Below are 57,671 nucleotides of genomic sequence, written 5' to 3' on the forward strand. Positions count from 1 at the left end.
CGCATAGATGATGTCGGATAGCCCGAAAGGGCTAATGGCGCAGATCTAAGGCGCTGATAATAAGCCACTTAGATAGGTGGGTGGCACCTATCTAGAAGCTCCTCTACCGGCTGGGGTTGGCCTCGGCGTCGCCCTCCGGCCGCAGATCTCGGGGCGCCTCTTCGACGAGGCAATAGAGAGCGTCTTCCGACCGCAGGTAGATCTCGCCATCGGCGAGCGCGGCCGAGGCGCTGAAGGTCCCATCGAGCTCGTTGATCGCCAAGACTCGTGGCTTTTCGTCGTCGCTGAGCACCACGGTCGTGCCGCTGCGGTCGGTGATGTAGACCCGGCCGGAGGCCGAGACCGGCGAGGCGTAAACGTTGCCGATCGAGGGCAGGCGGAAGGTGCCGGGCTGGTCTGCGCCGGTGCGGGCGTCGAGCCGCGACAGAATCCCCTGGTAGTGGCCCAGGTAGTAGAGGGCTCCTCTCGACAGCAGAAGCGACGGCACGTAGGGGGTGCTCCGGGAGCGTCTCCAGGCGACGTTCTCAGTGTTCGTGATGTCGCCTTTGGCTCCCGCCAGGCGGATCGCGAGCAGCGCGCGGGTGTCATAGCTGCTGGCGGCGTAGACCATGCCCTGGTCGGCCACCGGCGAGGCCACGATGTTGGCGGACAGACCGGCGCACTCCCAAATCACCTTGCCGGTCGCCAGATCGTAGGCGCGCAAGCGCTTGGTACCGGGAACGATCACCTGCTTCGTTCCCTCGTGCTCGACGACGATCGGCGTGGCCCACGAGGTGACCTCGTCGCGCTCGACTCGCCACCGGATCTTGCCGGTTTTCTTGTCGAGCGCCGCCACGAAGGAACCCTCTTCGTGGTCCCAGTTGACGATCAACGAATCCCCGTGGAGGGCTGGCGAGCTGCCCTCGCCGTGACCGTGCTTGGTGTGCATGGGACCGAAATCGGCCTTCCACTCCAGCTCGCCATCGACCGACAGGGCATAGAGGCCGTAGGAACCGAAGAACGCGAAAACGCGCTGACCGTCGGTCGAAGGAGAGGCCGACGCCAGACTCGCCGTGACGTGGCCCATCTCGTGCGGCAGCGCCCGCTTCACGGTGCGCCGCCAGAGAACCCGTCCATCATCCCGAGCGATCGCCATCACCACGAACTCGAAGCGCCGAGTGACCTCGAGGTTGTCGTGCGCGCCTGGCCGGTGCGCCGCCACCGGCTCGACCGGCTCGCCGTAGGGGACGGCGGCGGTCACGAACAGCCGATCACCCCAGATCACCGGGGTCGAATGCCCCTTGCCCGGCAACGCGACCTTCCAGCGCAAGTTCTTTTCCTCACTCCACTCCAGGGGCGGGTTGGCATGCGGCGCTACGCCGGTCGCCAGAGGGCCGCGCCACTGCGGCCATCCGGTCTCAGCCTTCGTTGGATCCGCTGAAAGGTCGAATGCCGTCGAAGAAAGGCAGCAAGCGATGACGAGTAGAGCAGTGAGTCTTACCAAGAGTGGCCTCCGAAGTCGCCGACCTTCTCGAAGAAGCGTCGTGCCAGTCCACGGCGGCGTCGGGCGGCGATTGGGGAGGCCTTGGCCGTCTTGGCCGTAGACCCCGCGCGTTATCGCTCCCCGAGCCAAGGCTCGAGAGAGACGCGGCCGCTTGCAGATACCGCCATCGTAATGGTAGCTCGCCCCGCTTTCAGCTTTGCAAAGCGCCCGCCCGCGCTCCCCTACTCCGGCGCCACGCTCTCCTCGGAGAGATCCCGCAGCGCCACCGCCACGAACAGCGCCATACCCAAGCTGATCGCGGCGCAGATCCCGAAATGCGGCCCGTAGCCGAGGGCCTGGGCCACGAGGCCGCTCACGCTCGCACCCACCAGCGGCCCCACCACCGCGAGAGACTGCTGGAGGGTGAAGTCCGTGCCTCCGAAGCGGGTCGAGGCGCGATCCATCATCTGGGTATAGAGCGCCGCCGTCGCCATGCCGCCGGCGAAAGCGGCGGTCGCCGAGATCGCCCAGATCAAGGGCAAACTCGAGTAGCCAACGGCCGGCAAGGCGAAAGCGAGAACGGCCAGGCCCTGGAACGCTGAGAACAGAACCAGCGAGCGCTTGCGGCCGACGCGCTCGATGGCGGCCCCGCCGGCCAGGGCCCCAAGAACCGCCGCGGTCGAGTTCCCGACACCGACGATCAGGCCGATCTGGCCCAGGCTCAGGCCCAGATCGACGAGCATAGGCTTGGCCATGGTCAGAGCCATGGCATCGCCACTGCGAAAGAAGAGGAGCACGATCACCCAGGGAAGAATCCCCGGCCGCTTGAAAAAACGGCCCAGCGATCGGAAGTCGACGCCGGGCGCCTTGTCCTGGGCCTCCGGCTCGCGAAACGTCGCCACATTGAAGAGCGGAACGGCGAGCATTCCGGCCATGGCCAGGAGAGCCGCCCGCCAGCCGAACTGGGAGTAAACGAGCAGGATCATGCCCCCACCGATCACTTGGCCGAGGTAGAAGCCGCTGACCTGAACGCCGTTGCCCAGACCCCGTTCCGAGCGACCGAGAATCCGGACGGCGAGGCCGTCCGAGGCAATGTCCTGGGTCGCTGCGAGCAGCATGAACAGGCCGGCGAGGGTGAGCAGCAGGCCGAGCTGACGGCTCGGGTCGAGCCAGGCGATGGCGGTGATCGCCAACACCGCCAGAGTCTGCAGCGGCAGAATCCAGCTTCGATAGTGACCCCAGCGCTTCGCCCCCCAGCCATCGACCACCGGCGCCCAGAGGAACTTGAACATGAACGGCGCGGCGAGCGCTTGGATCAGGCCGATATCGCGCAGCGACAAACCGAGATCTCGACCGATCGCGGGAACGCCCTCGATGAAGAACCCCAGTGGAATCGCCTGCGAAACGTAGAGAGCCGCCAGCAGCGACAGCCGGCGAGATCGGCTCGAGCCGAAGGCGGTGCGGGCCGTCCCCGCAGTCCGGACGCTTGTCATTGCGACCGAACCTATCGCGGTTTGGGGCCAAGCGTGGAGGTAGCGCCGGAGGTTGAGGTTCTCGGATCTGAGTTCCTTGGCGACGTGGGATTTTCCCCTCCCGACTCTCCACTATGGATGGACGGACGGAATCGATATGGGCTTGCCCAGCCCTAGAGCAAATGATAAATTTTTCGAATATTCATTGTTTCGACAAAATTTCAAGCTGGTCCTTCGAGGAGGGTTTCGGAGGGCCGCAAAGGAGGCACCTACCGATGACTTCTCGCACTCTCAAGATCGGCTTACTCGTTCTCGCGATCACCCTCTGCACTGCCGTAGCTGCTGGTGCTGCCAGCGTAGTCGGGTTTGCACACAACTCGGATACCGGATGGACGAGGATCGCTTGCTCCGACGGCAGGACAGGAGTGGGCTACTTTGCTGGAGCGTCCCAAAGCTGGCTTAGGCAGGAAGCGGCAAATTTCTGCCGTCCTGGCGAGATCGGAAATCCCATGCACAGCGAGTAGACCCTGATCCCTCGAATGTCGCTGGGCTACCCAGCTAGGTGCATGAGTGCCACCGGGAGGTCTGCGGCAGGTTCTAGAATGTCCAGACAGGACTACAGGACTGACTTGAACCGAAGATGGTGGTGACCGTTTTCCAGTGCCCACTTGCCTAAGGTGCCACCCTCTTACCTAAGTGGGGAGAGGTGTCGGCGGGAGAGGTGCCACCCTCTTACCTAAGTGCAATGGGTTCAACGCCTTGAGGTCTGAAGGCCCGGGGCTTTACGGGTCCCGGCTTTCCCGATAGGAGTCGTTTCACGACTCGTTCGGCACCGGTCACAAAACAAAAACCTGTGAGAAGTGGAAGCAATGAGGATGCAGTGGAGCCACTGAGCGGATTTGAACCGCTGACCTGCTGATTACGAATCAGCTGCTCTACCCCTGAGCTACAGTGGCCCTGAGTGGGAGCGCGCGGCGAGCCCGGAGGCCGGCCGCGGCTCGGGGATTTTAGGCGATGTGTGCCTCTGGGCGCAATCCGAGGGCTGGACTCGCTGGCGGGAGACCGGTGGTTCGCGGAAACCGGCGAATGCCCCCTCATCCCAAACTCGCCGGCTAGCGGGTCGTTCGATGGCCGGGCGAGGGCCTGGTGGAGTTTGACTGGCCTGCGGAGGCCGCTTCTGGTCTGCCCTGTTCCACCCCCCGAGCGCACCACGATGAGAGAATGCCTGCCGAACGCTTTCGCTGTCGGGTCCGGGTCGCTTGCGGTGGCCGGTGGGCCCGTTCGAGTTTCTTTGGACTTGGCCGTTTTCTCGACCCTTGGAGGAGTCCCTGATGACCCGCAGCTCCCTTCGCTGGACCGCTTTCGCCGTTGCTCTGGCCGTCGCTCTGCTGGCGGCGCCGAGCGTGCTCGCCCATTGCCAGGTGCCCTGTGGCATCTACGGCGACGAGACCCGCTTCGTGATCATGGAGGAGGATGTCACCACCATCGAGAAGTCGATGAAGGAGATCATCCGCCTTTCGGCCGAGGAGACGCCGAACTGGAATCAGCTGGTGCGTTGGGTGGAGAACAAGGAGGACCACGCCGACAAGCTCACGGAGGTGGTGACCTACTACTTCATGGCCCAGCGCATCAAGCCGCCGGCGACTTCGGTGGGTGACGAGTACAAGAAGTACGTCCACGAGCTCAGCATTCTGCACCGCATGATGGTGCACGCCATGAAGGCGAAGCAGACCACCGACCTGGCCGAAGTCGCGAAGCTGCGCGAGCTGATTGCCGCACTCAAGACTTCGTACCTCGGCGAGCAAGGCCACTCGCACTAGGGAGGCCTTTGGTGAGGCCCGGGCCGGCTCCCTTCCGGCTCGGGCAGGGCTCCCAGCGTCGCGGCTCTCCAACCTCGAAGAGCAGCACGCCATCATCCCGGTCGCCGGAAGCAGTTTCTCTGCAGATTCCGGTCTGCACATCACACACCCTTCCGCCCGGTGCCTTGCGCCCCGCACTTCAGCCCTACCCGCCCCGCCCCTGCCCTCAGGGCTCGGCGACGTGCTGGCTGCTGGCGCCGGCACCGTGGGGGGCCCGGAAGTCGGCGCAGTCGTAGAAGTCCCGGCTGCCCTGGAGCTTGATGTCGAGGCAGCAGGTGTGGGTGGTCTTGCCTTCCCAGGTCAGCCAGTCGACGCAGACGGAGTTGGTGCCGCAACCGGGGTGACCGAGGAAAATCCACTGGCCGGCTTCGGGACCACCGGGGCCGAGTCCAACGCCACCGGTGCGCGGGGCGACGGCGATCAGGGCGGTCACGGCGAGACCGAGGATGAACACTTCGGGCAGCAGCTTGCGGTTCATTCTTGAGCTCCTCTCCTGTGAGCTAAGCGAGGGGTCGACTGCGGCGCGGTCGTCGACCAGGCAATTCTCCACCACACGCACTCACCACCCCGAGGAGCCGAAGCCCCCGAGGGTGGTGAGCCCGCGGGTGTCGCGTCCCTAGACGTCCAGACAGTCGCGGTAACAGAACGAAGTAAATCCGGAGGGGCTGGTGTACTTGTAGCGGGCGCAAATCTCCAGAGTGCTGAGGGCCGGGTTGTAGATCGTGCAGCAGCCATCGAAGGTCCAGCCGTTGAGGTTTGGGCAGTAGCCGAGCGGGCAAGTCGAATGGAAGCGCGCTTCGGCTGGCTCCGAAAGCAGAGTCATGGCGCCGAGAGCCACCACGGCGACCAGCGCGAGGGGAAAGATCGACTTGACGAGTTTCTTCATGGCATCACTCCTTGGTTGGGTGGAAGAGGCACCGGCTCAGGCGCCGATGGCGGAAAGGGAGCTGCGGATCTCGTCGAGATCCTGCTCCGAAAGAGTGCCGAGCCAGGAGTCCCGAACCCGGCCGTCGGCGGATAGAAGCACCGTGAAGGGGACCGCCGAAAGCTGGTTGTCCGCCGCGAAGATCCCCGGGTCGCGCAGGCTGACGATGGGATAGGCGAGCTGCTGCTCCTCACCGTAGGCGCGGGTCGGCTCGACCGGGTCGAAGCTGACACCAAGGGTCTCGGCGATGGCCCCGACCTCGTGGTGAAGGGCCTGCCAACGCTGCTGGTTCTCCTGGCACGACGGACAGGTGGTGGTGAAGAAAAACAGCAGGCGATCACTACCGGCGAGCTCGACCTCGAGCTCCTGGCCGTCGAGGTCGAGGGCCGCAAAGGGCTCGAACACCTGACCAGCCACCAGCGATGAGGGTAGGGCGCCCTCGATTGCCGCTTGCCGAAGCTGCCGTACTTCGAGGGTCAGGAAGACGGTGGCACCGGCCAGGGCCAGCAGCAGTCCATGCAGAGTCAGGCTGTAGGGGGACAGACGCTTCCAGAGCATGCGATTTCTCCTCCGGGCCGCGCTTCCGGAGCAGGCGATGAAAGCCTTCCTCGGAAGCTTTGATGCGAAATTTCCCCGTTACGCGAGAACGGCGAGATTTCCGAAGCATCGGAGGTGAAATTTCTCGCCGATGGGCTGGCGCGGCCGACCCGGCGAGCGATCGTCCGGGCACGAAAGAGGTCGCGCTAGGAGTCGGTGAGGTCGGGCTGCGGGCGCCCCCAGGCGCGGTAGAGAGCTTTCCAGCGGTCGCGGGCGAGGGCCGTCTTGGCGGAGTCGGGGCCCTGGTGGTCGCGGATCGCCCGGTAGCTGCGGGTCAACAGCGGCTCGGCTTCGGCGTAGCGCCCCTGGGCGGTCAGGCATTCTCCGAGAACGCTCTCCCCCAGCCCCCGCAGATACGGGCTCTCGAGACGGCTTCCCCACTGCTCGAGCCAGTCCCTGAGCAGCGCCTCACCGGCCTCCGCCCGTCCCTGGCGTAGCCGCACAGAAGCGATGCCGGCGCGATTGACCCAGACGGCAAAGTGAGCCGGCGAGAAGGCCTGCTCCATGATCGCGGAACTCGCCCGGTAGCTTTCCTCGGCCGCGGCGAGCTCGCCGGCGGCGAGTTGGAGGTCCCCGAGGTTTTTGAGGGGAGCGGCCAAGCCCGGATTGTCGGCTCCACGCAGCCGCCGTTGTAGGACCACCGCCTGTCCCAGCAGCTCGAGGGCATCCCGGATCTGCCCTTCCTGGCGATAGGCGAGTCCGAGATTGTTGAGCAGGGCGACCCGCTCGGGGTGGTCGGGGCCATAGGCGAGGCGGTGCAGGCGGACGGCTTCCCGATAGAGCGGAATCGCCGCGCTATTGCGGCCCGTGGACGTCAACACCCGAGCCCGCCCGGCGAAGGCGCGGGCCTTGTCGGACTCGCCATCCTCGAAGGCGGCGCGAGCCAGCTCGAGGGCCTCCTCCGAAGGCTCGTCGGCCCGCTGGAAGTCCCCCTTGAGGCAGAGCAGCGAGACCAGATCCGTCAGCAGCACGGCGACATCGCGGTCCTCGGCTCGCGGGCTGGCGGCGACGATCGACAGCCCCTCTCGGATCCGCGTCTCGCCGGCGTCGAGGCGGTTCTGCCAGCCCGCCACGGTGCCCAGCGTACCGAGCAAGGAGGCCACCGCCAGACTGTCGCCACCGTCGAGGCCGCGGCGAATCTGCAGGGCCTCTTCGAGCTGCACCTCGGCGAGGTCGTAGATGCCGAGGTCGCGGTAGATGTTGCCGGTGATCTCGAGCAGCTCGGCGCGATCGCCCGGCTGATCGACGAGCTTGCCCTCGAGGCTACGGGCGCTGCGCTCGACGGCCTGGCGGAGGGTGAGCGCCTCGCCTTCGACGGCCACCTGGAAGACTTCCTGGACGAAACCCACCAGGCGCTCGGCGCGACGCTGGGCGAGGCGCGCTTCGTCGCGCTCACTGGCAAGGAGCAGGCTCTGGCGCCAGCTGGTCACTCCGAGAGCGCTGACCACCGTCATCAGCAGCGCCACCAGACCGGCGGCCAGCCGATGGCGGGACAGAAAGCGGCCGGTGCGATAGGTCCATCGGTCGGGCCGGGCGCGCACCGGGAAGCCCTCCAGATGCCGCCTCAAATCCTCGTCGAGGAGCTCGACGGAACGATAGCGCTGCTCGGGATCGACCGCCAAGGCGGTCCCGAGGATGGCGTCGAGATCGCCGCGCAGGCTACGCCGCAGCCCTTCCGGAGACGTATCCCGCTCCTCCGCCACCCGCCGCGCCTCCTCGGCGCCGGCACCATCCCGGCCGATCACGAGTGAGCTCGGCGCCGGGGTCGACGCGGCGACCCCGGGGTCCGGAGAGTGACCGGTGAGCAGCTCGTGGAGCAAGACTCCCAGGGAGTAGAGATCGCTGCCGGTGGTCACCGCTTCGCCCCGGCGCTGCTCGGGGTTGGCGTAGCGCGGCGTCATCAGCCGTACCCAGGCTTCGGTCTCGTCCGGCGCCAGCGGCCACTGAGCGGGATCGAGCAGCTTGGCAATGCCGAAATCGAGTAGCTTGGGCTCGCCTTCGGCGGTCACCAGGATGTTGGATGGCTTGAGGTCACGGTGGACCACCAGGTTGCGGTGGGCGTGACCCACGGCGTCGAGCACCCGGCGAAACAGGCGCAGGCGCTGCTCGACGCTCAACCGGCGCTGGTGGCAATAGAGGTCGAGGGCGGTTCCCTCGACCCATTCGAGGACGACATAAAGGCGACCGTCCTCGCTGCTGCCGCCGTCGATGATGCGAGCGATACCGGGATGCTCGAGGCGGGCCAAAATCTGGCGCTCGGCGCGAAAGCGTTGCTCGATGGCGGGCGAGGCGATCTCGCGCCGGATCACCTTGACTGCCACCTGCTGTTCGTAGCTGGCGTCGGCACGGTGTGCCGCATAGACCACCGACATGCCGCCGCGACCGACTTCGTGAAGCAGTCGATAGGGGCCGAGGCGGTCGTCGGGAGCTGGCTCGCTCTCATCGTCGCCTGGGGGCGCCTCGCCAGCCGCCATCAGCTCGACGGGACTCTCGAGAAAACCCTGCGAGCGACCGGCTGCCGCCAGCAGGCGCGTCAAGGCCGCGGCCATCGCCGGATCCCCTCGGCCGATCTCCTGCAGCCGCCGGCTGCGCTCGTCGACCGCCAGCTCCTCGAGCTCGAGGAAGAGATGCTCGGCACTTTCCCAACGCTCAGAGCTCAAGGCGCTGCCCTTCGACCACGAAGCTGTAGAGCCAGACCCGGGACAGCTTCCACCAGCGACTGACGGTGGCCGGCGAGATGTTCAAAACGGAGGCGATCTCCTCCTTGTTGAGGCCGGCGAAGAAGCGCAGCTCGACCATGCGGGCCCGCTGCGGCGCCCGCTCCGCCAGCAGATCGAGGGCCTCGTCCAGGACCAGGAGATCGATCGGGCGCTCGCCGCTGGCGCGCTCCCTCCGGCTTCATCCAGCTCCCCCCCGGTTCCGTAGGAACGGCGACTTCAAACCGACCCTCAGGAGAGCCATGCGAGCCCTTCCCGCGATCCTCTTGCTCTGTCTCATCCTCGGCGGCTGCGGTCAGCGGCTGCTGATCATTCACGAACCGCGTTTCGCCACCGGAACGATGAAGATTCCCAGCGCTCGGGCCGGCTATCCGACCGGCGACTGGGGGCGCCCGACGGCCCAGGCGGCGGACGGTTTCGACTACATGCTGCGGTTCGTCCCGCCGCGTCCGCGGCCGGGCGCGGTGGTGGTCCAGGAGATCCAAGTGCGGGGCATGCGCCTGGTGAACTGTCAGGGACCGCCAGTTCCCTATTCGGTTCCTCCCGGGACGATCGAGTACTTCAAGCTGCCGAGCGACGACGTGCAGCAACGCTTCAATGTCCCCGCCGAAGAGCTGGTGAGCGAAGCCCGCCAAGGGCGGGTCTCCTACTTGGCGCTTCCCGGCAACAACATTCCGAACTTCAATCAACCGAAGCACCGGGGCCAAAACGCCATCATCCTTTCCCAGGAGATCAACTATCTCTTCGGGCTGCCGCCGGCTCAGCGTCGGCTACTCGAGCGACCCAACCTGCGCCGCTCGGAGTTCACCCGCTGGTTTCATCGCGCCACCTACGACGGCTGCGGTTTCGATCCGCCGCCGTCGTGTGGCAAGAAGCACTGCCTCGACTTCCTGGTCACCGACATCGACAACCAACAGCAGGTCAGCCTTGATCTGGTGCCCTTCGCGAGCGACGGGGAGATGTTCTGATGAGGCGACGACTCTGCTGGATTGCACCGCTGCTGCTGGCGGTCGCTTGCTCCAACCCGGATCCCTCCCAAGTCGCCCCCCTGATGGCAGAGCAGCAGGTGCTTCTGCAGCAGGACGTGTCGCTGGCTGGCCGGCCCTTCCGCCTCGCCGTGGTGGGCTGGCAGGAGGAATGGCCTCTCGCCTCGGGGCAAAGCTTCGAGGCGCGCGCCCTCACCGTCACCGGCGATGACCGCCTGATCTCCTTCAGCAGCTCCACCGGGCCCTTCGACCTGACGATCGAGGGCGGTCGCCTGGAGTTCGGCGGCCATACCCTGGAGGCTACGGATCAGGTCGGACGCTTCCTCGCCGACGGTCAAGCGGTCGAGCTGAGCCCGAGGCTGCAAACCCTGCACGTCTTCTTCGACGGTACCTACCTCGGCCCTTGGCCCTTCTGAGCCGGCGCGCACCCAAGGACACCGAGAGACTGGAGCCGGCCCCCTGACGATTCGGATGAAATGAATTTACTTCCTTTCGACACATCTCTTCGAAAGCTGGCAGCACTGCCAGTCCGCCATGGTCCAGCTACTGGAGAGAGGGATGGGAAACTACACGGATTTCGACAACATCAAGACCAAACGACCGGCGCAGGCGGAACAGACTCGCTTGGCCACCGCCCAAGGCCTGGTGTATCGCGCTTACTCGCGTCCTTACGGGGACGGCCCCGCCAACGTCCTCAACCTGTTCGCCAGCGGTTTCTACGGCGATGCCCCGTGGAAGATGTTCTTCGTGCCGGTGGACGGCAAGCCTAACCACTACCGCCTGATGGAGGTGGTGCCGAGCGTCGTCTACTTCATCGTGTCGTACTACACCGCCTCCTACTCATCGCAGGTCGGCCTCCTCGAGCTCGGCGACGAGATCATCGTCGAAGACGCCCGCGGCGAGCACAAGGTCAAGGTCGTTCCGCTGACCTAGAGGCGCTTCGAGAGCAATCGCCTGCGTCCCTTGGGCGCTGGCGGCGACTCCTTGGGTGAAGAAGCGAGAAACCACACCTCACGCGGCCTCGGACAAGCCCTCACCTTCGGACTCTCCCGGCCTCCTAGGAGGCCGGGAGGGTCACCCACTACCGACAGCCGAGACCTGCTGGATCAGTCCCAGCCGTCGTAGAAGAAGGCGCCGTTGTGCTCGAAGGGACGCGTCCCCGCGGGCGAGGTTCCGAGGTAGCAAGCCGGCTCACCGTCGAGGGTCCGGACGACGCCGACGGCGCAGTGGGAGTCGGCGGGAGCCATCACCGAACGCCCAACCACGGACAGATCGGCGAGGGAGACTCCGGGGCGGGGCAAGATCTCGCAGACGACCTTGTCGAGGGGCAGTGGACCGGGACCGCCATCGATCACCTCGATAAAGCGGGTGTGGACAGGACAGGCGCCGGGGCCGGCATGGTCGATGATGTCGATGTGGAGAATGCCGATCGAGGGAATCGTCACCTGATCGACGCCCGGTGACTGCACCTCGGTGAATAGGCAGTCGGGGCCCAGCGGGTCGGCACCATCAAAGCACTCGACTTCCGCGGCGACGGTGAACTGACCCGCAACGACTCTACCCTCCTCTCCGGCCGGCACCGGCGTGACATAGCAGGCCGCACCGTTGTCCCACGGCCGCAAGAACTCCGGTTCCTCCGGATCTTCAAACCAAAGCACCCCCGGGAAGCAGTTCTCGCTCGGCTCCGGGACGTCGCATCCGGTGCGGAAGAGCGGCGCCCGCGGCGGCACGCTGCCACCGAAGAAACCCTCGAGCTCCGTGATCACCAGAGAGACCATGGTCGGTGTCGGGAAGACGTGGGGCGTGTTGCACTTCTCCCAGGTGAAGTTGTCCCAGGGGACCGGACCGATCACGCTGCTCGTCGGGATGAAGGCATGGCGATCGAGCTCGTACTCGAAGGTAGGGTCGAGGCCTGCCGGCAAATCGGCGCCGTTCAGCGCTTCCAAGAAGTCCAGCGTGGTGAAGCGGGTGCTCCCGGGAGTGGTATCGAAGCCCAATCCCGGAATCGGTCGATTGAGCTCGTCGCAAAAGGTGATCAGACCGTAGATCTCACTACAGATCCGCCGCCGATAGGCGACGGCACCGGCGCCGTCGGAACGCACTTCCACCTCACCGTCGACGACGACCACCAGGCCGGCCGCCAGACTGGCCTGGGCGAGCAGCAGCTGAACATCCTGGCCCAGGCTCGACTGTGGAGTCCCCAAGCCGCTGCCATTGGCGCCGGCGACATTGCGGGTCGAGAGCGGTAGCTCTCCCATCGCCGTCGCTGCGCCATAGAAGGCAGCATTCTCGGGTCGCGGCATATACCAGCCCGGCGACTGGATGCTGGCGCCGCGAGGGTAAGTGCGCCGCATCAGTTGGGAAGCAGCGGGACTCTCGAGGGCTCCCAAGAACTTCTCGGCATCGGCGACGAAGTCCTTGAAATCCACCGCGGCGTATTGGAACCCGATGGGGATGTTGGCCCCGCGGTAGGGCCCGTCGAGGTTGATGAACAGGCCGGCATGATGCTCCAATCCCATCCCCTCGGCTTCCATCATTGCCCAGCGCGCCACCTGGGTCCCCATACTGCCAGCAATCACCGCCACCGATCCGGGAGTCAGCGCCTCGGGATGCACCAGATTCTCGAGCTCGGAAGTCAGAAGCTGTCGAATGGCGCGGCCGTTGCGCTGCATCCAATCACGACCGTTCTGGTAGTCCACCGTGATGACGTCCAAGCCCACGTCGTGCATCATCTTGATGGTGCCCCCGAAGAGTTCGAGGATGGTGTCCTGAGTGCGCTCGTTGAAGATGTCGATACCGTCGATCAGGACCACCGGACGACGGAGCTGGACTTCGCAGGTCGACTCCGAGACCTGACGCACCGCCCCAGGGTGCGCCGGGATCACCCGAACGTTCACCCGACCAGCGGAGGCCTGGAACGGCTCGTTCCAGGGCGCGAAGAACGGTGCTCCGACCACCGAACGGGTGAGGTCGACGAACCGCACCCGCTCCTTGCCGTCTTGATTCTCGGCGAACCACTCCCCGGCAACACACGGCACCGGCGCTGCCGGAGGTACTCCCGGCGGCACCCAGGGCACCGGCGGCAGCGGCTTGCCGGGATCGCCCTCGACCGTGTGGAAGGGAACAAGGCCTCGGCCGGTGAGGGTGCGATCCCGCAAGACAGCGCGCACCGAGATCTCCAGGCTTCCGGAACGATCCGGAAGCCCTGCGACGCGAAAGGGGCGGTCGAGCTCGACGAGACGCTCGGCGGTATCCCCGATCCGCACCCAAACCTCTTCCACATCACCAGCCGTTGGGCCATTCAGTAGCAGCAAGTCGGAAGGCACGACGAAGCGCGGCGACCAGCCGTAGACCTTCTCCGCCACCGCCTGGGCGGCGACGAAAGTCCGGGTCTCCCCGAGGCGGCCGGCGGGCAGATCGAGAACTCCGTCATGGACCCCCAGTGGCAGATCGCCGGCCATCGTGTCGTAGTCGATGATCGCCAGGCTGAGGGGAATCGCTCTCGCCTCTTCACGCCAGAAGCGGGCCCGCGACGCGATTTCTTCGGGGGCAAGGAGCGCCGCCGTCAGGGCACCGCGAGAGAGATCGAAGTAGGCCTGCTCGACCTGGCCCCGGGAAAGCGGCTTCTCGGCACCGTCGGTTCTCTCACCGAGGGTCGCCGCTTGCACCTGGGCACCGCCCCAGACCGCTCCCCGTTCAAGCAGGATGCCGGTTGGGACCTGGCTCGGTTCGAGGCGCGAGAAGGCGCGCTCGAGGGTCTCGGCGAGAGCTTCGGGGGCAGGCTCTTGCGGAGCTCCGAAGGCGGGAGAGCGCTCCCCGGCGAAAGCCATCCAGGGGAAGAGGACCGCAAGGATCAAGGCGAGTACCGCCCTGACTGCGGAGTCCAAGCCATCTTGAATCTTGATCATCCGTTTCTCCATGCTGTCGCCGGCGCCGGGCCGGCGGCGGTGAAATCTGGAGGAGAGGCCGAGTCGCACGGCCCCGCCTCGAAAGGAAGCAATGGGCGCCGCAGGGACGGGGTCAGTCCCAGCCGTCGTAGAAAAAAGCGCCGTTGTGCTCGAAGGGACGCGTCCCCTGCGGCGAGGTCCCGAGGTAGCAGGTGGGCTCGCCATCGAGGGTCCGAACGCTTCCGACGGAGCAGCAGGAGTCCGCCGGAGCCATCACCGATTGCCCGACCAGGGAAAGCTCCGCGAGGGAGACCCCGGGGCGGGGGATGATCTCGCAGACGACCTTGTCGAGAGGAAGCGGGCCAGGGCCCCCATCGATCAGCTCGACAAAGCGGGTTCTGGCGGGACAAGCCTCGGGGCCGGCGTGGTCGATGATGTCGAGATGGAGAATGCCCGTCGAGGGGATCGTCACCTGATCGACCCCAGGCGCCTGCACCGAGGTGAACAGGCAGAGAGCGCCCATCGGATCGGCGCCATCGAAACATTCGAGCTCCGGAGCGACGACGAAGTGACCCGCGACGACCCGGCCCTGCTCACCCGCCGGCACCGGAGTGACGTAGCAAGCGGCGCCGTTGTCCCACGGGCGCAAGAACTCGGGCATCTCCGGATCGGCGAACCACAGAACTCCCGGGAAGCAGTTCTCGCTCGGCTCCGGTAGGCCGCAACCGGTTTGAAAGAGGGGCGCCGCCGGCGGCTCGTAGCCGGCACGCAGGGCCACCATTTCGGAGAGGATCAGGGAGTCGACGGTGGGCGTCGAGAAGGCGTGACGGGTGTTGCACTTTTCCCAAGTCCGGTTGTCCCAAACCACGTCTCCAAAGGCGCTGGCAGGCGTGATGTGAGAGTGGGCCGGAAGGTCCGACGAGTAGTGCACCGAGAACTCGATGCCCTCCGCCTCGACGGTGGGTCCGAGGCCAGCGACGAGCAGGTCCAGCGTCGGAAAGACACTGCCGGCGATGGTGTCGAGGCCCAAGCCGCCGACGGTCTTCTCCACCTCGTCACAGAGCTCCGGGGCCCAAACGACGCGCAGACACCTTTCGAAGCGGTAGACCTTGCCGAACAGCGGCGAATCGGCATAGACATCCATGGTGAAGCGGGCGTCGATCAAGGGCCCGGAGCCGCCGACGCCGAAAGCCCTCATCAGCCGCAGGCCGATGTCGAATGGCATGACCGGAGTACCAGGTCCACTACCTTGGGCGGTCGCGACATTGCGGGTCCGTTGCGGCATCCCGCCGAGGGCCGCCACCTGCGCCCGGTAGGCGTTGAACTCCGGACGCTGCCGGTACCAGCCATCGGCTTCGAGATCGGCTCCCCGAGGGAAGGTGCGAACCAAGAGCTGCGAGGGGGCCGGGCTCTCCAGCGACTGCAGCGCCATCTCGGCAGCTTCGTTGGAACTCCCCTGATCCACCGCCAGCACCTGGAAGCCGATCGGGATGTTGGCTCCCCAGTAGGGTCCGTCGATGCTGAGAAAGAGGCTGGCGTTGTGATCGAGGTCCATCGATTCCGCCTCGAGCAAACCCCAACGAATGACCTGAGTCCCCATGCTGCGCCCGAGAACCGCCACGCCATCCCGCTCGAGGACGCCCGGGTCGACCCACTTCTCGAGCTCGTGCGTCATCAGGTGGCGAAAGGCTCGACCGTTGCGCTGAATCCAATCGCGGCCGTTGAAGTAGTCCACCATCACGAGGTCGAAGCCCATCTCGAGGAGCTTCTTGAACAGTCCCCCGAAGGCCGCGAGGTGAGAGTCGTTGGTCCGGGTGTTGAGCACGTCGAGGCCATCGAGGATGACCAGGGGATTGATCAGCGAGACGACACAGCGTCCATCGAGGGTCAGGGCTACGGACTCGCTGCGAGCCGGCACAATGCGTACCGAGAACATTCCGGAAGTTCCCTGAAAGGCCTCGTCCCAAGGTGCGAAGTAGGGCGGCCCGACCACCGGGTCGTCGAGGTCCCAGAAGGGCACGTTGCGCACCCCGGACTCATCCTCGGCTGGCCAACTTCCCGCCGCACAGCGCACCGGCGTCTGGGTCGGCACGCCGTGCGCGGTCGGTGGTGGCGCCAGGGGATTGGTCGGAATCTCCCGCGGAGCGAAGTATCGAACCGTGCCGCGGGTCGAAATCGAGCGTCCGGCGACGGTGGCTCGCACCGCAACCTCAAGATCCCCTCCGCGATCGGGCAGCCAAGCCGGCCGGAAGGGCCGGTCGAGCTCGACGGCGACCTCCGGTGCTGTACCGATCTGAACCCGCAGGTCTTCGAGCTGGGTCACGTCCAAGCCATTGAGGACCAAGAGGTCCGCCGGGACCACGAAATCCGGCGACCACTGGAAAACGGTGTCCGCCAGGACATGAACGGCGACGAACCGGCGAGTCTCCCCCAGCTCTCCCGAAGGAACCTGCAAAACGCCGTCGGACCAGCTGACGCCGGGCGCACTGGAGAGGGTTTGATAGTCGACCAGGACCAGACCGAGAGGCGTCGCTCGGACCTGCTCGCGCCATCCCCGCGCCTTGCGGTGGAGGTCCGCCAACGATTCGAGGAGCCGGTCCCCGGCCGCTCGCCGCAAGTCACCGTAAACCGTCGAAAACGTCTCTCGATCGAGGGGCGGAAGTGCTTCGCCGGAGCCGTCGTAGGCCAGGATCAAATCACCGGCGAGCGGAGCGCTTCGCTCGAGCAGGATGCCGGTCGGAAGCTGGTCCGGGCGAACCTGCTGGAAGGCTCGCTCGAGATAGCCCTCGATTCCCTCGGGATCTTCTCGCGGCCCGAAGGCGACTTCCTTGCCGACCGCCGCCTGGCTCGCGATCAGTAGGGAGACGATCAGAGCGGCTAGCGAGGCTGTTCGAAGGTTCTGGCGCATCGCAAATCTCCTGTTCAGACGTTGGGAATCTCTCTGAGCCGGAGTTGACCAGCACCGTCCAGCGGTCCGTCTGACCCGGGGCGCCGATTTCTTGATCCCGCGCGCCAGATCTGCGACCGAAGACGCCAGAGGTGCTGGCGGGTCGGCTTCGGGCAGACCCCTCCCCCACGACGACTCGGCACTTGGAGCCGAGTGCCGCCTCTCCGACCGAGGAAGGCCGGTCAGAGGGCTCGAATCGTCTGGCGTCTGAACTCGGAGGGGGACTGACGGGTCCAGCGGCGAAACGCTCGATCGAAGGCACTGAGTTCCGAGAAACCGAGCGACAACGCGACATCCGAGGCCTGCGCCGAGGGCTGGCGGAGAAAGTCGATCGCGAGATCATGACGAATGCGATCCACGATCTGGCGGTAGGAAGTGCCCGCTGCTCGCAGTTTTCGCTGCAGGGTTCGGGCACCCATGTGGAGGGCTCGAGCCGTGGACTCGAGGGACAGATCAGGGCTGCCGCTCTCCAGCTCATCGATGATGTGACGCCGAATCGTCGCCAGGAAAGGATCCGGCTCGGAGCTCGCGATCTTGATCCGAGCATAGTCGGCGAGAATGCCGAACAGGGCCGAGTCGTTCGGGCGCAGCGCAGCATCCATGAAGTCCCGCGGCACGACGATGGCGGCCATCCTCCGGCCCATGCTGAGCCGGCTCTGAATGCGATCCTCGTACTCCCCCGGACGCTCGACTCCGACTCCGGGCAGTTGCACCTCGACCGGCTGTCCCCCGAGCAAGCGGAGAAGCTTGATCCCGATTCCCAGAATGCAGTCCGTATCCTGGCGATAGGCCAGCAGACCGCGCGGCTTCACGTCATAAGCCAAACGGGTGACGGCTCCTTCGTTGAGGATTCGAATTTCCGACGCCGTCTGGTGGAGCGAGAAATAGCGCGCCAACGTCTCGAAGGCCGAACGCGGGCTGCGCGCCTGAATCGCCAGATAACCGAGGAGTGACATCTCATCGGGCGAGCTGCTCAGGCCGAGATCGAGTCCGAACTGAGGGTCGCCGAGCTCGAGGGCGATCGACTCTTCGAGCTCGAGGACCGGTTCCAGAGGTAGAAAGTCGGCCACGCGGGCCGCACGGTGGCTGATGCCCACCGATGAGAGGAGCTGAGAGGAGTCGCCGCCCCGCTCCTTCAGCCGAGCGACGACCCTGTCGAGATGACAACGATTGCGAACCGGTCCCATGGCCAAATCTTGTCGGCCACTAGAGGCCGCTACCAGCGACAGTCGCGTCAAAATCGGCTTCCTTCCCGCCATCTTGCGGTGCGCCATCGCTCCCCCAACCCAACCACGATGAGAAATTTCAGGAGGCCTGAGTTAAATTGATTCTGCTTTTCGCATAACTTAATGGATTCATCTCTTTTTTACTGACCACTCGCGGTCCCTTGTGGAAAAGGAGCAAGGTTTATGCGAAAAGTCTCGATCTTGGTGCTGCTCGGCCTGATAGCCCTGGCAGCGTCCACCCAGGCCACCACCCTGATCCGGCAGGATCTCGGGGAACAAATCGATCAAGCCGAGCTGATCTTCGCCGGCACCGTGGTTCACATGGAAACGGCGGTGACGGCCAAGGACGGTTTCCCCTTCACCTTCGTCACCTTCGAGGTCGAGCGCACGCTCAAAGGTGACTTCCCTCGCGGAGGAAGCCTCACCCTGCGCTTCGGCGGTGGCGAGACGAAGGACGATCAGACCATCATCCACGGCATTCCCCGCTTCGCCCTCGATGGCCGCCACGTTCTGTTCGTGGCCGGTAACGGCCAGGGCGTTTGCCCGCTGGTGGGCTGGAGCCAGGGCAAGCTCGACCTCCGCCGCCATCCGGAAACGGGCGAGGAGATCCTCACCGACAACGACGGCTGGCCTTTGATCGGTTTCGCCGACGGCGCTTGGCGGCGAGCCGATTCTCAGCTCACCCGCGACGGCTTCTGGAAGCAGGAAGAGCCGGGCGTCGCCTTGGTCGGCTCGGAAGGAGTCGAGATCTCCGGCCTGCCGGCGGCGGACCGGTCTCGAAACTTCGTCGACGCCCCCACCGTGAAGCAGCTTCTGCCGGCCCTCGCCAGCCAGGTCGCGAAACGCCGCGCGGAACCCACCTTCCAAGCACCCAAGGCCGTGCCGCAAGCCAAGGTGAGCGATCTCCCCGCCAGCCTCCTGCCGACGAAGGGAGGTGCCCAGTGAGCCTTCGCCGACCGACGATCCTGACAATCGCTGTCCTGCTGGTCTCCCTCGCGGCCTTGCCGGCGATGGGCTGGGAGTGGACCAACGAGTGCCGCAATCCGGTGACCTGGAACACCACCAACATCAACATGGCGCCTTCGAACCCGGACTTTCCGGTGGGTTCCCAGCAGCTCGCGGCCCTCAACCAGATGCGCAACGCCTGGAACCTCGAGGCTCCGGGGTCACGCGTCCGCTTCAACTACAACTTTGCGGTCGACGACAACGTCGCCCTCAACAACGGCGTCAACAGCATCGTGATCGCCACCGGCGGGCAGTGGAACACCATCGTGCCGCTGCAGTTTCGCAATGCCCTCGCCGTCACCTTCACCCGGCTGTCGCGCAACAACTGCCCCTGGCTATTCGGTTCTCAGCCGCGCATCCGCGAGGCGGACATTCTGTTCAATCCTGGTCGCGTTTGGGATTTCGCGGTCAATCCGCCGCCACCCCATCCCCAGGGCCCCTTCAACTTCGCCATCGTCGGCATCCACGAGCTCGGTCACGCCTTTGGACTGGCCCACGAGAACGACGTCATGGGCACCATGGACGAGTTCTACGAGGACGGCGGCGTGATCGGCAACTTCAACGAGATCCAGCCCCACGCCGACGACGTCGCTGGCGCCCGCGACGGTTACGGCTCCGCCGGGACCTTTCGCGACCTGGCGGCTTCGGCCTTCCGACGCACCGCCGGCGGCATCTCGGATCCGATCCCGGCACCGGCCACGGCGGCGCGCAATCAGCGCATCACCTTTCCGTTCACCTTCGAAAACCGCGGCACCACCAACCAGGCCTCGGTGAGGGTGCAGTTCTTCCTGTCGACGAACCGCTTCATCACCACCGGCGACACGCTCCTCGGCACCTCGACCTTCTCGATCAATGCCGGCGTGTTGTCGACCCTCAACGCCTCGGTGACCATCCCCGGGAACATGGCGCCGGGCAACTACCATCTGGGGTGGATCGTCGACCCGCAGAACGCCATCGGTGAGGCTGACGAGGGCAACAACGCCGTCGGCTTGGTGGATCAGACGACGGTCACCGCCAACGCCTTTCCCAACGCCTGCTGCGACATCAATCCGCAGTGGGGCAACGCGCCGCTGCAGGTGACCGCCGACGCCAGTTGCTCGAACGACCCCGGCGGCGGTCCTCTGACCTACACCTGGGACCTCGATGACGGCACCATCCGCACCGGTCAAACGGTCAACCACTGGTACTCGGATAGCGGTTCCTACTTCGTCACCCTGACGGTGCGAGAGCCCGGCGGCTTGACCGATACGGCCTTCTGTTTCGTCGACGTCTTCTGCGAAGACGAGATCTTCGGCGACTGCCTGCAGTAAAACCGACCCCTGGAAGCCGGCAACGCCGGCTTCCAGGACTTCTCCAGTCAGCCGGCCCGCCGGCGCCGCCGGCGGCGGCGCGGCCGGCTCTTGCTCTCGCTCTCGCCACCGGAGTCCTCCTGGGGGGCCGATTCCCGCGCCCACCACGGAGCCGCCGTTGATCCTCCGCCGCCGGTGCCTTTGCCCACCGGACGCTTTCCCGCCGGGCGCTTCCCCGCCGGCCGGTTGGCCGCGCCACGAGTCGGCCGCGCGGCGGCGCCGGCGGCGACATTGCCACCGCCCTCAGCGCTCCGCGAACGACCGCCGCCACCGCGGCGGCGGCGACGCCGGCCGCCTTCGCCGGAGTCCTTCGCCTTGCCCTCCGATCGGCCTCGGGCCCCTTGCTCCTTGCGAGCCTTCTTCTCGGCGGCGCGCTTGCGCTCTTCGGCCTTGCGCGCCCGAATCTCGGCGATGCGCTGGCCAATCGGGATCTCGAGGGCCTCGCCCTTGGGGCCGTTGCCATCGAAGCCCTCGAGATGACGTACCGGGATGCGAGCCCCGACGGCGCGCTCGATCTGCGCCAGCTCTTTGCGCTCCTGGGGCGAGACGAAGGTGAAGGCCGAGCCGGTCGCCTCGGCCCGGGCGGTGCGCCCGACGCGATGAATGTAGTCCTCGGGCAGGTTGGGAACGTCGAAGTTGACGACGTGGGAGAGCTCGCGTACGTCGATGCCGCGAGCCGCGATGTCGGTCGCCACCAGGACCCGGATCGAGCCGTCTTTGAATCCCGCCAAGGCTTTGGTGCGCTGCGCCTGGCTGCGATTGCCGTGAATGCGCTCGGAAGAAACCCCGTGCTTGTCGAGGAACTCGGCGAGGCGGTTGGCGCGATGCTTGGTACGGGTGAACACCAGGACGTTGCCGAGGCCGCCGCGGTCGAGCAGCTCGACCAATAGGCGCGACTTGAGGTCCTGGCGCACCCGGTAGACACCCTGCTCGATCTTCGGCGCCGGCGCCGAACGGCGCTCGACGTCGATGCGCACCGGGTCGTCGAGGAGCTTTTTCGACAGCTCGACGATCGGTGCCGGCATGGTGGCCGAGAACAGCATGGTCTGATCGACCTGCGGCAGGTGTCTCAGCACGCGACGGATGTCCGGCAGGAATCCCATATCGAGCATGCGATCGGCCTCGTCCAGGATCAGCACTTCGAGGCCCGAGAGCCGTGCGTAGTCGTACTGGAAGTGGTCCAAGAGGCGTCCCGGGCAGGCCACCAGCACCTCGACGCCCTGGCGCAGGGCCTTTTCCTGTGGCCCCATGGCAACGCCGCCGTAGATCGCTTTGGCGCGCAGGTTGGTGAAGCGAGACAAGGCCTGGCAGTGCTCGACGATCTGAGCTGCGAGCTCGCGGGTCGGGGTGAGAACGAGGACCCGGCTGACGCCCTTGCGGGGCGTCGCCAAAAGACGTTGCAAAGTCGGAATGAGAAAGGCCGCGGTCTTGCCGCTGCCGGTCATGGCGCAGGCCAGCAGGTCGCGCCCTTCGAGGCCGGGCGGGATTGCGTCCCGCTGAATCGGCGTCGGTTGATCGAACCCCATTTCCGCAATCGCCTCGCGGAGCTTGGGATGGAGGTCTTCTGAGGCAAAAATCGACATCGTTTTCAGTATTCCTGAAGCAGGGCGCACGACGACTCATCGCCGGTCGGCACCAGGCCATCCGGCGGATGGCTCGCGAATTGTGTATCGAGAGAGAAAACGGTGGACTTCGCCGGAGAGACCGCCGCACGGGCTCCACGGCCCTGAGGGTAGGCGGCGCTTCATCAGCGGCCGCACCTCGCCATCCTTGCACAGATCGTGAGATTTACCAACAATCGTTTGTCTTTGGCGCTGGCAGGATCTAATCTAAGAGTGTTCGAATCCCGACCAACGCTCGGCCGAGCCCGAGAGGATTCATTCCTTGGAGCGTTCTCGAATCTCGTCCCCACTGCTGATGAGCCCCGAGGCCAGCCGTCGGCTGCCCCGCAGCGCCCTCATGACCGGCGTTGGCGGCAGGCCCTGGACCACCACCGAATGGTCGTGACCAAAGCGGGATCCATCGACCGACCCGTGAGGATTTTTCTGCATGAATACAGTCATCAACCCGGAGGTGGTCGCGCGCCGCGACCAATATCGTCAGGCCTTTCGCTCGGCGCCCTATTTTCCCCACGTCAAGATCGAGAGCTTCTTCACGGACGAGGCCTGCCGACGGCTGATGCGGGAGTTTCCGAGCTTCCGTCGCGAGGACGCCGTCAATGAGCTCGGCGAGGTCGGCAAGAAGGCCTGGCGCGAGCAGGTCCGCGAGCTCGGCTCGAGCTATTCGGAAGTCGACGACGTGGTGCAATCCGCCGAGTTCCTGCGCCTGATGTCGGACCTCACCGGGATTCCGGACCTGCTCTACGACCCGGCCTACATCGGAGGCGGGACCCACGAGAACCTCGACGGCACCGAGCTCGACATCCACGTCGACTTCAACTACCACCCGGAAACCCAGTGGCATCGCCGCCTCAATCTGATCGTCTTCCTCAACGAGGAGTGGCGCCCCGAGTGGGGTGGCTGCTTCGAGGTGCACCGCGATCCCTGGGATTCCGACAGCAGCGACTACGAGTCCTTCCCGCCGTTCTTCAACGATGCGGTGATTTTCGAGACCAGCGAGCGCTCCTGGCACGGCTTCAACAAGATCCAGCTACCGGCGGAGTACCGCCACCTGTCGCGCAAGTCCTTCGCCATCTACCTCTACACACGCGAGCGGCCGGCGGACGAGGTGGCGCCGTCCCACGCCACGGTCTACGTGCCGCGACCGCTGCCGACGCACCTGGTGCCCGGAGCGACCTTGACGGAACGCGACTTTCGCGAGGTCAAGACCCTGCTGGCCAAACGGGACCAGCAGATCCACTTCCTCTACGAGCGTGAGAAGGAGCTCTCCCAGGCCCTCGCCGGCAACGTCTGCGCGGTCAAGGACGAGATCGCCTCGGGGCCCCTCGATCAACAGGGCGCCGACGAGCTGCGCGGACTTCTCGAGCGGCGCGAGCAGCAGATCCGCTTTCTCGAGATCCGCGAGAAGGAGTTCTCGGAGATGCTCGACGGCCTGATGGCGCGCAACCGCGAGCTCGAGGCCAAGGTCGAGCAGGCCGAGCGACCGCTACTGGTCGGCAACGCCGAGCTGCTGGCCACGCCCCAGGGTCTGTGGGACGACCGTTGGGCCGGCGCCGTGCTCGAGATCCCGCTGCGCGCCTCGGAGAGTCTCGGCGCGGTCACCATCAACGGCTTCCTGCCGGACTTCTTCCCGGAGAGTCGCGAGATCACCCTCAGCCTCGGCAGTCACCGCCAATCGGCCACCGTCGGCCGCGGCCCGATGGAGATTTCCCTGCCGATTTCCCTGGCGGCGGGCAGCGAGGAGACCCTGCGGGTCGAGACCGCCGGCACGCTGCAGCCCAAAGCGGTGGGTCTGTCGGAGGATCCGCGCCATCTCGCCTTCCAGCTCAGCTCCGTGGTGGTTTCGGCGTCATGATCGGCACAGCTTCACGCCCCTTCCTCGGCCTCCTCGCCAGGCTCGCGACGCTCGTCCTCACCCTCGTCCTCGCACCCGGCGCCGCCGGCCTCGACCTCTCCGGCTACCGCATGGTGGACCTGAGCCACTCGTTCAATCAGGACACCCTCTACTGGCCGACCTCGCCGACGCGCTTCGAGAAGCAGGAGATCGCCTACGGCAAGACCGAGGGCGGCTGGTTCTACTCCGCCTTTTCGGTCTGTCTGCCGGAGCACGGCGGCACCCATCTCGACGCTCCGCTGCACTTCGCGGAAGGTGCCCACGCCACCGACGAGATGCCGCTCAGCGACCTGATCGCGCCGGCGGTGGTGATCGACGTCACGGCCGCCGCCGCCAAAGACCGCGACTACCGCCTGACGGTGGCGGATCTCGCGGCCCATGAGAAGCGCCACGGCAAGATCGCCCCGGGGACCATCGTCATCCTCAAGACCGGCTGGAGCCGCTACTGGCCGCAAGCCAAGGCCTATCTCGGGGATGACACCCGCGGCGATGCCAGCAAGCTGAGCTTTCCGAGCTACGGCGCCGAAGCCACCAAGATTCTGGTCGAAGAGCGGCGCGTCGTCCTGCTGGGCGTCGATACGGCGTCGATCGACTATGGCAAGTCGCAAGACTTCCCGGTCCACCGCATCAGCGCCGCACGCAACGTTGGAGGCCTCGAGAACCTCACCAACCTCGACCAACTTCCGGCCACCGGCGCCTACGTCATCGCGCTGCCGATGAAGATCGAGGGCGGCTCCGGTGGCCCGGTGCGAGTCGTCGCCCTGGTGCCGCAGGAGACCGACGCCAAGGACTGAAGCTCCAAGAGGCCCGAATGGCATTCGAAAGGGGGCCGGTCGGCCCCCTTCGTCGCCCAGAGATCCGTTGAGAGCGGACTAGAACCGCGTCGCGATCTCCAGCCCGATGGTGCGCGGCTCGTTCACCATCGCAGTGATGTTGTTGAAGTCGATGCCGTTGCGGATCACCAGCTCGTCGGTGATGTTGCGACCGTAGAGGGAGATCTCCGTATTGCCGCTGGCGAGGACGTAGCCCAGCCGCAGGCCGACCTCGAAGCTGTCGTCGCGAAACTCTTCCGACTCGTAGAGGAAGAACTGCTTCTCGTCGTGGTAGGCCCAGTCGACGCTACCGAGCAGCAGGCCGCGGCCAAGGGGCTTGCGGTAGTCGACGACGCCGTTGAAGATCCACTCCGGCGAATGCGGCAGGCTGTTGCCATCGACCAGGGCACCATCCGGCGTGATCGGGTCGAGCACCGTGCAGCCACCACCGCACGGCGCCACCGTCAGGTCCGGATCGTCGATCTCGGTGTTGTTGTTGCTCAGCCCCAAGGTGACCAACCACTCCGCCGTCGGCGCAAGGGCGAGCTCGAGCTCGAAGCCATAGCCATCGGTGGTGTCGGCGTTGAGTAGCGTCGCGGTGTTGAACTCACCACCCACCGCGATGATCTGCTGACCGTCGACCTCGTACTGGTAGAGGGAGGCGTTGAGACGCACCTTGCGGTCGGCGAGCTCCGACTTTACGCCCACCTCGGTCGAGAAGATCTCCTCCTCGTCGGCCACGCTGACACAGTTGGTGGCCGGATTCTGGCCGCCCTCGAAGTCCGGACAGAACAAGATTCGCCCCTGGATGCTGGGGGCGCGGAAACCGGTGGCAACTCGACCGTAGACGTTGACATTATCGGTGGCCTCGTAGGTTCCGGTGAGATCCCAACTGGTGAAGTCGGTGTCGGTGCTGCGCTCGATCGGAGCCGAGGTCGGGGTCTGGAAGGTGGGATCTGGGCGCTCGGCGGAGAAGTCCTTCTCGTCGTTCGAGAAACGCAGCCCGGCCTCCACCGAAAAGCGATCCGTGACCTCGAAATCGACGGATCCGAAGAGGGCCCAGGCCTCGGCCTGCTGGGTTTGCGTCGCCAAGCCCTCGAGGGCGCCACCGGCGAGACTCAGGAAGCTGAAGCTCTCGATCTCGAGGTCTTCGTCGAACAGGAAGGCTCCGATCAGCCAGTCGACCTTCTCATCCCCGTTGCTGGCGACCCGAATCTCCTGAGTGAACTGATCGAGACTCGGAATGCCGTCCGCCGATTCCGCCGGAAAGGGAATGAAGCCCGGCCCCGAGGGCGGCGCGAAGACGGCGCCGAAACCGCCGTCGACATCGCCGCGGCTGAAGAACTCGAGGGTCTCGAAGGCGGTGATCGAGGTCAGGGTCGCGCCCCCGAAGTCGTACTCGAGACGCAGGCTGCCGCCCAGACCCTCGACGTCCTGGGTGTTCTGGCCATCTTGGCTCACCTCGTCGCGCTCGAAGCCCCCGACCAACCGGTTGGTGCCGGTCTCGATGGCGTTGGCGCGGAAGATGCGAGCAGTGCCATCGGTGTCCCAGCCGTGCACGCTCAGCAGACCGCTGAAGCGCTCATTGGGCTGCCACAAGAGCTGCAGCCGGAGGGCGCCGGTGGTGTAGCCGCCGAGGGCATCGTCCTCGCCGGTGAAGGTGTTGTCGACCCAATCGCTACGTCCCTGATAGAGCGCCGAAAGGCGTGCCGACACGGTGTCCGAGAGGGCGCCGCCGAAGGCCGCCTGAACCTCGCTGGTATTGAACATGCCCCAGGACGCCCGCACCATGGAATCGCGAGTCTGGGAGGGGCGAACGGTTTCGAACTTGATCGCGCCGGCCGGCGTGTTGCGCCCGAACAGGCTGCCTTGGGGACCACGCAGAACCTCCACCCGGTCGAGGTCGAACAGGGGCTTGCCCTTGAGGACCGGGTTCTCGAGCACCACCTCGTCATAGAGCATCGAGACCGGCTGCGAGGCGTTGAGGTCGAAGTCCGTGTTGCCGAGCCCGCGGACGTAGAAGCGCGGGAAGGCACGGCCAAAGGACGACTCCGCAATCACGCTCGGCACCCGGCCGGAGAGGGTCCGCACATCGCCGCCGCCAGCGGTGATGTTCTGCACCTGCTCGGTCGAGAGGGTCGAGATCGAGACCGAGACATCGCGCTGGTCCTCCTCCCGCTTCTGTGCCGTCACGACGATCGTGTCGAGCACAGCAACCGGTTCCTCGGCCTCCTCAGCGGCGTCTTCCTGCGCCACCAACGGCAGCGTCCAGAGCAGCGCGAAAGCCAGCCAAAGCACGATCCCCCAATTCTTTCCCCAGTCGAGCCCTGTCATCCCCATGATCCCCTTTCCAAAGAAATTTCGCGAAGTCTAGCAGGGCGAAGGGACTCTCCAGCCGGAACCGAAAGGCTCCTCAATCAACCAAAAAGCCCCACCTGAGAAGGTGGGGCTTTCGGAGCGAGAAGGCTGCTCAGAGGGCCGACGGACTATTTGCGAAGACCTTTACCGTCGTCATCATCGTCGTCGTCGTCATCGTCGTCGTCGTCATCGTCGTCGTCGTCATCGTCGTCTTCTTCGTCATCCTCCTCATCGTCCTCTTCGTCATCTTCCTCCTCATCGTCCTCTTCGTCATCTTCCTCGTCTTCGTTCTCGTCATCTTCTTCGTCTTCGCCACCATTTTGCTGCCGCTCGACCCAGGCACGCATCGCTCCCCGCCGACAGCCGAACTTGCGATGGCCATTGCCGAGTCCGAGCTCTTCGATGATCTGTTCACAAGAACAACCGGCCGTATCGGTGGTGGTGAAGACCTGCGGCGTATTGCCGCGAGCCACCGTGTCGAAGATGAAGTCGGCATCGACCAGGGCATAGCGGTTGGGACGCAGATAGCGCGTCGGGACGCTTTCCGGAATGACCGTGTCGGGACAGACGTCGTCCGCATCGAGCACCCCGTCGTCATCGCTATCGAGGTCCGGCTCCACCACCGTCAGGACCGCTGTTGCCGGAGCTCCCAGTGGAATGCCGTCGACGAACAGCTCGCTGGTGACGTTGGTGTAGTCCCCCGCCGGCGTGCTTGCCGGCACCGCAACATCGACACTGAAGGTGCAGGAGCCACCGGGGAGCAGACTGCCGTCGTTCAGTGTCAGGAACGAAGTGCCCTCGAGCGCCGAGCCCGCGCCGCAGACATCGGCAACCGGCAGTCCAACGGCGACCAGTCCGGTGACCACCGCCTCGAGATCGTCGCTGAAGAACAGGCGCGAAACTCCCGACGTCGCACTCTCATTGCGGATCGTAAAGCTCAGACTGACGGTTCCGCCGGCCTCGGCGGTCCCCGAGAAGGCCTTCTCGAAAGACAGGAAGTCGATCAGCAATGTATCCGTCGCGACGCCACCGGAAACCTTGATGCCGCCAACGGAGCCGGTGACCTCACTGGTTGTGTTGAGGATCTCGGTACCCAGTTGGACATCCGCAGGCACCGACAGAACGAGATCGAAGGTGCACGACGCTCCCGCCGCCAAGGTGCCGCCGGAGAAGCTCACCAAATCCGTTCCGGTCACCGCCGAGCCGATCCCGCAAACGTCGGCGAGATCCCCACTGATGCTGGCGAGGCCGGTCAGGGCCGCCGCCAGATCGTCCGAGAAGGCGATCGCCTCCACCGTCTCGCTGGCGCTGGTGTTGCTGACCGTGAAGCGCAGAGTCACGTTGCCACCCGGTGCCACCGGGTCGTCGATGAACTCCTTGCTCAGAGCGAGCACATCGGCGGCGACAGTCAGGAAATCGGTGGCATTCGGGAAGAAGATCTGCTGACCATCGATCGTTCCCCGGAAGGATGTCGTGGTGCTGACGTAGCTGTCCGGTACGGTGCTCGCCGGCACCGACAGGACGATGTCGAAGGTGCACGATGCCCCAGGGGCCAGCTCGCCGTTCAGGAAGGCCAGCAGCGTGTTGCCTCCGGAGCCAGCCACAGTCGACCCGACTCCGCAGACGTCGGTGAGCGGCAGTCCGGTGCCGGTCATGTTGTCGACCGCGGCATCGAGATCGTCGGTGAAGAAGATCGCCGTCGCGGTCGCCGTCGCACTCTCGTTCTGAATCGTGTAGCGCAACGTGACGTCGCCTCCCGGGAGCACCGGATCATCGACGAACTCCTTGCTCAGGGTGAGGCCGGCCACCAGCAGGTCGTCGTTCGCCGGGGCCGAGATGGCAGTCAACCCCGCCACCGTCGACGAGACCGCGCTGGTGGTGTTGCCGTAGGAGCCCGGGGCCGCGCCGGCCGGCACCGCAAGGCTCACCGAGAAGGTGCAAGAGCCCCCGACCGGCAGGTTGCCGCCGGTGAGCAGCAGCGTCATGTCACCGCTCAGGGTCGAGCCGACGCCACAGACGTCGGTCGCCGGCAAGCCGGTGGCGACCAGTCCGGAAAGGGTGGCGTCGAGGTCGTCGGTGAAGGTGATGTCGCTGGCCGCGAAGCCCGCTTCTTCTCCGACGACCAGCGTGAACTGCAAGGTCACCGTCCCTCCGGCCGCGACCGGATCGTCGACGAAGCTCTTGGACAGCCGCGGGCCGGCCACGATCACCAGGTCATCGGAGGCCGCGGCCCCCTCCACCAGACTCTTGCCGATCTCTCCAGTGATCGTCGACGTGACGTTGGGATAGGTCCCGGGGGCGGCTCCCTGGTCGACATTGAGCACGAAGCTGAAGGTGCAAGTCGCACCGGCCGCCAGGCTCGCGCCGGTGACCGATATGGTGGCCCCGGTGCTGCCGGAGTCGGGCGTGAAGGTCGCCACCGAGCTCGGTCCGCAGAAGCCATTTGCCGGCAGAGAAGCCACCGTCGGCGTCTCCGAGGCGAGAACATCGCTGAAGGCCAGCAGGGTGGCTTCGGCGTCGGGGCTGGTGTTGATGATCGAAAACTCCAGGGTGACCGTTCCACCGGCTCCCACCGGATCGTCGACGAAGCTCTTGGTGAGCACCGGCACCGCCTGCACGAACAACCGGTCGCTGGCCTGGTTGCCCGTCGACGGCGTGCCGTCGACCTCGCCGGTCACCGCGCTGGTGGTGTTCAGGTAGTCACCGGGAGCAGCGCCGGCCGGCACCTGCAGCGTCACCGTGAAGGTGCAGCTTCCCTCCGCCGGCAAATTGCCACCGGTCAAGGAGAGATTGCTCGTACCGCTGAGCTGAGATCCCGAGCCGCAGGGATCGGCAGGAGGTGTTCCGACCGCTTCAAGACCGGCCAGGACCGCCGACAGGTCATCCGTAAAGGAGAGCGCCGAAGCCGCGGAGCGGCGGTCGAGGTTGCGCACCGTGAAGCGCAGGTCGACGGTGCTTCCCGGAGCCACCGGATCGTCGACGAACTCTTTGGTCAACGACAGGCGCTGGACATCGACGGTCAGCACCGCACCGGCCTTGCCGCTCGATCGGCTGGGCCCGAAACCGGAGGTCGAGGTGAGATCCCCGGTGGTGTTGCCAAGAGCCCCGATGCTGTTGCCCAACACGTCAACGGAAACCGTACAGCTCGCTCCCGCAGCGACGGTGGCATCCTGGAAGAAGGCCGGAGCGAAGGTCACCGAGCCAGAACCAGATACCGCCGTCACGACACCACCGCCACAGGTGTTCGAGGCCGTCGCAGGGCTGGCGACGACCATGCCGGAGGGCAGGTTGTCGATGAAAGCGAGGTTCGCCGCGGAAGCACCGTTGGCGGTGTTGTCGATGGTGAAGGTCAGGGTCGATCGACCGCCAAAGAACACCGTGCTCGGCGAAAAGCTCTTGGTGAAGCCCGGCCGATCGGTGGCCACCGTCAGGGTTGCCGAAGCGGGACCGCTATTGCCGGCGTCCGAGGTCAGGTCACCGGAGGTGTTGGTCACCGCCCCCGGAGTCGCCGATGTGACTTCGACGCTGACGGAGCAAGCCCCGGCGGCCCCGACGCCACCGCCACTCAGACTGACCGCCGACCCGCCTGAGGATGCCGAAACGGTGCCAAGGCAGCCATTGACGACATTGGCCGGTGCCGCCACCGTGACGCCCGCCGGGAGGGTATTCGCAAAGGCCAGCCCGCGAACCGGTCCTCCGGCGGAGTTGTCGATATCGAAGCGCAAGGTGGTGACGCTCCCCGGACCGATGGTGTCGGGAGCGAAGCTGGCGCTGAAGCCGGGCTGTCCCGCAGCCGGCAAGGCGAGCGAAAGCAGAGCGACGAGGAGAAAACCCCAACTGCGGGTCCACTGCGAAAAACTCATGGCGAACTCCCTACAAGGCAATTGAACAGGAGACCCGACCCCAAAGTCCCAGTCGGGGCGTCATCGGAGGGCGCTGTCGACTCGCCCGAACTCGCCGGAGGTTCGAAGGCGTCTCAAACAAGAAATTGGAAATTTACAGAACCATCGTAGACCCTCCTGGCGTCGCTGACAAATAGCCCCATCGATCTATCCAACGCTTCTAACCCTTTTAAATAGAGTAATTTCCAGGACGCAATCGATGCATCCATGCGGTCGGCCGCGACCGCACCGGCACCACGAGGGGACCAGCCGCTGCTCCTCCGGCCAACCTTTCGCGAGGCCCTCGGCGCCACGGCAGCAGGCGATCTGCAGGCGCCTCGGACCGCGACACGCTGGCACCAAAACCGCGATTCAAATCTCGGCGCGTTACGCTATTGTCGAATAAGGACAAGTGTCACAAAATACATGGCCGCGATGTTCGACTTGCTCGAGGAGGTCTTCGTGTTGTCCCGAATCGTCGTCATACTCCTGGCCCTGGTCTGCCCCGTCGCGGCTCTCGCGGACGAGGCCGTGAATGTCTCCACCGAACCGGACTCGAGCGCCGCCAGTGCTCGCGACAGCCTCGATCCCCTGGTCGAGGATTCGGTCGGCGTACCGCTGCGAATCCGCAACTTCACCTTCCCGAGCTTTGTGCTCCTGGGGTTCGCCCCGATGCCCGCCACCCCCCTCGGGAAAGGGCGCTGGGCCGTCGAGCTACACTTCTCGGAGGTCAACGATTTCCAGGCCAGTCCGGCGGTCGAGGACTACCTCGAGTCGTCGCGCCTCCCGGGCGAGCGGCGGCCCCTCGACGCGACCGATGTGGCCGCCATCCTGGCCCTGCCGGAAGGCGAGTCCTTCTACATCGACGGTGAGTTCAGCTTCGCCGACTTCGTCTTCCACTACGGCGTCACCGACCGCCTCGACATCGGCCTCGGCTTTCGCTACATCGGCTACACCGGCGGCTACCTCGACGGCTCGATCTTCGACTTCCACGACGAGTTCGGCTTCGGCCAGCAAGGACGCCAGTTCGTCGCCGACGATCAGTTTCAGGTGGTCATCGGCTCGCGATCGCTCGACCCGGTGGTCCTGCTCGACAACCAGGACGACTCGGGTCCGGGCGATCCTTCCCTGCTGTTTCGCTACTTCCTCGGCGAGCTCGGGGAGTGGCAGTTTTCCCTCTCCGGTGGGGTCAAGGTACCGATCGCCGACGAAGACGGCTTCTTCTCCACCGGCAGCTGGGATTTCGGGGGCCAGCTCAACTTCCACCGGCGCTGGAACCGCAACGCCCTGATCGCGAATCTCGGCGCGGTGTTTCCCGGCAAGTTCGAGCAGACCGGCTTCGAGCCACCGACCCTGCCCTCCTTCCAGCTCAGCTGGCTGCATCGCTTCGGCCGCCGCGCCTGGGCCCCCACCGGCTCGCTCCAGTTCCTGGTCGCCGAGCATCCCTTTCGCGATCTCATCGACTCCGACCTCACCGATCTCGAGATCCAGCTCACCGCCGGCCTCAAGTGGCGCACCCGGGCTGGCGTCTTCGGCGTCGGGCTGACGGAAAACCTCTTCAACTACGACAACACGCCGGACATCGGCCTCCACGTCACCTGGGGCTACCTGAGTCGCAATCGTCTCGGCGGCGGATAGAGGAAGCTCACTCCCGGGTCGCTCGCGGAAATGACGCCGCGGGCGATATCCTCGGCCGACCTGATTTCACTTCGGGGAGGTCTTCATGTCCGACGAGCTGCGCTCTCGAGAGGCGTACTGGCGTCAGAACCGGCGGTTGATCGCCGGTCTCCTCGCCGTCTGGTTCCTGGTTTCCTTCGTCTTCGCCATCCTGCTCGCCGAGCCTCTCGGAGGGTTGCGGGTCGGTCGTCTCCCGATGGGCTTCTGGTGGGCTCAGCAGGGCGCCCTCTACGTCTTCGTGGTGCTGATCTTCGTCTACGCGCGGCGTATGGACCGACTCGATCGCGCCTTCGGGGTCGCTGAGGACGAGGGCTAGCCTTGGGCGTCACCGGCTGGACCTACCTCCTCGTCGGCCTCAGTTTCGCCGCCTACCTGGCCATCGGCTTCGCCTCGCGGGTGCGGGACACCCAGGGCTTCTACGTCGCCGGCCGCGGTATTCCGGCGATCTTCAACGGCGCCGCCACCGCCGCCGACTGGATGTCGGCGGCCTCCTTCATTTCGATGGCGGGCCTGATCTCCTTCCTCGGCTTCGACGGCTCCGTCTATCTGCTCGGCTGGACCGGCGGCTATGTGCTTCTCGCCCTCCTCCTCGCCCCCTACCTGCGCAAGTTCGGCAAGTACACGGTGCCGGACTTCGTCGGCGATCGCTATGGCTCGGACACGGCTCGGCTGGTGGCGGCGGTGTGCGCCATCTTCGTATCGCTGACCTATGTCGCCGGTCAGATGCGCGGGGTCGGGGTGGTGTTCAGCCGCTTCCTCGGCGTACCGGTTGCCAGCGGCGTGATGATCGGCATGGCGATCGTGGCCTTCTTCGCCGTCCTCGGCGGCATGAAGGGCATCACCTGGACCCAGGTGGCCCAGTACACCATCCTGATCATCGCCTACCTGATTCCGGCCGTCGCCATCGCCCAGCGGCTCACCGGCAACCCGATCCCCCAGCTCTCCCTGACCTTCAGCGACCTCACCGAGCGGCTCAACCAGATTCAGACGGACCTCGGTTTCGCCGAGTACACCCAGCCCTTCCAGTCCCACTCGCTGCTCAACGTCTTCTGCATCACCCTCGCCCTGATGGCGGGCACCGCCGGCTTGCCCCACATCATCGTGCGCTTCTACACCGTTCGCAGCGTGCGCGCCGCCCGCTATTCGGCAGGCTGGGCGCTGCTTTTCATCGTCATCCTCTACTCGACGGCGCCGGCCATCGCCGCCTTCGCGCGCTACAACCTGATCGAGTCGATCCACGGCAAGAGCCTGGTGGAGGCGCGGGCGACGGAATGGGTGGCGAGTTGGGAGAAAACCGGCCTGCTCGGCCTCGAGGACCGCGACGGCGATGGCCGTCTGGTGTTGTCACCGGATCCGCAGATCAACGAGATCACGATCGACCGCGACATCGTGGTGCTGGCGAATCCCGAGGTTGCGGGCCTCGCTCCTTGGGTGATCGCGCTGGTGGCCGCCGGCGGTCTCGCCGCCGCCCTCTCCACCGCCGCCGGCCTCTTGCTGGTGATCTCGAGCTCGATCGCCCACGACATCTACGCCAAGCTCATCAACCCGACGGCCAGCGAGGGGCAACGCCTGCTGGTGGGCCGCGCGATGATCTTCCTGGCGGTCTGCGTCGCCGGCTATTTCGGCATCAATCCACCGGGATTCGTCGCCGAGGTGGTGGCCTTCGCATTCGGCTTGGCGGCGGCGAGCTTCTTTCCGGTCATCCTGCTCGGGATCTTCGATCGCCGCACCAACCGCGCCGGAGCGATCACCGGCATGCTGGTGGGCATCGGGTTCACCGGCCTCTACATCCTGGGCAACCGCTTCTTCGGCATGCCCGCCTGGTGCTTCGGCATCAGCGCCCAGGGGATCGGCGCCGTCGGCCTGGTCCTCAATCTGGCGACCACCCTGGTGGTCAGCCGGCTGACGCCACCACCCTCCCGCGAGATCCAGGAGCTGGTGGACTCGGTGCGCGTGCCGTCGCTGCGCTGAACTATGAAATGAAACCGGGGGGCGAGAGCGCCCCCCGGGATGCCAGACAGTTCGGGCTCGGGCCTACTTGCGAAGGTCTACTCGACCGCCGGCAGGTCGGCAAAGCGATCCCGCAACCAGTCGGGATCGATGCGCGCTCCACGCCAGCGCAGACCCAGATGAAGATGGGGTCCCGTCGAGCGCCCGGTCGAGCCGACCTTGGCGACGGTGTCTCCCTTCGCCACCTCGGAACCCGCTTCGACCGCCGCCTCCGAGAGATGGAAGGACATGCTCACCAATCCGTGACCGTGATCCACATAGACCGCGAGGCCGGAAAAAAAGTGCTCTCCGACCAGCACGACCTCACCGGCCTCGACAGCAAGCACCGGGGTCCCGGTGGGGATGGCGTAGTCGGTCCCGGTGTGAGGGTTCTTCGGCTCCCCGTTGAACACTCGGCGGGCACCGAAGCCACCACCCTCGGGTAGGCTGCCGGCGGGAGGACCGAGCGGCAGCGTGAAGCGCGGCTCGGTCGACCAGCCACGGCGAAACAGCGGCTTCACCGCCGCCTGCTCCTGGTGATGGCGCGCCAGATCCTCGGGGCTCAGGTCGACATAACGATCGTCCGGAAAGTCGATCTCCTGAGTCTCGAACTCACGCTCGAGGACCACCAGCCAAGCGCTCTGGGACTTGCCACCGCGCTGATAGATGGCGATCTCGATCTGGCTCGGACGACGCCCGAAGTCGACCGGGTAGTAGCAGGTTCCGGCAACCGGACGATAGGTCCGGCCATCCATGCCGCAGGCCTCGATGCCGTCCGCATCCCAGCGCGCGACACCGCCCTGCTCGACCTCGACGCGACTGGCGGCCCAGGCCGGCAGTGCCAGGAGCAAGGCCAGCACCGCCAGAAGAAGTCGTCGCGGCACTCCGATCAAGCCCTTTTGATCATGCCGACGATCAAGAGGACGACGACAGCACCGATGGCGGCCGTCAGGATCGCGCCCAACAACCCACCGCCGAGGCTGATGCCCAGCGCACCGAAGAGGTAGCCGCCAACCACCGCGCCGATGATGCCGACGATCAGGTTTCCGACCAATCCAAGGCCCCGGCCCTTCATCACCAGACCGGCCAACCAACCAGCAACCGCTCCCACCAACAAGAACCACAGAATGTCCATCGACCTCTCCTCCTTCCGGCGAAGGCTCGCCGGCTCGATCCATGTTCGGGGTAGACGAAGCTCTACCCGCGCGGCGCAGCTCGCGGGTCCGACGGCGCGAACATCAGAAAAAGCGGGGCGAGTCGCCCCTAACTTCAGTGGATGGCCTGGATCTTAACAGCGTTGGGACAACGAAGGGGAGGGCGCGGCCGTGACAGCCGCCGGGAGAGCTACTTGGCGGCGGCGAGCTCTCGCTCGCGCTTCTTCTTCAGGGGACAGGTCTCGCAGGAGATCGGCACGCCGTCGCCGGTGAGCACCTCGGGACCACCGCAGGAGCCTCGCAGGCACCGCCCCTGGAAGATCGCTCCCACCGCCATCACCAACATGGCGAGTCCGAATACAACCAGCGTGAGAAGGAGAATCGGCAGCATCTTTCAGGTTCCTCGGTGAGGCTCTCGGGTTCAGGCGCCGGTCGACCGGCTGTCGATGAGACGGTCGAAGGCCGCTGAGCGGACTTCACGAAAGCCGCCATCATCGTTTCGTACCAGTAACAAGATCGCAAGGTCGTGGGATTCCGCCATCCGCAAAGCTTCGTCCTCGCCCAGGACCATCAGGGCGGTGGCCAGGCCATCGGCGCGGGCGCAACTCTCGTGGACCACCGAAACCGAAGCCAGGCGATGTCGAATCGGCCGCCCGGTGCGCGGATCGAGCAGGTGGCTGAAGCGCACCCCGTCGATCTCGCGGTAATTGCGATAGTCGCCGCTGGTGGCGAGGGCGCGATCGGCCAGGGGAACAATGCGCTGAACCGTCCCGCGAACCGCTTCCGGGCGCTCGATGCCAAGACGCCAGACCTGGCCGGCGGCATTGCGACCACGGGCTCGCACTTCGCCACCGACCTCGACCAGGAAGCTCTCCACGCCGGCTTGCGCCAAGGCCTCGGCGACGCGATCGACGGCAAAGCCCTTCGCGATTCCTGAGGGATCGCACTCGAGGCCGGGCAGCGCCTTGCGCACCGTCTGCTGCCCCAGATCGACTTCGAGATGACGATAGCCGATGGCCTCGAGGAGGGCAGCGAGCTCGCCCTCGGAAGGCGGCGTGGCCGGCTCGTCCGGACCGAACCCGTAGGCGTTGATCAGCGGACCGAGGGTGATGTCGAAGGCGCCGTTGGAGAGCTCGGCGATGGCCAGGCTCTCGGCCACCACCTCGGCCGTCGCCGACGACACCGGAAACGGCTCCGTCGACTCGGCACGATTGAAACGCGAAATCTCGGAATCGACGAGATAGGTCGACATTTTGCCGTTCACGGACTCGAGCTCCGCCACCACCAACGCCTCGAGCTCCGCCAGGCGAGTCGCCGGCAAGGCCCCCTCCGCCGCCACCAGGGTGACATTGAAGTGGGTTCCCATGGTCGGCCCATGCAGGCGATGGCTGACCACGGTCGCTGCCTCGCCGCCGCAGGAAACCAGCAGCAGCGCCGCCGCGGCGACGACCGTGGCGAGCCTGACCCCAGAGACACGAAACCCGTTCCCACAGCAAGCGGAAACGGGTCGGTGATCGGTCACTGGTGGTTCCATCGGAACCTCGGTCGGTCCTAGCCGAAGTCGTCGAAGAGGATGCTGTCGGGCTCGACCCCGAGGCCGTCGAGCATCTTGAAGACCGCGTCGTTCATCATCGGTGGTCCGCAGATGTAGTACTCGCAGTCCTCCGGCGCCGGGTGATCCTTCAGGTAGTTGTCGAGCAGCACCTGATGGATGAAGCCGGTGTAGCCATCCCAATTGTCCTCCGGCAGCGGCTCCGACAGGGCGAGGTGCCACTTGAAGTTCTCGTTCTCCTCGGCGATGGTGTCGAAGTGGTCGACGTAGAAGGCCTCTCGCAAGCTACGAGCGCCATACCAGAAGGAGACCTTGCGATCGGTGCTCAGGCGGCGGAACTGGTCGAAGATGTGCGACCGCATCGGCGCCATGCCGGCACCACCACCGATAAAGATCATCTCGGCATCGGTGTCGCGGGCGAAGAACTCGCCGAAGGGACCGGAGATGGTCACCTCGTCACCGGGCTTCAGATTGAAGATGTAGGACGACATGATGCCCGGCGGGATGCCCTCCGGGCCCCGCGGCGGCGGGCTCGCCACCCGGACGTTGAGCATGATGATGCCGTGCTCTTCCGGATAGTTGGCCATCGAGTAGGCCCGCACCACCGGCTCCTTGACGGTCGAGACATAGCGCCACATGTTGAACTTGTCCCAGTCCTCGCGGTACTCGTCGTCGATTTCGAAGTCTTCGTACTTGGCGACGTGCGGCGGACACTCGATCTGGATGTAGCCACCGGCCCGGAAGGGTACGTCTTCACCCTCCGGGAGCTCGAGGACGAGCTCCTTGATGAAGGTCGCGACGTTGTCGTTCGAGCGCACCTTGCACTTCCACTGGCGCACCTCGAGAACCTCGGCCGGGATCTCGATCTTCATATCGCCCTTGATCTTGACCTGACAGGACAGGCGACAGCCCTCGCGCGCCTCGCCGCGGCTGATGTGGCCCGTCTCGGTGGGCAACAGGGAGCCGCCACCGTCGGTGACGGTGACCGTGCAAACCCCACAGCTACCTTTGCCACCGCAGGCCGAGGGCACGAAGATCTCCCTATCCGCAAGGGCATTGAGCAGGGTCCCTCCGGACTTGACCTGCATGGCGAGATCAGGATTGTCGTTGACGTAGATGGTGACGTCGCCGGACGGCACCAGCCGGCTCTTGGCGAGCAGAACGATCGACACCAACGCCAAGATGACGAAGGTGAACATGAAAACACCGAGGGCGATGGTGCTCATGAGATGCCTCTCCTGAAGCGGTTGAAGGTCTGAAGGATCACAGCTGGATTCCCGAGAAGGCGAGGAAGCCGAGGGCCATCAGGCCGGTGAGCAGGAAGGTGATGCCCAGGCCGCGCAGCCCTTGCGGCACGTTGCTGTAGCGCATGCGCTCGCGAATCGCCGCCAGGGCGACGACGGCGAGGGCCCAGCCGATCCCCGAGCCGAGGCCGAAGACGGCGCTCTGACCGAGGGTGTAGTCGCGCTCCACCATCAGCAACGAGCCGCCGAGGATGGCGCAGTTGACGGCGATCAGCGGCAGGAACACACCCAGCGAGTTGTAGAGCGCCGGCACGAATCGGTCGAGGGTCATCTCGACGATCTGCACCATCGCCGCAATGCAGCCGATGTAGCTCAGCAGACCGAGGAACGAGAGGTCGGTGGCCGCCAGCGCCGGGCTCACCCAAGCCAGAGCGCCTTCGCGCAGCAGGTTGTTGAAGATCAAGTTGTTCATCGGGATGGTGACGGACATCACGAAGATCACCGCCGCCCCGAGACCAAGGGCCGTCTCGACCTTCTTGGAGCAGGCCAGAAAGGTGCACATGCCGAGGAAGAAGGCGAGGGCGAGGTTCTCGACGAACATCGCCTTGATGGCAAGGTTGAGGTACTCCTGCAACATGGCCTTAATCCTCCTCGACCTGGTCCGGCTTCCAAGTCCGCAGCAGCCAGATGAAGATCCCGATCAAGAAAAAGGCGCCCGGCGACAGCAGCATCAAGCCGTTGGGGTTGTACCAGCCGCCATCCCGCGTCAGCGGCAGGATCTCGATGCCGTAGAGCTTGCCGGAGCCGAAGAGCTCACGGAAGAAGGCCACCAGCAGCAGGATCAGGGAGTAGCCGAGACCGTTGCCCAGGCCGTCGAGAAGGCTCGCCACCGGACCGTTCTGCATGGCGAAGCCCTCGGCCCGCCCCATGATGATGCAGTTGGTGATGATCAACCCGACGAAGACCGCGAGCTGTTTGCTGGTGTCGAACAGGTAGGCCTTCAGGATCTGGTCCGCCAGGATCACGAAGGAGGCGATCACCGTGAGCTGCACGATGATGCGAATGCTCGACGGAATGTTGTTGCGCAGCAGGCTGATGGAGAGGTTCGAGCCCATCAGCACGGCGATCACCGCACCGGACATCACGACCGAGGTCTCGAGCTTGGTGGTCACCGCCAGGGCCGAACAGATACCCAGCACCTGAAGCGCGATCGGATTGTTGTTGAACAACGGGTCCAAAAGGACCTTGGAGCTCTTCTCGGCCATCAGGCAGCACTCCTTTGTTGCCGGAAGTTCTCGAGATATGGACCAAAACCGTCCGGCCCCATCCAGAATTCCAGCATATTGGTGACTCCACGACCGGTGATGGTGGCGCCGGAGAGACCGTCGACGCTGTAGGGATCGGAATCCACCGAGCCGGCGGCTCCCTTGATCACCTCGAGGGCGACGACTCCCTGCTCATCGAACAGCTTGCGGCCGGGCCAGAGGGCTTTCCACGAAGGGTTGTCGACCTCACCGCCGAGACCGGGGGTCTCCTTGTGGCGGTAGTAGGTGATGCCGGCGACGGTCTCGGTGTCGGCCTCGATGGCGAGGAAGCCGTAGAGGGTTCCCCACAGGCCGTAGCCTTCGATCGGCAGCACCAGCTTCTCGATGGTGCCCTGATCATCCTTGAACTTGTAGACCCGGGCATACTGCGCCACTCGTCGCACGCTGGCCTTGTTCTGCGGCGCCCGGTAGCTCATCGCCGGATCGTTCTGCGCCTTCAACGGGTTGTAGGTCGCCGGGTCGATGCCGTCGACCTCGACCTCCTTACCCTCTTGCATATCGACCAGCACGACATCGGTCGCGGCGAAGAAGTCCGCCACTTCCTCACTCGTTGGCTTGTCCCCGGGGGCGATCAGGCCGGCCGCCTGGAGCACGTTGCGCTGCTCGTCGAGGGCCTCGTTGGCGGTCTGCAAGTCCTTCAGCTGGACCGCCGCCGTCGACACCAGAATGGCGCACACGACGCACAGAATCGCCGAAAAGATGACCGTGTAGATCACGCTATCCCGCTGCATAACGTGCCTCCCGACGTTTGATGTTAGCGCGCACCACGAAGTAGTCGATGGTCGAGGCGAAGACGTTCATCAACAGAATCGCCATCATCCAGCCCTCCGGATAGGCCGGATTGAGGGTCCGCACAAACAGGCCGACCACTCCGATCAAGAAGCCGTAGATGAACTTGCCGGTGTTCGAATGGGCCGCCGATACCGGATCCGTGGCCATGAAGACGGTGGCGAAGGCGAAGCCGCCGATCACCAGGTGCCACTCGAAGGGGACATCGAAGAACGGGTTGGTGTCAGAGCCGACGGCGTTGAGCAGGAAGGCCGCCGCCGCCATGCCGAGGACGGTGCTCAGCATGATGCGCCAGGAGCCGATGCCGGAGGCGATCAGGATGACCGCCCCGATAAGGCAAGCCAGTACCGAGGTCTCGCCCATCGAACCGGGAACCGTGCCGAGGAAGGCCTGCCACCAGTCGAGGCCCTCGGTCAGAACCACTTGACCGCTCTCGGCGGCCTGCGCCAGCCAGGTGGCACCGCTGTAGCCATCGGGGCTGGTCTGGGCGGCGATCCACACCTTGTCTCCGGAAATCTCCGCCGGATAGGCGAAGAAGAGGAAGGCGCGGGCGGTGAGCGCCGGATTGAGCACGTTCATGCCGGTGCCGCCGAAGATCTCCTTGCCGATGACGACGCCGAAGATGATGCCGATGGCAACCTGCCAAAGCGGAATGGTCGGCGGCAGGGTCAGCGGGTACAGCATGCCGGTCACCAGAAAACCCTCGTTGATGTCGTGCTTGCGCACCACCGAGAAAATCGCCTCGGCGTTGCCACCGACGATGAAGGTCACCAACAACACCGGCAAGAAGTAGAGCGCTCCGTGGGTGATACAGGCGACCACGTTCTCCGGGTCGAAGGGCATGTTGAGCCACTCCATCGCCCGGGTGCGCCAGTTGTCGAGCGGCAGCGCCCCGGCGGCGATCGCCCGGTGAGCCTGCAGCCCGGTGTTGTACATCGCCATGTAGATGGCCGGAATCAGCGCCACCACCACGGTCACCATCATGCGCTTCAGGTCGAGGCCATCGCGCACATGGGAGGCCCCTTCGGTGACTTCGTCCGGCGTGTAGAGAAACGTGTCCGGTGCTTCGTAGAGGGGGTAGAGCTTCTCGAGCTTGCCCCCCTTCTCGAACAGCGGTTTCTGCTTGTCGAGTAGCTTCCTCAGAAACTTCATCAGCCTTCCTTCTCGATCGTCGTCAGGACATCCCGCAGAAACGGCCCGTACTCATACTTTCCCGGGCAAACGAAGGAGCACAGGGCGAGATCCTCTTCGTCGAGCTCCAAAACGCCGAGCTGTTCGAGCTGCTCGACATCGCGCATGGCGAGGGCGCGCAGCAAGAAGGACGGCGGGATGTCGATAGGAAAGACCTTCTCGTACATGCCGATCGGCACGATCGCGCGGTGCGATCCGTTGGCATTCGAGTTGAACGCGAACTTCTTGCGTGGCAGCAGCTTGGAGAGAAAGACGTTGGTGATGGAGAACTTGTTCAAGCCCGGTCCCATCCAGCCGAGAAACTCGCGCTCGCGGCCCTCACGAATCACCGACAGGTGATGGTGGAAGCGGCCGAGATAGCCGTGCACCTCGCCTTGCGCCTTGCGGCCGGCGAGCACCGAACCGGAGATCAAGCGCTGCTCTCCGTCGTGGACTTCCCCGGCGGCGAGCTCGTCGGTGGCCGCACCGACGCGGGTGCGCAAAAGCCGCGGACGGATAACGCCGGGACCGGCCAGGGCCACCACTCGGCTCATCGAGAGCTGACCACTCTGGAAGAGCTCGCCGATGGCGATCACCTCCTGGTAGTTGGTGTGCCAGACGGTCTTCTTGCGGAACACCGGATCGAGCCAGTGGATGTGCACTCCAACCGTCCCTGCGGGATGGGGGCCGACGAACTCTTCGACCTCGAAGAGGCCGGCGCTCGGTACCGCAACGTCGGTACCGGGGGCCTTGCAGACGTAGACCTTGCCGCTGGTCAGCTTGGCGAGCGCCGTCAAGCCAACCTCGAAAGCCTTCTCCTGGCCGGCCAGCACCACCGCCGCATCCGGCGCCAGGGGGCTGGTGTCCATGGCGGTCACGAAGATCGAATGCGGTTCCGAGTCGACCGCCGGAGCCTTGCCGAAGGGCCGCGTGCGCAGCGACGGCCACATTCCCGACTCCACCAGCAGGTCGCGCACTTGGTCGCGCTGCAGCGCCTCGGCGGGTTTGCCGGAGTAGCTCTTGAAGCGGACCGACTGGGCGCGACCACCGTGTTCGATGGCGGCGAGCTCGATGACCACCGATTGCAGGGCGCGGCGCGCCCCTCGGTTGACGGCGACGACCTTGCCGGAAGCCGGCGCCGTGTAGCGCACGCCGGGGTTTTTCTTATCGTCGAAGAGGAGCTGGCCGCGCGTCACGGCATCCCCGGCGGCGACGTGCATCGTGGGCTTCATGCCGACATAGTCGTCCGCCATTAGCGCGACCCGGGACGGCGATTTGGCGTCCTCGATGGTCTGCTCCGGCGCCCCTTCGATCGGCAGGTTCAGCCCCTTACGGATCTTGTGCAGTGCCATGGGCTTCGTTCCAAAGCTGGTCGCTCCTCAGACGAGGCGCGACTGTTGTCGTCAAATCCCCGCGGGCATGGTGCTCCGAAGGGCAAACTCAGCATTCGCGAATGGTGGCCCTGCTGAAGTAGTCAGGTCCACGACCGCGAAAATACAAACCTACAGAGGATCCAGCCTCCAGACGCAGAACTGGCCCGATCCCGGGGGATAAATCCTGGAACCTGGCTTCTGTTGCATGGGGCTTTCAGCTCCGACTCAGGACTCTGGTCGGTCTTGTCGCTGCGAGGTAGGCCGAGGCGATCGAACACCGTCTCTCCCCGACGTACCGCGCTCGGTGGCGAGTATATACCCCGGAAGGCCCTCACCGCGCCATTTTCGACCCGGGAAGCTCCAACAGAGCTTGCCGAAAGACGCAACTGTCCGGCCTAAGTCCGCGTATCTAAAGGTGTGAGCGAAATCTTGGCACCGATGACCATCGCCCTGTTGTTCGCCGAAGGCGTCTCCCTCTGGCTGACCCGGCGCTTGCTGCGCCGAGTTCGGCGCACCGCCGCCGGCCCTCCGGCACCGCTGCAGCGAGCCCACGCCCTCGGCCGGTACGTCGCCGCCCATCGCTTCGTCACCCGCGGCGATCACCGTCGCCTCGGCGATCGCGCCGTCGAGCGTGCCGGTGAAAGGGTCCTGAACTGGAACCTCTTCGCCCTTCCGGCAATCACCGCCGCCGCCGCCATCGCCTGGGTGTCCCTCGGACTGTAGCTTTTCAGGGGGGTAAAGGCGCGCCCCTCAGGCCTGCGCGGCCCGGCGACGCACAGGTCGTGCGCCTCGCGACCGGCCAGACTCTCCGTTTCCGGGGCGACCCAATCCTGGGCGACCCCATCCAGGACGGCCCTAGTTTCTCAGCAGCCTGCCGGCTCAAGCTCGCCCGTGATAGGGCGTACCTTCTTGCTTCACACCCACTGAAAAGCGTACCGTTGGGCGCCATGAGCCGCTTCGATTTCGATTCGGATCCGGATGCCGGACTGGCCGCCGAAGAGAAAGCCGAGCGCCGCCGCCCGCGGCGCTTCAAGGTGGTGCTCCACAACGATGACTACACCACCATGGACTTCGTCGTCGAAGTTCTGGTGCGGCATTTTCACAAGAGCCCGGCAGAGGCCACACACGTCATGTTGCAAGTGCATCACAAGGGCATCGGTGTCGCCGGCATCTACCCCAAGGACGTGGCGGAAACCAAGGTCGCCGAGGTCACCGCCGAGGCCGAAGCACGCGGCATGCCTCTGCTGATGACCGTTGAGGAGGCCTAGGAGCCTCGAGGACGAGCGATCATGAAACTGGCCCAAGATCTCGAAATCTGTCTCACCGTGGCGGTCTCCGAAGCCGGCCGCATGGGCCACGAGTACGCCGGCCTCGAGCACCTGCTCCACGCCCTCACCCTCGACGAAGGAACCGCCGAGGTGTTGCGCCACGCCGGCGCCAACGTGCGGCGCCTGCGCGACCGCCTGCAGACCTTCCTCGACGACGAGCTCGAGCCAACGCCGCAAGATCGGCCGATCGAGCCCCGCCTGTCCCTCGCCCTCCACCGCACCCTGACCCGCGCCGGCGCCCAGGTCGAGGGTGCCAGCCGAGACGAGATCGAGGGACCGGACTTCCTGGCCGCGGTGTTCTTCGAAACCGAGTCCTTCGCCGTTCAGTTGCTCCAGGAGGAGGGCATCAGCCGCCTCGACGTCATCAACTACCTGGCCCACGGGATCTCACGCGCCGAGGACTCGCCTCGCCCGGCCGCCCAGCCGACCCCCGAAGGCGACTTCGACGAAGACGACGAAGGAGCTTCCGCCGCCGATGCCCTCGCCGCCTTCACCCAGGACCTCACGGCCCTTGCCGAGGGCGGCGCCATCGATCCCCTGATCGGGCGCCGCCAGGAACTCGACCGCACCCTCCAGGTGCTCCAGCGGCGGCGCAAGAACAATCCCCTCTTCGTCGGCGATCCGGGCGTCGGCAAAACCGCCCTGGCCGAGGGCTTCGCCCGCCGCATCGCCCGGGGCGAGGTCCCGGAGCGCTTCGCCGAAGCGCGGGTTTACCGCCTCGACCTCGGCACCCTGCTCGCCGGCACCCGCTACCGGGGCGACTTCGAGAACCGTATCAAGGCGGTGCTGACGGCCCTCGAAGAGCAAGACAGTCCGATCCTCTTCATCGACGAGATCCACACCCTGGTCGGAGCCGGCAGCGCCGGCCGCGGCACCCTCGACGCTTCCAACCTCCTCAAGCCCGCCCTCCAGGGAGGGCGCCTGCGGCTGATCGGCGCCACCACCTGGGAGGAGCTCCGCCAGAGCTTCGAGCGCGACTCGGGCCTCGCCCGCCGCTTCCAGAAGATCGAGGTCCGGGAACCTTCCGTCGAGGACACGGTCCAGATCCTCCAAGGCTTGCGGGAGCAGTACCAGGGCCACCACGGGGTGCGCTATACCGGCCCCGCCTTACGCGCCGCCGCCGACCTCGCCGGCCGTTTCCTGCGCGACCGGCGGCTGCCGGACTCGGCCCTCGACCTGCTCGACGAGGCCGGAGCGGCGGTTGCTCTCAAGGGCGGCAAGCAGGTCGGAGCCGCCGAGATCGAGAAAGTCGTCGCCGGCATGGCGCGGGTTCCTCAGGTCACCGTCAAGGGCGACGATCGCGAGCGCCTGCGCCACCTCGAGGCCGAGCTCAAGGAGCGGGTCTTCGGCCAGGACGCCGCCCTCGAACGTTTGGTGGACGCCATCAAGGTGGCGCGCGCCGGCCTGCGCGAGGAGCAGAAGCCGGTCGGCTCGTTCCTCTTGACCGGCCCGACCGGCGTCGGCAAAACGGAGGTCGCCAAACAGCTCGCCGAGCTCCTCGGCGTCGCCTTCCTGCGCTTCGACATGAGCGAGTACCGCGAGCAGCACACGGTCTCGCGACTGGTGGGAGCGCCCCCGGGCTACGTCGGCTTCGATCGCGGCGGTCTGCTCACCGAGGCGGTGAGCCAGAGCCCCCACGCCGTCCTGCTCCTCGACGAGATCGAGAAAGCCCATCCGGACGTTTTCAACCTCTTGCTGCAGGTGATGGATCACGGCACCTTGACGGACACCAACGGCAAGGCCACCGACTTTCGCCACGTCATCCTGCTGATGACCTCGAACGTCGGTGCCCAGGAAATGGCTCGCCGCAGCCCCGGCTTCGTCGAGGCCGAGGCCGGCACCGTCAAGGCCTCCGACGGCGACCGCGCCGTCGAGCGCCTGTTCAGCCCCGAGTTCCGCAACCGCCTCGACGCCCGCCTGCGCTTCGCCGCCCTCACCCCCGAGGTCATGGTGCGCATCGTCGACAAGCTGATCGACGAGCTGCGCCAGCCCCTGGCGGCCAAGAAGGTGCACCTCGAGCTGACGCCCGCAGCCCGCCAGCTCCTCGCCGACAAGGGCCATGATCCGGCCTTTGGCGCTCGCCCCCTGGCGCGAGTGATCGAGGACGAGATCAAGCGGCCGCTCACCGATGAGCTGCTCTTCGGAGCCCTGGCGAAGGGCGGCAGGGTGCGAGTCGCCGTGGAGAAAGGGAACTTCGTGCTGAGCTTCGGGGATCCATGACCGCCGATCCCAGCGAGCTCTCGGGCGCGCAGCTCGAGATCACCGGTCTGCTGCTGCGCTGGCGGTCCGGAGACGAGGAAGCCTTCGAGGCCCTGCTACCGCTGGTCTACGAGAAGCTGCGCGCTCTCGCCCGCACTCAGCTACGCAGCGAGCGTCAGAACCACACCCTGCAAGCCACCGCCCTGGTGCACGAGGCCTACGTCCGCCTGCTCGGCGACCAGACGCCCGACTGGCAAGGTCGCGCACACTTCTACGCCGTCGCCTCGGTGGTGATGCGGCGGGTTCTGATCGAGCATGCTCGCGCTCTCAATCGACAGCGCCGCGGTGGCGGAGCGGTCCAGGTCGAGCTCCAGGACGACCTGCTGTTCACGGACCCCGCCGCGACCGCCGAGCTGGTGGCCCTCGACGACGCCCTCGGGCGCCTCGAGGAGCACGACCTGCGCAAGGCCCGGGTCGTCCAGCTACGCTTCTTCGGCGGTCTCACCCTGGACGAAGTCTCCGAGGTCCTGCGGGTTGCGCCGGTGACGGTGGTGCGCGACTGGCGCATGGCCCGCGCCTGGCTCCTCAAGGAGCTCGGCGCCACCGCTTAGGGCCCTTTCGCCCCCCGGGCCGGCCCCCAGGTCAGCCCCTCCCTCCCCCGGCCCAACGGGCCATGACCGAGTTTTCTCGATCCCGGCGCAACCAGGAATAGGTACGCATTCATTCGCCGAACGGGGCACCCCGCGAAGGCATCCATCAGGAGGTTTCATGCGCCCGATCTATTCCCGACGCCGTTGTCCATTCTTCCTTCTGGTTCTGCTCGTCGCTGGCCTGGCTCTTGCTCAAAGCCTGGCTGCCGAGCAGGCTGTCATCGAACCACCGGATGGCACCTTTCAAGCTCCCGCGGCAGCTTCCTCCGTCGACAGAATCTGGCTTCAGCACTGGGGACAAGGTTCGGGTCAGGGGGCGTACCTCGAACTGAAGCCAGCGCCACGCGATGCGAGCCCGGATCTCCCCTGGCTCGCCACCACGGTCCTCGCGGACGGAAGCTTCGGAACCGGCACATTCGTCGAGATCGCCGGTACTCGGACGGAGATCTCATCGGACCTCTGGCTGCCCCAGGGAGAAGAGCTCTACGTCTTCACCGAGACCTACCAGGTCAGCGGACAGCTCATCGGACCGCACTCAGAAAAGCCCAGCACAGTCACAGGCCGACTCCTCGTCTTGAGGCAAGGGAGTCGGGACTTGCGAGTTCTGTCCGTTGAGAGAACCGAATCTTCCAAGGCCAGCGCCATCGCCGCTGCAGGAAACTTCCAGGCTCTGACCGGTGCCGTTTCGAACCTCGGCAGTGGCAACCTACCGCCGGTTTTCGAGCAGGGCTGTGACGATGCTCCCATCGACAACTGCGGAGCCTCGTTCTGCGGCTGTACCAACGACCTCTACATCGGCGCAGGGATCGATCTTGGTCTTTGCTTGACAAGCATCGCCGTGGGAGTGATCTCCTGCGCCTGCGCCGCGGTTCCCGGCACCAACTTTGCCTGCCTCGTTGGCTGCGGCGCTTCGATTCCAGGGCTCAGCTTCTGCCTCGACTTCCTCACCACCGACCCGGTCGAAGGTATCGGTAACTGTACTCACGCTAGCCTCGAGTGCTACTGCCAGCAGTTCCCGGCGCAGTACGGCCATCTCTGTGAGGAAGTCAGCTTCCTGCGCAGTGCAGACGTCGGTGCCACCGGGCTCCTTTCTGCAGAATCCGTCGAAATTCAGGCTGAATGTCGGGCCTCGAACGGACTCGTCCGCGATTCGGGAACCGTCACCCTGAACGACAATGGCACCTTCAAGGAAATCCTGGACGAGTGCGCCGAAGGCGACCAGGTCGTGTTCGAGACGCCTCGAGTGCAAACGCCGAACATCCCCGACCACCGACGGCGGACCTGCATCCTCGACTCCACCGTTCCGACGAGCAACGTTTTCGGGAGCGAAGATCTGACCTTCCAGTTCGACTGCACGTGCAACGACGTGGTGAACCAATGCCCGCGCATGTCGCTTTCGGCACAAATCACGGGGCTCGAGGCGGACGAAAGCCTGTCCTACGTCATCGGGATCGGTCCGTCCTCCGGCGCCACCGGAGAATTTCTCGCCACCCTCCAGGCTCAAGGGTCCTCCGACGGATCCAGTTTTCGCGCCAACCTGCAGAATGCCGATGGCTCCGGCGCCGCCAACGGCTATCAGGGTTACCAGGTCAACTTCATTTCCCGAGTGAGTGGTCCGGAACGCTGCCAAGTGACCGACAACAGCCCGATGCCCGGACCGTCCGGAGGTCGGAGCTTCCTCTTGCTCGACATCGATTGTTCCTGCAACGAGCGAGGGGCCGAGGGCGATGACGGCTGTGGCTCGACTCCCCTCGTCCTCTACCAAGTCGGCGCCCAGATGGACCTCGACACCTTCGATGGCGTCGAAGGCGAGGGCAGTATTCGGGCCGCAATGGATGTCTACGACCCCTTCCACGGCGGGCTCGTCGCCAGCGACACGGTCATCGTGAATGCCGACGCCGAGGTCAGCTACTTCGGCCCCCTGGTCGAGGAAGGAAGCCGGGTCGAGCTTTACATTCAACAGTCAGGCATCGGCATGAACTGCGGCAACTTCGTGCCCAATTCCTTCGAGATCAACAACGACACCGTGGCCTGGGTCGCGTGCACCACCGGACCACGCTACGACTGCGAAGTCTTGGGGATCTGCGACGACGATTGTCAAGACGTCTGGACCTTCATCGGTGAAGGAGAGATCGAAGTCATCGACGAGGGCGGGGAAACCTCCTCCCAGCCGGTCGACATCTATGAGCTCCTCGGCTGTTCGGGCAACTACGAGCTCGGCGGCCAGCGCACTGCCGGCACGGCCGCAGCGGCCGCGACGCCATCGAATTTGATCGGCTCGAAGGTCTTCGTGCGCAACCGCGAGAACTCCACCTGGTCTGGAGTCATCGAGGTTACGGGAGTCGCCCGCGACGACGAGGATGGCGTCAGCCAAATTCGCGCCTTCGTCGACGGACAGCCGGTGGCCCTCACCGACCTCGCCATCAACACCTTCGATCCGCTGACTTGCAGCGAGTACCAAACCGCAAACTGCAACCCCAACTCGGGATTCCGGGCCAAGCTAGACACACGAGGCTTCAGCGATGGTCCGCACACCCTCAGCATCGTCGCCGACCGCGGCCCCGGCACGGTCCCCGGCATGCGAAACGTCACCCTGAACTTCGCCAACGGCAACCAAGCCGAAGAGAACGACTCGGCTCCAGGCGCAGTGCATTTCCCGACCGAGATGGCCTGTGGCGCCGCCGGCTCCGCGAGCATCAGCGTGCGCAACACCGGCACTGCAACGTGGACGGCGGCGGCGGGCTATCGCCTCGCAGCGGTCGGGAATTCCGATCCAGTAGCGACGACAACGTCCTTTCCGATTCCGCCCGGTCAGAGCATTGCGCCAGACCAGACGGTGACTTTCAATTTCCCATTGCAGGCCCCGACCGCAGAAGGAACCTATCGTTCCGACTGGCGGATGCGAAAAACCGGCGTCGGCGGTTTCGGTCCGTGGATCGCTGTCCGCGATGTCGTGGTGACCTGCAACACGTCGGTCAATGATTCGAGCTTGCTTTCGGTCAGCTTTCCAAGCGAGCTCGAGTGCGGAACCACCGCAACGGCGACGGTGACCCTGCGCAATACCGGCACCACCACCTGGGACAGCGGCAGCGGCTACACACTGCGCGCACCGAGCGGTAGCGATCCCCTGGCAACCGTCACGAGCATTCCGCTCACCGCTCCGGTACCGCCGAACGATGGCAGAGCTTTCCAGATCCCCCTGCGAGCACCGGACACCGCCGGCAGCTACACCTCTCACTGGCGCATGAGCCGGTTCGCGTCCCTCTTCGGTGACGTCGCCAGCGGCACGGTGCAGGTGACCTGCTCGGACGGTGGCGGTGGTGGTGGCGGCGGAGGCGGCCAGCAGGAGGTCGACAACGCCTCGCTGGTGGCCGCCAATCTGCCGAGCTCGCTGCCCTGCTCCGGCAGCATGACCGCCAGCCTGACCTTCCAGAACAATGGCACCAGCACCTGGAGGGCGTCGGATGGTTACCGCCTGCGCGCCGTCGACGGCAGCGATCCCCTCACCAGCACGGTGGTGGTGCCGCTGCCCTCGAGTGTCGTCGTGGCTCCCGGCCAGCAGCACACCTTCCAGGTCGCGCTGACGGCACCGTCGGCGAGCGGCACCTACCGTACCGACTGGCGCATGGATCGCCTGGGCTGGAGCCCTTTCGGCGCCTTCGCCCAGTCCGACGTCGCCGTCTCCTGCGGCGGTGACGGAGGGGGTGGCGGTGGAGGGGGTGGTGGTGGCGGAGGGGGTGGCGGAGGGGGTGGCGATACCGACGCCGCCCGCCGCCTCGCCGACACCCTGCCGGCATCGCTGGGTTGTGGCACGGTGCAGGCCAGCATCACCTTCGAGAACACCGGCAACACCACCTGGAGCCGCGACGCCGGCTACGAGCTGCGCGCCGTCGGAGGGACCGATCCGTTCTCCCAGAGCACGCGGGTGCAGTTGCCGAGCGGGGTCCAGATCGGTCCGCAGCAGCAGCACACCTTCGGCCTCACTCTGACCGCGCCCGGAACTCCCGGCTGGTATCGCACCGACTGGCAGCTCCACCGCGAGGGCACGCCCTTCGGACCGGACATCAGCCGCGATATCCAGGTCACCTGCAGCGATGGCGGCGGCGGTACCGACGACGCCATCTTCCACGACTCCAATCTGCCGCTGTCGATGGAGTGCGGTGACGGCCTGTGGGCCGAGATCTGGGTGCGCAACGTCGGCACCACCACCTGGACCGGCGCCGAGGGCTACAGCCTGCAGGCGATCGGCGGTATCGATCCCCTCGCCGGCACCGCCAGCATGCCGCTTCCGGCCGGCGAGACCGTCGAGCCGCAGCAGACGGTGAAGTTCCGCCGCTGGTTCGAAGCCCCGAACCAGGAGGCCTTCCTGGTCTCTGACTGGAAGATGCACAAGACCGGCCACGGCACCTTCGGAGCCCTCATCGCCATGGAGGTCGAGGTGATGTGCTTCTCCGGCGGTGACGGCGGCGGAGAACCATGAGTCCTATCGGGCCGTAAGGCCTGCCACTCACCGGGGCGGCCCACGTCGCCCCGGTCTTTTTGTATTTACGAGCCACCAGGATTAGGCTGGATCACCCGCAACGGACGGATCCGAGGAACGATGAGCGCAAACAACGCCCGCTGGAAGAAGCTCGACGACCTGTTTCACCAGGTGAGCGAGTTGCCGCCCGATGAGCGCCAGCCCTTTCTCGACCGCGCCTGCGCCGACGACGCGGCCTTGAAACGGGAACTGGAAGGTCTCCTGGCAGCGGATGTACTGCCCGACGGCTGGATCGATGGCTCGGCCTCGCAAACGGCGATCGAGCTGATCTCTTCGGACCAGCAGTTCCCTCGGGGAGCGTTGATCGGGCGCTACCGAGTGCTCGACACCCTCGGCCATGGTGGCATGGGGGTCGTCTACCTCGCCGAGCGCAGTGATGGCCACTACGACCAGCGGGTCGCCCTCAAGGTGATCAAGCAGGGCATGGACACCGCTGCCCTCCTGACCCGCTTTCGCCGCGAGCGGCAGATCCTCGCCAACCTCGATCATCCCGGCATCGCGCGTCTCCTCGACGGCGGCGCCACTCCCGAAGGTCGCCCCTATCTGGTGATGGAGCACATCGAGGGAGAACCGATCGATCAGTACGTCGGAAAGCATCGACTGGCGATCGATCAGCGTCTCGACCTGTTCCTGGAGGTGTGCGAAGCCGTGCAGTTCGCGCACCGCAACCTGATCATCCATCGCGACCTCAAACCCTCGAACATCTTGGTGACCAAAGACGGAGCTCCCAAGCTCCTCGACTTCGGCACCGCCAAGCTCCTCGAAAGCTCGGAAGAAGGCCAGACCGCCTACGACATGCGCCTCCTGACGCCCGGCTACGCCAGCCCGGAGCAGCTCGACGGTCGCCCAATGACGACCGCCTCGGACGTCTTCGGTCTCGGCGTCTTGCTCTTCGAGCTGCTCACCGAGCGCCATCCCTTCCGCGAGGCCGGCGTCGACCGCCAGGCGATGGCCTATGCGGTAACCGAGCGCCCGGCCCCGAGGCCGAGCACGGTGGCGCCGAGGAACCGGCAAACGCGCCTCCGGGGCGACCTCGACGCCATCACCCTGTGTGCCCTGCGCAAGGAGCCCGAGGATCGCTACGATTCGGTCGCCGCCCTGATCGAAGACATCGAACGCCACCGCACGACCAAACCGGTGCGCGCCCGGCAAGGAGATCGGCGCTATCGCGCCCAGCGCTTTCTCAAGCGCCACCGGCTGGTGCTGGGCGCCACCTTGGTGACCTTGACCATGGCCGGGCTCTGGCTGGCGGCCCTGGTGCGGGAACAGCGGGAAACGCGCCAGGAAAAGGTCCGCCTGACCGCGATGACCGAGTTCATGCAAAGCCTCTTCGACGGCTTCGATCCCCTGCGCGGGGAAGAGCAGCCGGTGACCGCCCGCGAGATGCTCGACCGGGGAGCGGATCGCCTGGCCGGCGAGCTCGGCGAAGCGCCGGAGCTCGAGACCGAAGTCGCCAAAGTCCTGGGAGAGATTTACACCAATCTCGGTTTTCCCGAGAAGGCCCACGAGATCCTCCTTTCGGCGCTCGCCCTCGAGCGCGAGCGCCTGGGGAATCGCCCACGACAGCGCGCCGACCTCCTCAACCGGGTCGACGCCGCAGAGATCAGCTTCAACGACCTCGAAAGCGCGCGCCGCCGTCTCGAGGGCAACCTCGTCGAGCTCGAATCGGCCGGCCTCGGCGACAGCCTCGAAGCCGACAGCGGCCGCCTGCGGCTCGGCGCCCTGCTTCGTACCTCCGGTGAGTATGACGCCGCCATGGCGCTCCTCCAGCCGGCTCTCGACGGCCTGCGCACCCACCCCGAGGAAGCCGCCGAGCGAATCGACATCGCTCTGGTCGAGTTGGGCTTGACCCTCGGGCACTTGCAAAGGCCCGAGGCGGCCCGGGACTTGATTCAGGAGGCGGTCGATCGACGCAGCGCCCGCCACGGCGACGACCATCCCAAGACCATCGTCGCCCTCGAAGCCCTGGGAGCCCAGCTCTTCGATCTCGAACAGCTCGATCAGGTGGAGGAAATCACCGGACGCGTCCTCGTCGCCCGACGCAAGATCTTCGGCGACGATCACCCCAGCGTGCTCGCCAGCTACTTCAATCGCGGCGCCCTCTTCGCCACTCTCGGCAACTATCAAGAGGCCGCCGAGCACCTGGCCGAGGCCCTCGACCGAATGCGCAATCACCACGACAAGGAGCACCCGCAGATCGTGCCGGCGCTGCTCTGGTCGGCCCGTGTCGGCTTCGACCGCGGCGACCTCGAGACGGCCCGCACCCATGGCCGGGAGGCCTTGGTGAGGGCCCGTCCGGGCTTTCCCGAGGGTCATCCGATCATCGTCGACACGCTCACCCTGCTCGCCCGAATCGAGCGCGATGCCGGACGACCCGCGGAGGCACGCAAGCTCCTGGAAGAGGCTCGCACCACGGCCCCGAACAACCATGAGCGGCGACTCGTCAACCTCTATCTGGCCGAGCTCAGTCTCGACGAGGATCGCCTCGAGGAGGCGGAGGAATGGCTCGAGCGAATCTCTCAAACTCCCGGCCGAGGCGACCTCAGGCTCAGGACCCGAGCGGACATCGCTCGAGGGTCGATTGACCTACGGCGCGGAGAACTCGAACAGGCCGAGGTGCATCGACAACAAGCCTTGAGCCGCGCCGTCAAGAGCCTGAGCGTCGCCGACCAGCTTCTGCTGGAGATTTATCAGGCCGCCATCGACCTGGCCGCCAACCGCCCACAGCTCGCCGAAGAGCGCAGCCGCAAGGCCCTCCATCGAGCCCACGAGACGGTGGGACCGAGGGCAACGCGAACGGGCCAGTGCGAGCTCGCCCTCGGACTGGCACTGCAAGCCCAGGGACGAGCTTCCGAAGCTCGCTCCCACCTCGAAAAGGCCGAGGCCTTGCTGCCAGCGCCCCGCGACCGGCCGCCTCAGGGATCCCCGACGGCACGGCAAGCGCTGGCGAACCTCTCCTGACGGAACCGTTGCGGAGGAGCCTAGGAGACAATCAGGGACCTGCCTGGCTGGGCTTCGACGATCACCGCGAACGAGACAGTCCCAGCATCGTCGAGCGTCACGATCTGGACAGCGAAATCGAGCCCGCCGCCGCCGTCCTTCGAGGCGCTCCTCGCCGGCCTGGTCGAAGACGAATTGGTCCGGGTCTGCGAAGGCTCACCAAGAAGCCCTCGACCGGGCGATAAGATCTTGCGCGAGAGATGACCACCTCCGAGCCAACCCAGGAAGCGCACCAAGTCACCGGGCTCTTGCAACGCTGGCGGGCGGGGGACGAGGCCGCCCTCGAGGCTCTCGTGCCGCTGGTCTACGAAACCCTCCTCAAGATGGCGCGAGGACAGTTTCGCCGCGAACGGGTCGACCACACGCTGCAACCGACGGCCTTGGTTCACGAGGCTTACGTACGTCTTCTGGGCCCGCAAAACCCCGAGTGGGAGGATCGCACCCACTTTTTCGGCATCGCCGCCCTGGTGATGCGCCGCGTCCTGATCGACCATGCCCGGTCCCATCAGAGCCTGCGGCGCAGCGACGGATCCCTCAAGGTGGACTTCGAAGAGGCCTTGGAGGTCACCAGCCCCCAACGAACCACGGATCTGCTGGCCCTCGACGAAGCCCTCGATCGGCTCGAACGGCGGGATCCGCGCAAGGCGCGCTTGGTGCAGCTCCGCTTCTTCGGCGGTCTGACCCTCGACGAGGTCGCCGAGATCCTTCAGGTCTCCCAGGCGACGGTGGTGCGCGACTGGCGCTTGGCGAGGGCCTGGCTGCTGACCAAGCTCGGCTCCGAGAATCGCGGGCCGAACCTGTCGGCCACTCGGTCAGGCCGTGTCCATCCTCCGGCCCCTCGCAGAAGCCCCCACCAAGACTGAGCCAGGGCAAGCGAGCCACCTAGCAGGTTGCTGAAAAACTCGTCGGCAACCTGCGACCGGGCCCGAGAGGGCCCGGCGGTGGCGTAGCCGCCGCGACGGGAGAGGAGGCCCAAGAACCGCGCTTCTTGGGCCGGAGCGGGACGCGTAGTCAGGGGCGCGTAGCCCCTCTCGGAAAAACAGCTAGCAGCGCTGGAAAAGTCGCGAAGCGGACTTTTTCAGCAGCCTGCTAGAGCCCCCTGCCGGCCTCCCCAGGGGCCACCTTCAGCACCGAGCTCTTCGTCTGCTCGGTCCCCCTGCACCCTCGCTTTCTCGTCGAGGCATTCCACCTCGACCCAACCCTCTTCGAGATTCGATGACGGAGCCTGCGACGAGCCACCGCAGCTTGAAGTAGGTACACACATCTGCTGACCGGTGACGTTCCACCGAATCTCTGGAGACTGCATGCGCCCGAAATCCGGTTCGCCCCGACGACTCGTTCTCGCCTTCGCTCTGATCACCACCCTGACCGCCTGGCCTGCGTCAGCGAGTCAGGACCTCTCGACTCCCGCTGGCCGCGAGACGGTCATCGAAGAGCACTACACCACCGTCGCCAAGGCGACCGGTGATGCGCTTCGGCTCGAAGTCTCGAGTTTCCTCCACCTGACTCGAGAAGAGTTCTCGAATCACTCCTGGTTGTCCCTTGTCACACCCCCCGAGGGATTCCTCATCGAGCTCGAAGAAACGGGTTCCTCCGGACCGATCGGACCGCGCTTGACCGGCTCATGGAGCGACCAACCGCTCCCTCCCTACTTCTCTCAGCCTGATGCGACACTGGTCAGCTCGCTGAGCCTTCGAAACGTCATCGACGAGCTCACCAACGAAGATCGAGCCTGGCGCAAAGTGAAATATGTCACTTCTTTTCGTGTCCAGGCCTCCCTCGGTGACCAACAGAGGGACCACTACGCCATTGCCTTCTGGTTCGCCACCGAACGAGGTACCAGCGTCTCCTACCGACTCTTGGACGCTCTCATACCCCACATCGCGACCGCTATCGGTTGGATCGCCGACGATGACCGCAGCAGGCAGTCAGCAGCGAAGCCCTCATCCTTGGCGGAATCCCAGCAGGCCGAAGCGACCACATCCAGCTCGCAACAGTGCGTAGCCTGGGAATTCGACCTGTCCCGCGGCTATGACTTCAGCCCCCCGGATTGGGTCGGTTCCTACGGCGCGCAACCGATTCCTGGCATTCCCAACGAAGCCCTCTCGACCCCCTCACACAACGGGCACCTGGCAAACGTCACGGCCGGTTTCAAGTGCAAGTGCACCGAGTCTTGCATCGCCCGGTCTTCCCCCTTTCCGGTGCTGGGCTCAGGGGCCTGCGTCGCCAATCCGAACATTGGAACCTGGTGGAGGTGCCATCGTCTGAGTCCAGGCCCTGGCGTTGCCACCAGGAACGACCTCGGCGACTCGAATACCAGAGCCCTGGGCACCATCGGCTGGGGCTGCGCCTACAAGGTCTGCCCGTTTTGTCTGTGTGGCGTCACCGTTGTCGCTGCTTACAATGGCTTTGCGCTCGAGCTCCAGCTTTCCCCGTTCGACGCCGTGCCCTGGAAGGCCGAGTACAGCGAGTACTGCCCCGCCTGTCGCACCAGAGTGCCGGTCACACTTCGAGTCACCGGCCTCGATCTGGGCCAGCACGCCAACCTCAACGTCCTGCCGAATCCAGGGTTCTTTCCCGATAGCGAGTACCAGAGAATTCACGGCTTGGCGGACGGCTCGCCCGTGACCTTGCCCCTCGACTACACGATGGTCGACGGCTCCTCGGTGCGAGTGAAGTTCATCT

General features: G+C 65.6%; 43 protein-coding genes and 1 tRNA gene (1 of these 44 running past the window's edge). 20 read left to right on the plus strand and 24 right to left on the minus strand.

What is annotated here, in order from left to right:
• Positions 1 to 103 precede the first annotated feature (103 nt).
• From AAF604_12740 to AAF604_12750, 3 genes are all read right to left on the minus strand, one after another.
• Positions 104 to 1,309 carry a PQQ-binding-like beta-propeller repeat protein gene (locus tag AAF604_12740; protein MEM7050525.1) on the minus strand — a complete coding sequence of 402 codons (1,206 nt, stop codon included), beginning with the start codon at positions 1,307 to 1,309 and terminating at the stop codon, positions 104 to 106.
• A gap of 395 nt (positions 1,310 to 1,704) precedes the next feature.
• Entirely contained in the window at positions 1,705 to 2,955 is a 1,251-nt protein-coding gene (locus AAF604_12745; protein MEM7050526.1) for an MFS transporter, read from the minus strand.
• Between the two features lie 860 nt (positions 2,956 to 3,815).
• Positions 3,816 to 3,890, minus strand: a tRNA-Thr gene (locus AAF604_12750).
• 375 nt (positions 3,891 to 4,265) lie between these two features.
• Between AAF604_12750 and AAF604_12755 the strand changes: the two genes are divergently transcribed.
• Positions 4,266 to 4,754, plus strand: a complete 489-nt coding sequence (locus AAF604_12755) for a superoxide dismutase [Ni] (protein MEM7050527.1) — start codon at positions 4,266 to 4,268, stop codon at positions 4,752 to 4,754.
• A gap of 205 nt (positions 4,755 to 4,959) precedes the next feature.
• On the opposite strand, the gene AAF604_12760 is transcribed toward AAF604_12755, so the two are convergent.
• The 5 genes from AAF604_12760 to AAF604_12780 form a co-directional block, all read right to left on the minus strand.
• Positions 4,960 to 5,271: a hypothetical protein gene (locus AAF604_12760; GenBank protein ID MEM7050528.1), complete on the minus strand. Its 312-nt coding sequence runs from the start codon at positions 5,269 to 5,271 to the stop codon at positions 4,960 to 4,962.
• 138 nt (positions 5,272 to 5,409) lie between these two features.
• Complete coding sequence (locus AAF604_12765; protein MEM7050529.1) at positions 5,410 to 5,679, minus strand: hypothetical protein; 270 nt, start codon at positions 5,677 to 5,679, stop codon at positions 5,410 to 5,412.
• Between the two features lie 36 nt (positions 5,680 to 5,715).
• Positions 5,716 to 6,276: a TlpA disulfide reductase family protein gene (locus AAF604_12770; GenBank protein ID MEM7050530.1), complete on the minus strand. Its 561-nt coding sequence runs from the start codon at positions 6,274 to 6,276 to the stop codon at positions 5,716 to 5,718.
• Positions 6,277 to 6,461: 185 nt separating this feature from the next.
• A complete protein-coding gene (locus tag AAF604_12775) occupies positions 6,462 to 8,975 on the minus strand; it encodes a serine/threonine-protein kinase (GenBank protein ID MEM7050531.1) in 2,514 nt (837 codons plus the stop codon).
• The gene (locus AAF604_12780; protein MEM7050532.1) at positions 8,965 to 9,180 is read right to left on the minus strand and encodes an ECF-type sigma factor; all 216 of its coding nucleotides are present in this window, start codon (positions 9,178 to 9,180) and stop codon (positions 8,965 to 8,967) included. The genes AAF604_12775 and AAF604_12780 overlap by 11 nt, the downstream gene beginning before the upstream one ends.
• 94 nt (positions 9,181 to 9,274) lie before the next feature.
• On the opposite strand from AAF604_12780, the gene AAF604_12785 reads away from it, so the two are divergent.
• The 3 genes from AAF604_12785 (at position 9,275) to AAF604_12795 (ending at position 10,951) form a co-directional block, all read left to right on the plus strand.
• A complete protein-coding gene (locus AAF604_12785; protein ID MEM7050533.1) occupies positions 9,275 to 10,000 on the plus strand; it encodes a hypothetical protein in 726 nt (241 codons plus the stop codon).
• Positions 10,000 to 10,434: a hypothetical protein gene (locus tag AAF604_12790; GenBank protein MEM7050534.1), complete on the plus strand. Its 435-nt coding sequence runs from the start codon at positions 10,000 to 10,002 to the stop codon at positions 10,432 to 10,434. The genes AAF604_12785 and AAF604_12790 overlap by 1 nt, the downstream gene beginning before the upstream one ends.
• Positions 10,435 to 10,576: 142 nt before the next feature.
• Positions 10,577 to 10,951, plus strand: a complete 375-nt coding sequence (locus AAF604_12795; protein MEM7050535.1) for a hypothetical protein — start codon at positions 10,577 to 10,579, stop codon at positions 10,949 to 10,951.
• 173 nt (positions 10,952 to 11,124) lie between these two features.
• Here AAF604_12795 and AAF604_12800 read toward each other — a convergent pair whose 3' ends face one another.
• The 3 genes from AAF604_12800 to AAF604_12810 form a co-directional block, all read right to left on the minus strand.
• Entirely contained in the window at positions 11,125 to 13,926 is a 2,802-nt protein-coding gene (locus AAF604_12800) for a hypothetical protein (protein ID MEM7050536.1), read from the minus strand.
• Between the two features lie 112 nt (positions 13,927 to 14,038).
• Positions 14,039 to 16,813 carry a hypothetical protein gene (locus AAF604_12805; protein ID MEM7050537.1) on the minus strand — a complete coding sequence of 925 codons (2,775 nt, stop codon included), beginning with the start codon at positions 16,811 to 16,813 and terminating at the stop codon, positions 14,039 to 14,041.
• 221 nt (positions 16,814 to 17,034) lie between these two features.
• Complete coding sequence (locus tag AAF604_12810; protein ID MEM7050538.1) at positions 17,035 to 18,039, minus strand: AraC family transcriptional regulator ligand-binding domain-containing protein; 1,005 nt, start codon at positions 18,037 to 18,039, stop codon at positions 17,035 to 17,037.
• Positions 18,040 to 18,261: 222 nt separating this feature from the next.
• Between AAF604_12810 and AAF604_12815 the strand changes: the two genes are divergently transcribed.
• Together AAF604_12815 and AAF604_12820 are read left to right on the plus strand one after the other, a co-directional pair.
• The gene (locus AAF604_12815) at positions 18,262 to 19,023 is read left to right on the plus strand and encodes a hypothetical protein (protein ID MEM7050539.1); all 762 of its coding nucleotides are present in this window, start codon (positions 18,262 to 18,264) and stop codon (positions 19,021 to 19,023) included.
• Positions 19,020 to 20,393, plus strand: a complete 1,374-nt coding sequence (locus tag AAF604_12820) for a PKD domain-containing protein (GenBank protein MEM7050540.1) — start codon at positions 19,020 to 19,022, stop codon at positions 20,391 to 20,393. Before AAF604_12815 ends, AAF604_12820 begins: the two co-directional genes overlap by 4 nt.
• Before the next feature lie 47 nt (positions 20,394 to 20,440).
• On the opposite strand, the gene AAF604_12825 is transcribed toward AAF604_12820, so the two are convergent.
• Positions 20,441 to 22,015 (minus strand): DEAD/DEAH box helicase, encoded by a 1,575-nt coding sequence (locus AAF604_12825; protein ID MEM7050541.1) that lies wholly within the window; start codon positions 22,013 to 22,015, stop codon positions 20,441 to 20,443.
• 301 nt (positions 22,016 to 22,316) lie between these two features.
• Between AAF604_12825 and AAF604_12830 the strand changes: the two genes are divergently transcribed.
• From AAF604_12830 to AAF604_12840, 3 genes are read left to right on the plus strand one after another with little or no spacing between them, the layout of a single operon-like run.
• Complete coding sequence (locus AAF604_12830; protein MEM7050542.1) at positions 22,317 to 22,439, plus strand: hypothetical protein; 123 nt, start codon at positions 22,317 to 22,319, stop codon at positions 22,437 to 22,439.
• A gap of 42 nt (positions 22,440 to 22,481) precedes the next feature.
• Positions 22,482 to 23,906, plus strand: coding sequence for a 2OG-Fe(II) oxygenase (locus tag AAF604_12835; GenBank protein MEM7050543.1), 1,425 nt, complete (start codon positions 22,482 to 22,484; stop codon positions 23,904 to 23,906).
• Positions 23,903 to 24,739, plus strand: a complete 837-nt coding sequence (locus AAF604_12840) for a cyclase family protein (GenBank protein MEM7050544.1) — start codon at positions 23,903 to 23,905, stop codon at positions 24,737 to 24,739. The genes AAF604_12835 and AAF604_12840 overlap by 4 nt, the downstream gene beginning before the upstream one ends.
• Positions 24,740 to 24,817: 78 nt before the next feature.
• Here the strand turns inward: AAF604_12840 and AAF604_12845 are convergent, their stop codons facing one another.
• Positions 24,818 to 27,055 (minus strand): TonB-dependent receptor, encoded by a 2,238-nt coding sequence (locus tag AAF604_12845; GenBank protein ID MEM7050545.1) that lies wholly within the window; start codon positions 27,053 to 27,055, stop codon positions 24,818 to 24,820.
• A 188-nt stretch (positions 27,056 to 27,243) separates the two neighbouring features.
• On the minus strand, positions 27,244 to 30,978 hold the full coding sequence (locus AAF604_12850) for a hypothetical protein (GenBank protein MEM7050546.1): 3,735 nt from the start codon (positions 30,976 to 30,978) through the stop codon (positions 27,244 to 27,246).
• 453 nt (positions 30,979 to 31,431) lie between these two features.
• Here AAF604_12850 and AAF604_12855 point away from each other — a divergent pair, with 453 nt between their 5' ends.
• The 3 genes from AAF604_12855 to AAF604_12865 all read left to right on the plus strand — a co-directional run bounded on the left by AAF604_12855 (position 31,432) and on the right by AAF604_12865 (position 34,644).
• Entirely contained in the window at positions 31,432 to 32,634 is a 1,203-nt protein-coding gene (locus tag AAF604_12855; GenBank protein ID MEM7050547.1) for a DUF3187 family protein, read from the plus strand.
• Between the two features lie 85 nt (positions 32,635 to 32,719).
• Positions 32,720 to 32,989 carry a DUF4212 domain-containing protein gene (locus AAF604_12860; GenBank protein ID MEM7050548.1) on the plus strand — a complete coding sequence of 90 codons (270 nt, stop codon included), beginning with the start codon at positions 32,720 to 32,722 and terminating at the stop codon, positions 32,987 to 32,989.
• A gap of 2 nt (positions 32,990 to 32,991) precedes the next feature.
• The gene (locus AAF604_12865) at positions 32,992 to 34,644 is read left to right on the plus strand and encodes a sodium:solute symporter family protein (GenBank protein ID MEM7050549.1); all 1,653 of its coding nucleotides are present in this window, start codon (positions 32,992 to 32,994) and stop codon (positions 34,642 to 34,644) included.
• A gap of 77 nt (positions 34,645 to 34,721) precedes the next feature.
• Here the strand turns inward: AAF604_12865 and AAF604_12870 are convergent, their stop codons facing one another.
• The 10 genes from AAF604_12870 to AAF604_12915 all read right to left on the minus strand — a co-directional run bounded on the left by AAF604_12870 (position 34,722) and on the right by AAF604_12915 (position 43,242).
• Positions 34,722 to 35,546: a M23 family metallopeptidase gene (locus tag AAF604_12870; GenBank protein MEM7050550.1), complete on the minus strand. Its 825-nt coding sequence runs from the start codon at positions 35,544 to 35,546 to the stop codon at positions 34,722 to 34,724.
• 5 nt (positions 35,547 to 35,551) lie between these two features.
• Positions 35,552 to 35,797 (minus strand): GlsB/YeaQ/YmgE family stress response membrane protein, encoded by a 246-nt coding sequence (locus AAF604_12875; protein MEM7050551.1) that lies wholly within the window; start codon positions 35,795 to 35,797, stop codon positions 35,552 to 35,554.
• A gap of 209 nt (positions 35,798 to 36,006) precedes the next feature.
• Entirely contained in the window at positions 36,007 to 36,207 is a 201-nt protein-coding gene (locus AAF604_12880) for a Na(+)-translocating NADH-quinone reductase subunit E (GenBank protein ID MEM7050552.1), read from the minus strand.
• Positions 36,208 to 36,237: 30 nt separating this feature from the next.
• Positions 36,238 to 37,350 (minus strand): FAD:protein FMN transferase, encoded by a 1,113-nt coding sequence (locus AAF604_12885; GenBank protein MEM7050553.1) that lies wholly within the window; start codon positions 37,348 to 37,350, stop codon positions 36,238 to 36,240.
• A 17-nt stretch (positions 37,351 to 37,367) separates the two neighbouring features.
• The gene (nqrF, locus tag AAF604_12890) at positions 37,368 to 38,594 is read right to left on the minus strand and encodes an NADH:ubiquinone reductase (Na(+)-transporting) subunit F (protein ID MEM7050554.1); all 1,227 of its coding nucleotides are present in this window, start codon (positions 38,592 to 38,594) and stop codon (positions 37,368 to 37,370) included.
• Positions 38,595 to 38,631: 37 nt separating this feature from the next.
• Positions 38,632 to 39,249, minus strand: coding sequence for an NADH:ubiquinone reductase (Na(+)-transporting) subunit E (gene nqrE / locus AAF604_12895; GenBank protein MEM7050555.1), 618 nt, complete (start codon positions 39,247 to 39,249; stop codon positions 38,632 to 38,634).
• Positions 39,250 to 39,253: 4 nt separating this feature from the next.
• On the minus strand, positions 39,254 to 39,877 hold the full coding sequence (locus AAF604_12900; protein ID MEM7050556.1) for an NADH:ubiquinone reductase (Na(+)-transporting) subunit D: 624 nt from the start codon (positions 39,875 to 39,877) through the stop codon (positions 39,254 to 39,256).
• Positions 39,877 to 40,668 (minus strand): Na(+)-translocating NADH-quinone reductase subunit C, encoded by a 792-nt coding sequence (locus AAF604_12905; GenBank protein ID MEM7050557.1) that lies wholly within the window; start codon positions 40,666 to 40,668, stop codon positions 39,877 to 39,879. Before AAF604_12905 ends, AAF604_12900 begins: the two co-directional genes overlap by 1 nt.
• A complete protein-coding gene (locus tag AAF604_12910; protein MEM7050558.1) occupies positions 40,655 to 41,878 on the minus strand; it encodes an NADH:ubiquinone reductase (Na(+)-transporting) subunit B in 1,224 nt (407 codons plus the stop codon). Before AAF604_12910 ends, AAF604_12905 begins: the two co-directional genes overlap by 14 nt.
• Positions 41,878 to 43,242, minus strand: a complete 1,365-nt coding sequence (locus tag AAF604_12915; protein MEM7050559.1) for a Na(+)-translocating NADH-quinone reductase subunit A — start codon at positions 43,240 to 43,242, stop codon at positions 41,878 to 41,880. Before AAF604_12915 ends, AAF604_12910 begins: the two co-directional genes overlap by 1 nt.
• Before the next feature lie 444 nt (positions 43,243 to 43,686).
• Here AAF604_12915 and AAF604_12920 point away from each other — a divergent pair, with 444 nt between their 5' ends.
• The 8 genes from AAF604_12920 to AAF604_12955 all read left to right on the plus strand — a co-directional run.
• Positions 43,687 to 43,992 carry a hypothetical protein gene (locus tag AAF604_12920; protein MEM7050560.1) on the plus strand — a complete coding sequence of 102 codons (306 nt, stop codon included), beginning with the start codon at positions 43,687 to 43,689 and terminating at the stop codon, positions 43,990 to 43,992.
• 224 nt (positions 43,993 to 44,216) lie between these two features.
• Positions 44,217 to 44,537, plus strand: coding sequence for an ATP-dependent Clp protease adaptor ClpS (locus AAF604_12925; protein MEM7050561.1), 321 nt, complete (start codon positions 44,217 to 44,219; stop codon positions 44,535 to 44,537).
• A gap of 21 nt (positions 44,538 to 44,558) precedes the next feature.
• Positions 44,559 to 46,817, plus strand: a complete 2,259-nt coding sequence (locus AAF604_12930) for an AAA family ATPase (protein ID MEM7050562.1) — start codon at positions 44,559 to 44,561, stop codon at positions 46,815 to 46,817.
• The gene (locus AAF604_12935) at positions 46,814 to 47,407 is read left to right on the plus strand and encodes a sigma-70 family RNA polymerase sigma factor (protein ID MEM7050563.1); all 594 of its coding nucleotides are present in this window, start codon (positions 46,814 to 46,816) and stop codon (positions 47,405 to 47,407) included. Before AAF604_12930 ends, AAF604_12935 begins: the two co-directional genes overlap by 4 nt.
• Positions 47,408 to 48,041: 634 nt before the next feature.
• On the plus strand, positions 48,042 to 51,926 hold the full coding sequence (locus AAF604_12940) for an NBR1-Ig-like domain-containing protein (protein ID MEM7050564.1): 3,885 nt from the start codon (positions 48,042 to 48,044) through the stop codon (positions 51,924 to 51,926).
• A gap of 120 nt (positions 51,927 to 52,046) precedes the next feature.
• Positions 52,047 to 54,947 carry a tetratricopeptide repeat protein gene (locus AAF604_12945; GenBank protein MEM7050565.1) on the plus strand — a complete coding sequence of 967 codons (2,901 nt, stop codon included), beginning with the start codon at positions 52,047 to 52,049 and terminating at the stop codon, positions 54,945 to 54,947.
• A gap of 239 nt (positions 54,948 to 55,186) precedes the next feature.
• Entirely contained in the window at positions 55,187 to 55,849 is a 663-nt protein-coding gene (locus tag AAF604_12950; GenBank protein MEM7050566.1) for a sigma-70 family RNA polymerase sigma factor, read from the plus strand.
• 441 nt (positions 55,850 to 56,290) lie between these two features.
• Positions 56,291 to 57,671 carry the 5' end (the start) of an NBR1-Ig-like domain-containing protein gene (locus tag AAF604_12955; GenBank protein ID MEM7050567.1) on the plus strand. The gene runs 2,789 nt beyond the window's last position, so 1,381 of the gene's 4,170 nt are visible here — the first part of the coding sequence; it begins with the start codon at positions 56,291 to 56,293; its stop codon lies beyond the right edge, outside the window.

It is taken from the genome of Acidobacteriota bacterium (assembly GCA_039028635.1).
Classification (GTDB): Bacteria; Acidobacteriota; Thermoanaerobaculia; order Multivoradales; family JBCCEF01; genus JBCCEF01.

Coding starts and splice junctions, on each gene's coding strand:
- nqrF (MEM7050554.1), bottom strand. CDS start 38,594: ATGAGCACCATCGCCCTCGGTGTTTTCATGTTCACCTTCGTCATCTTG.
- AAF604_12790 (MEM7050534.1), top strand. CDS start 10,000: ATGAGGCGACGACTCTGCTGGATTGCACCGCTGCTGCTGGCGGTCGCT.
- AAF604_12945 (MEM7050565.1), top strand. CDS start 52,047: ATGAGCGCAAACAACGCCCGCTGGAAGAAGCTCGACGACCTGTTTCAC.
- nqrE (MEM7050555.1), bottom strand. CDS start 39,249: ATGTTGCAGGAGTACCTCAACCTTGCCATCAAGGCGATGTTCGTCGAG.
- AAF604_12855 (MEM7050547.1), top strand. CDS start 31,432: ATGTTCGACTTGCTCGAGGAGGTCTTCGTGTTGTCCCGAATCGTCGTC.
- AAF604_12785 (MEM7050533.1), top strand. CDS start 9,275: ATGCGAGCCCTTCCCGCGATCCTCTTGCTCTGTCTCATCCTCGGCGGC.
- AAF604_12925 (MEM7050561.1), top strand. CDS start 44,217: ATGAGCCGCTTCGATTTCGATTCGGATCCGGATGCCGGACTGGCCGCC.
- AAF604_12815 (MEM7050539.1), top strand. CDS start 18,262: ATGCGAAAAGTCTCGATCTTGGTGCTGCTCGGCCTGATAGCCCTGGCA.
- AAF604_12930 (MEM7050562.1), top strand. CDS start 44,559: ATGAAACTGGCCCAAGATCTCGAAATCTGTCTCACCGTGGCGGTCTCC.
- AAF604_12835 (MEM7050543.1), top strand. CDS start 22,482: ATGAATACAGTCATCAACCCGGAGGTGGTCGCGCGCCGCGACCAATAT.
- AAF604_12805 (MEM7050537.1), bottom strand. CDS start 16,813: ATGCGCCAGAACCTTCGAACAGCCTCGCTAGCCGCTCTGATCGTCTCC.
- AAF604_12935 (MEM7050563.1), top strand. CDS start 46,814: ATGACCGCCGATCCCAGCGAGCTCTCGGGCGCGCAGCTCGAGATCACC.
- AAF604_12825 (MEM7050541.1), bottom strand. CDS start 22,015: ATGTCGATTTTTGCCTCAGAAGACCTCCATCCCAAGCTCCGCGAGGCG.
- AAF604_12745 (MEM7050526.1), bottom strand. CDS start 2,955: ATGACAAGCGTCCGGACTGCGGGGACGGCCCGCACCGCCTTCGGCTCG.
- AAF604_12800 (MEM7050536.1), bottom strand. CDS start 13,926: ATGATCAAGATTCAAGATGGCTTGGACTCCGCAGTCAGGGCGGTACTC.
- AAF604_12885 (MEM7050553.1), bottom strand. CDS start 37,350: ATGGAACCACCAGTGACCGATCACCGACCCGTTTCCGCTTGCTGTGGG.
- AAF604_12860 (MEM7050548.1), top strand. CDS start 32,720: ATGTCCGACGAGCTGCGCTCTCGAGAGGCGTACTGGCGTCAGAACCGG.
- AAF604_12950 (MEM7050566.1), top strand. CDS start 55,187: ATGACCACCTCCGAGCCAACCCAGGAAGCGCACCAAGTCACCGGGCTC.
- AAF604_12875 (MEM7050551.1), bottom strand. CDS start 35,797: ATGGACATTCTGTGGTTCTTGTTGGTGGGAGCGGTTGCTGGTTGGTTG.
- AAF604_12900 (MEM7050556.1), bottom strand. CDS start 39,877: ATGGCCGAGAAGAGCTCCAAGGTCCTTTTGGACCCGTTGTTCAACAAC.
- AAF604_12840 (MEM7050544.1), top strand. CDS start 23,903: ATGATCGGCACAGCTTCACGCCCCTTCCTCGGCCTCCTCGCCAGGCTC.
- AAF604_12760 (MEM7050528.1), bottom strand. CDS start 5,271: ATGAACCGCAAGCTGCTGCCCGAAGTGTTCATCCTCGGTCTCGCCGTG.
- AAF604_12910 (MEM7050558.1), bottom strand. CDS start 41,878: ATGAAGTTTCTGAGGAAGCTACTCGACAAGCAGAAACCGCTGTTCGAG.
- AAF604_12765 (MEM7050529.1), bottom strand. CDS start 5,679: ATGAAGAAACTCGTCAAGTCGATCTTTCCCCTCGCGCTGGTCGCCGTG.
- AAF604_12905 (MEM7050557.1), bottom strand. CDS start 40,668: ATGCAGCGGGATAGCGTGATCTACACGGTCATCTTTTCGGCGATTCTG.
- AAF604_12755 (MEM7050527.1), top strand. CDS start 4,266: ATGACCCGCAGCTCCCTTCGCTGGACCGCTTTCGCCGTTGCTCTGGCC.
- AAF604_12880 (MEM7050552.1), bottom strand. CDS start 36,207: ATGCTGCCGATTCTCCTTCTCACGCTGGTTGTATTCGGACTCGCCATG.
- AAF604_12795 (MEM7050535.1), top strand. CDS start 10,577: ATGGGAAACTACACGGATTTCGACAACATCAAGACCAAACGACCGGCG.
- AAF604_12850 (MEM7050546.1), bottom strand. CDS start 30,978: ATGAGTTTTTCGCAGTGGACCCGCAGTTGGGGTTTTCTCCTCGTCGCT.
- AAF604_12770 (MEM7050530.1), bottom strand. CDS start 6,276: ATGCTCTGGAAGCGTCTGTCCCCCTACAGCCTGACTCTGCATGGACTG.
- AAF604_12810 (MEM7050538.1), bottom strand. CDS start 18,039: ATGGGACCGGTTCGCAATCGTTGTCATCTCGACAGGGTCGTCGCTCGG.